Here is a 57,671-nt window from a genome sequence, read left to right as displayed (position 1 = left end):
CTCCTGATGACTTTTTCTAGCATCCAGGATCAAACGTTACAACAACGTGCATTCGATGCTTTGAGAGGCGATGCCGGAGATGACATGGCGAAGGGTCTGGGAGAAGTACGAGATACGGCTACAGGGGCTTTTGTGCCGGAAATGGGGAAAGAGAGCGCATATAAAGTCGGGAATGAAGCGGTGAATGCGCATCAACTGTCTGCTCAGAACGATGTTTATTATAAAACTGGGCAGGCACAAGCGATGGCGAGAAACGAGGCCATGGAGATCGCGACTCTGTACGCTGAACAAATGTCTGGGATAAATACAGGGATTTCGGAAGCAGCTGAAGGAGTAATGAGTTCATTTAACTCTTTGGACGAGTCGATAAAAGGTACTGCGATTTTTGCCGGAGGATTACTACTCCTTGGTAGTGCTCTGAACATTCATACGACATCTCAACTGAAAAAATTCAAAGATCTTCGGACAACGATAGAAAAGTTTCCTCAAGGAGCAACTGACGGGAAAAACTGCTGCTGTTGTAAGGGGAATAACCGTAATAACCGTAAATCAGGTTCCTCTTCAAAAAATAGACGTAACACGAATACTCCTAGGAGACGACGTACGAGTGAGGTCATAGACCAGTTAGCAGATCAGTTAAAAGACCAGTTCATGAAACGCTTTCCTTTGGGGAAGCTCAAAGGTGGGCGGACAGGTAAGATCATGTTGGGCCTTGGGCTTGGGGGATTGTGGTTGGGTAAAGACAAGCTTATGGAGCAGTTTAATAGCTTTTCATTAGACAAACTCAAGGGTGAGTTCATGAATAAGCTTGGAGAATTGCACCCGAATAAGCTCAAAGATGGACTCATGAAAGGACTTGGGCTTGAGGGATTGTGGCTGGGTAAAGACAAGCTTGTGGAGCAGTTCAAGGGCTTGTCATTCGACCAACTCAAGGATGGGTTCATGAATAAGCTTGGAGAATTGCACCCAGGTAAACTCAAAGACAAATTTATGGAACAGTTCAAGCGTTTGCCTCTGGACAAGTTTAACTTCGGGCAGAAAAAGGTGCCCTACCTCGGAACCTTAACAAGTCTCGAAGAAGTTCTCACATCGGACAACAAACTTGATGTTGCCGCTCGTTTTGGGGCGGAGACCGTCGGTGGCTGGGCTGGAGGAAGAGTGGGAATGCTCGCCGGAGCAGCCCTTGGTTCACTCGCTACACCTGGAGCTGGTTCATTCGTCGGCGGTTTGGCTGGTGGTGTCGGTGGCAATATCGGTGGATCAATGGCAGGTGGAGCCCTATACGATTGGGTCAAATCATGGTGGCAGGACACGTCTCCTCCACAACCAGTTAGTATACAACCCTTAATCCCAGTAGTTGCTTCGATGCCAAATCGTTCACCTGTTAGCAGCATGCCAAAACAGCCCGTCTCCATCACCATTCCGCAAATTTCAGTCCCATTACACGTACAAGGCGTACTACAGGATATCCCAACCATGTTGAAAATGCTCAACGATCCATCTGTCGCGCAGAGAATCAAAGACATCATCGAGCGCTCCCTGCTGGATGCACTAGAGACGAGGGGAGGGGTAACGACATGATCCGCCTTCAAGGCAAATACAGGCTGACATTTCCTGTAACTCCTGCGGAAATCCAGTTTCGGGGCTATGGCAACGACATCGAAAGCACGACATCGATTACATTATTGTCCGGCAACCGCATCTCTTCCAGACGCCCAAAGTCTATCTCCTTTGACTTCATCTTACCCGGAGACAGCACGGCTCCCTATATCGAGGTACAGGGCTATCAAGGGCCTAGACAGTGGCTTGCTGGATTGGATCGCTTAACGGGCTCTGAAGCGCTTTTGACTATAGACGAGCTTGATTTGGCGTGGAATGTGCTCATCGGGCCATGTGACGGAAAATTCCAAGGGAAAAACGTTGATTTTCACGGCTCGATTGAGCTGCCGCTGTTTGTCAAAGACGAATTCATTACGTGGAGCAATCAGACGCAGCTTCTATCCCCAGGGGCGGTCATTACGAAGCAGCAGCTAGCTCGCCCGAACACGAGCGGGAAGGTAGCCAAGAAGACGAAGAAGCAGCAAGCGGCCCCACGGATAGACAGCAAAAAGTTGGAAGTTAGAAAAAGAGAGATTCACGAAAAGCTAGAAAGAGAAAACAGAATGTAACGGAGGGCAGACGAAATGAAAGTCATTTACGGAAAAGAACAGACCCGCTATGACCTGACCCCAGCCGTTACCGAGCTCTCCTGGTCCTCGGCCAGGGGACAAATTGCTCAAAACTGTGATGTGAGAATCAAGGAAGGCCCGCCGTTGCAATCGGCGGGTTTTTTGATGCTCTTTGCAGGTGCAGAGCTAAAAGAATCCCAGCAGCTTTTCCATGGCCCGCTCGTTCGTTTTGACCGGGATGATCGGACAGGAGATTTATCCGCAACAGCATACGAGCTCGGCTGGTATTTGCAAAAAAACGAAATTTCCAGACTCAAGCTGGACGGGGATGCAGGGACAGAGCTTGCGCGAATTATCAAGTCGGCAGGTATCAATTTTAGCTGCCCGGCGTTCGGCTTTACGGTCAAAGAGAGAATCTCATCACAATCATACACGTCTCTCTTTACATCACTGACAGAGCAAGCCTATGAAAAGACGGGCATCCGCTATTTCGTGCAATACCAGCGCGATAAGCTGACGGTACTGCCTGAGGGGAAAAACAGTATTATCCCGATGTTCAAGGCTAGTTTACTCGCAAGTAGCTCGACGGGAGAGAGTATCGAGGATGTATACACCGTTGTAACAGTAGAGCGCTACCGGGATGATCGGGTCGTGAGCAGTGCAACGAAATCTAATGATAGCTTGGTCAAACAAATCGGTCGCATGCAAAAAGTCATCGACGCAGGTGAGGACAAAAATGTAGCGGGAATGGCAGCCAAGCAGCTTGCAGAGTTGTCCAAAATTCCCAAGACACGCTCCATTTCGGTTAGGCACGAGGATGAGAATGCTGCTAGACTACGCGCTGGTTGGCTCATAAATATCATGGAAAAAGACAATAAAACCATCACAGATTGGATCGTCACTAACTGCCAGGTACGCTGGCAGGGCGGTCAATACACAATGGATCTCCAATTGGAAAGGAGGACGTAAGGGATGCATTCCGTTATTGCAAAACTGAGAGGGCACGCGCAGGACGGCATTGAGAATACGCAAGGGGAGTTTGGCAAGCTTTTGTCGCTGTCGCCTCTGTCTGTAAAGTTGGACGAGGACCCTACACCCTTGGAGCCGTATGAGCTGTCTGTACTGCGTTCTGCCCGATTGTTGCCAGAAGATGTGGGCAAAAAAGTAGCCTTGTTGCGATGCAACAACGAACAATACCTCCTGCTTGGGGTGGTGGAGTAATGTTTCCAGAGCTGAACGGAGACGAAATACAACTGGTTCAATCTCCAGATAACCCGATTCCATGGACATATAAATTCGACTGGACCACTAAACAATTGATGCAGGGGCCAGATGGTCGTTATTTGCGGACGACTACCTATGCGGAGTATTTGGAAGAGACAGCAAAGAAAATCCTGAATACGCGTCGTTTCCGGTATGAGATTTACTCGGAACGATACGGCGTAGACTTTCTATACGATACTGGAAGGATGCGCTCGGGCATTTCATTGCCAGCAATTAAGACGCAAGCACAAGAGGCGCTAGAGGCTCACAATGAGATAGAGCGTGCGGAAGTGGTAGACATTCGGTTTGAGAACAATGGGGTCATTTTTTCGCTCGAAATTGAGGGCATGAGAGGGACAACTAGGACGGAGGTGAGTACATGGCAACGTTAGACAAACCAGAAATGCCGATTCTCAGGGAAACCCCGGATCAGATTTATCAGCGGATGGCAAATCGGATGGCGTTGATAGCACAAAAGCGTGGAGAGACGCCACCAGCGACGGAAGAGGGAGAAATCTTTTATGACCTCGGTTATCCGATCGCAGAGGAGATCAGCGATCAGCAGCAGTTATTTGAGTACGGTTTTCTCCAGCGGTTTCTACCCTGGGCAGACGGGGAATTTCTGGATGCTACGGGCGTATTCTTCGGCTTGTCTCGCAATGAGGGAGAGACAGACGATGCTTACCGACAACGCCTCATTGATCGAGCCCGCACAGAAGAAGGAGACGGCAGACGCCAAGATTACGAGCGGTGGGCACGAAATGTTGACGGGGTAGGCGGAGCCGTCGCCATCGAAAAGACGAGACACGACCTATCCATCGACGTGTACATTACTGACCTGTCAGGAAACCCAGCGGGGCAGGAATTAGCTACAATTGTACGAACTAAGCTGGAAGACAAACGTAAGGCCTTGCACGACTTGCAGGTACTGCCGGCGAACGTTTATCCGGTGACTATCGCTGTAAAACTTGCTTTGCGACCAGATGCGGAATTCGAGAAGATCAAAGACCAAATTACTACACAAATCAAAACCTACCTAAAAGGGCGTTCCCAGATCGTGTACCAGCAGATCGGAGCGCTCTTTTTCGTGGATGGTGTAATAGATTTCACGGGCTACACCTTAAACGGCGCGGAATTGAATTTGACGGTGCCTGCTGACTCTGTATCGACTCTAACCATGGCGGTGACAACATGATTCCAGAACGCTATCGGCGGATGCTGCCGCCGCAATGGTACGAGAATAAAGTGGCGGAATATCACTTTGAAGGTGCAGGGACAGTTGTAGATGCTTTCAATTTGGAGCGTGAGGACATCCTACAGCAGTTTAGCCCATGGTCAGCTACTTGGGGGCTGGATGTCTGGGATTGGATTTATTTCGGGAGAAAGCAATTGCTGAGTGTGGAGGAACGGCGAAAGAATATCCAGCAAAAGCACTGGTCGTATCTTGGATTTACCCCAAGCGTGCTGCGTGCAATTGGCTTGAGTTCCTCGTCATTCAAGCATGTCCAGATGGTCGAGGATTACGGCAAAAAGGTGATTCGGTACGTCTACCCGATTGAGGATCGATTCGATACAAAGAATGCTGTTCAAGCTGTTGAGAGAATCAGGCCAGTTCATTGTAATGGAGTCGCTTTTGAACCAGTTGTGTCGGAGAAGATCGTGCTGCGAGATGTCTTAGTGGTTGGGATAAAGGAGTATAACAAGGTCAGTGAATTTCGTGTCGGGATGACACCAATCAAGCGTTACGAGGAGGTCGTGAAATGATCCTGCCAAGCTATCTTCAAACCGTCCGGAATGACTTGCTGGCTAGGGTGTCGGGTGGCGACATTTTGATAAACGGCTCAGTTTCAGTGCCTGTCCAGGCTGTGGAGATTACTTCGCATCCGATTGCAGGCATAAAAGACGGAATTGCATTACAAGTATCTGCCCAGCATGTTGCCAGTGTGCCAGTCATCACGAGCGCAAAGTTGAGGACCAGAACGGGAGCGGTCGTTGCTGAGAAGACAGGAAACATTGAAATGAGCGGGGCGCAGTTTATAAGTTTGACCTTTGTTATCGAAGCGAGAGGAGGGGTGTAAGTGTCCTATGTAGCGAAAACGGACTGGAAGCAGGATGATCCGGTAACAGAAGTGGACATTAACCGTTGGGAGCAGGGTATTGCAGAAGCCTACGCGGAGCTGGCTGTGTTGAAAGCGGATGTCTCGAACCTGAAAGTGCGAGTGAATACAATCGAATCTACATTGCCGGACGGATTCGTACACAACAATTTCAACGATGACCTGTCTACTATCAGTTTTATCAGGGTGATTCGGGGCTACTATAACGAGGCTCAGAGTCGATTGGAGGTTTAGATAGTAGAAACGGGAATGAGGCGCAAGAACGGACATTTGCGTAAGAACCAGCATCAATAACACATATGTACCCGTTCCATCCGACACAATCATGCGCCATACGATCATCATCACGGAAAGATAAGGAGGAGAAACATGCCTGTAATTACATTGTATAGTACAAACAGCATAGTTAGAGCCACGTATGTAAATTCGTCATTCCCGAATGATTCGTTCGAACCATCAACAAGCGTGTTGACGTTTGGTGTTAACGGCACTGTTGTGCTGCGATCTTTTTTGTTGTTCGACATCGGACAGATACCTAATGGGGCGATAATCAATAGCGCTAAATTACAACTAAACATACAGAGTTCCAGCGGAGGAACCAGAAACTTCGAAATAAAAGCATTAGCATCCAGCTTGCCAGCTAAAGGGTCGGTGACTTGGAATTCTCAACCACAAACAATTGGTGTGTCTGCGACAGGAGCATTTGACCCCAATTCAACCGCAAACTTAGAAATGAAAAACGTTGTGCAACAATGGGTTAATGCTGATTTTGCAAATTTTGGGTTTGTCATAAAGAACCAAAGCGAGGCTAACAATAGCGGAATTTACCACTTCTACTCCGACCAGTATGCTAACGATGCGCTCAGACCGAAATTGGTTATCGACTACACGCTACCATCAGAACGAAAAGATGCTTATTTCGTGAGTGGATACCAATCGAACGCGTCAGCAACCGAATTTACGCTGTCTCCTCCAGTTGGTCATCAAGCTAACGACATCATGCTAATTGCAGTTCGCGCTGGTTCTACAGCGAATCCCATTACGGTAACCGCTGGATGGACGATGCTTTATGATAAGGTTGTCGGAAGTTACAGGTACGCCTTAGCGTACAAGAAGATAGCTGGAGCTGAACCAAATGTCAGATTCTATGCTGGCGGGGGTTACGTAGGATGGTACGGGACTGTCTCTATGTATCGGAACGCTAAGGGAGTATCTGCTCCAGAACCAACACAGTACACAGGCGCACAGAACAAATACGCCCCACAGGACACGCAGTTCAACAATGTCAGCGGTACGATGGTCGTTATGAATCTGTTATCATCTGGTGCGTCAATAAGCACGATGCCAAAAGGATTTATAACACGAGCACATAACACTTACGCCGACAGCACGCAACACCTGATAGATAAGTGCGTCCACAAATCGTACATCGAAAAAGGGGACGATTGCGCAACGTGGTACACCGGATCGTATCCCGGAGTATCGATGTCAGTTGCTCTACTTCCAATTGTAAATGAGCCGCCAACACCGCCAACTAACGTTCGTGTTGATAAGCCATCTTACGAAACCGGAGATAACATATCCGTTAGTTTCGGAACATCGACAGACCCAGACGGTTCCGTCAGTGGATATGTCATTGGTCAATATTATCCAGAGCTGGATTCGTGGAGTACATTCCCTAAGTTCACCGGAACGCCACCAGCAACAATAGTTTGCGGATCGATGGTAGATACCAACGCATCGAAGGTTAGGGTTGCCTCTGTTGACGACAAGGGTTTGATGTCTCCTTATGTTGAGTCTGCTACTTTCACCGTCAAACAAAAACCCGGTCAAATCGTTGCACCCGTCCGAGTAACCAGCGCTAGTTTTTACAGCGGAAACAGAGCTGGAGTGGTGAGGTTTGCCAACGGTTGGTTAGGTAGTGTAGTGAGAGACGTGTCGGGTCTGGAACTATCTGTTGTATTAAGTAAAGATAATGGAAAGACATGGGACTGGAGCGGTGACATAAGCGCAAGCGTAACCAAAGGATTCGCTATTGAAGCAAGCGGGAATATGTTGTATGTCTTATTCGCGCGAACAGCAAACACGCTCGGCTTGCACGCACTGGACGTAACGACACTTTCCAATGTTAATTTACCAGAAAACTACACGACATTGACTGGTGTAACGCTCGCTGATATCCATAGCATGGATTTGGTTTATGATGCACAAAGAAGCAAATTACTCATGGTTACGTCTGCAAAAGTGTCTAGTCACCCTTCTTCGTTCAATTTGGTCAGACATGACGCAAATCTAACCGCCACTGGAACCATTAGGGATACGGCTTTTGTGAAACAAATCGGTACGAACAACAACACTTCTTGGCACCAAACATACCCGTCCATAGACGTGGATAGTCAAGGAACTGAATTTATAGCTTTTACTAGACAAGACGGCTCTAATTTCCTTGTTAACTTACTCAGGAGGTTGCCAAACTCCGACTTTGTCCAAAGATTCTCTAACGGCACCGGAACGTCATTTCCTACCTCAGTGGTCAGGGTGTCACCCAATGATGTCGTTAATGTCTCGTATGTGGGTATCGCCAACGGATCACCCAACAGAGCGGCTTTTACTAGGTCGACAAATGGCGGAGATAATTTCACCACTACTGTAGACTTGGGAATCGCAACGGATTCATATATATCTGTCGATCCGAACAACGCTGTGCACGTTCTTATCGAGAACAACAATACGATTTTCCATACGCATTCGTCTGATGGGTTTATTACGTTCCCTGCCGCTAAAGCTATAACCAATAGTGGTAAAAACGCCGTTTCCTTCAAAGATAAGTCATTCAAAACGATATTTACCGTACCGCCAAGTATGTTCAGATACACAAAACCCGGAACAACGGACACGGAAATCAGATACTTTGGTTCTATCGACGTAGGAAAACCACCTGTAGTAACGTTAACAAGCCCAGCCGACAATCTAGAACTTATCGAGGGTATGAACTATACGTTCACCGGAACGGCTAGCAGTGAAGTTAACGGAGCTGTGATAGTGGTAAACGCGATTTTCGGAAGCGGAGATATACCTATAGGCACGTTCATTTCCGATGGAGTAACGCCGTACAATTTCAGTAAGACGTTCCAGTACAGGAACAAACAGATTTTCGATGGAAATACACCCGTTTCCCCCATACTGGCAGAAGACAGAGTTCACTACGCCAAAGTACAGGCTTATGACTCAACTAACAGACTACCTTCTTTGGTAGATCAAAGAGCATACACAGTCAAGTACAACATGGCTCCTGTAATCAGCGGAACAAATCAAGACATCGGCGCGTTCACACAAATTCCAATCGTGAACTATTCAGCCACCGATCCAGAGGGCAATAACTTCACGTTTACCGAGTATCTGAACGGCAAGCAAATCAGGTCGTTTGCGGGCGTAGCCGGACAGCAATACACAGTTGAAATTAGCCATGACGCATGGATTCGACTTGACTTGGACATGCAGCATCAAATCAAGATCGTTGCCACGGACAGCGCAGGAATATCATCCGAACGGATTTACACATTCACTCGAAAAGAGACTCATATCGAATTTATGCTAGAGTACGGAAATCCAGATATTAAAGCAGACTTCACATTGGACGGTATGCCATTACGTGTATTAGTGACACTTGAAAGATACTTGCCAGAAGGCTCGTCCATTGAAAGTGTGAAAGTCTGCAATAACTACTTAGATGATGTACCTACATGGGAAGATTGCACAGGGGCAGTAAAGGGAAATCGAGGCTATTTGTTCACCAATAAGAATAAAACAGCTCCCGAGTGGGCTATTAATCTATGGGTGACAATCGACAAAGGAACAGCGAAGGAACGTGTACTTCTAAATGGTTATGGGGGGGCGTTCGATTAATGAAAATGCAAAATAAAGAAGCTATTTCAGAGATTAGAAAGCAGCAACAAACCGATCCAGTAATGACAATGGGACAAGAGCTTTCCTCACTCAAAATTAGCACCATCCAAAAGGATGCGTTAATCCAGACAATGGGTGAACAGCTAGCCCAAGTTAAGCTTGAGCTCATCCAATTAAAAGGAGGTGCTAACTGATGGCATTTTGGGAGTTGGCATTTAGCATGAATTGGGTCACAGTAGAAAAGCTGCGGCTAGCAGTAAAAACAACAACCAATCCTTTTGGAGAAATTTCTCCAAAGGAATTCAAGCAAATTACTAACCAAGATTTTTAAAGCTACTAATTCTTCATACTCAGAGAAATTAAGTCAGCCCCGTACCTAGCGGGGCTATTTTTATTCCCTTAAGGGGCGAGGAGGTACGAAGCTATGAAATCCCTACACAGCCTAGAAAGCATCGCAACCCCAGCAAACGCTTGGGCGACAACAGCAGGTGCAATCGTGTCGCCCGCCTTTCACTATCTATACGGCACAAACCGCCAAGACATCCTCATCGTCCTCTTCTTCATGATCGTCCTCGACTGGATCACAGGCATCTCTGCCGCCAAAAAAGACCAATCCTACTCCTCCGACTACGGCCTGTCCCGAATCCCCCGCACCTTATTCCTCATGGCCCTACCAGCCGTAGCCAATCTCCTGGACCGCGTCATGGGCACCCCGGGCTTCTTGTTCTACGGCGTCACCTTCGGCCTCATCTACCACACCTGGACAAGCCTGACCGCCAATGCCCACCGCGCAGGCTGGCCAATGCCCAAATCCATCGAGAGATTAGTCAGCGCCGAAATTAAAGCAAAGGCTGAACGAGCCAAACGAAAGGAGTCCTAGTAAACAATGAATATCACCGAGATTCTTCTCACCAACGTAAACTCCCGTCCCAAAAAGAAGATCGTCCCTAAAGGAGTCGTCATCCACTGGACGGCCAACGAGCGCAGTGGGTCGAATGCCACGGCAAACCGAAACTACTTCAACAAACCAACGACAGTAGCTAGTGCTCATTACATCGTGGACGACAAGCAAATCATTCGCTGTCTACCCGAGGACGAGATGGGCTACCACGTCGGGGCGCAGACTTATTCACAGGCCGCCTTGACCAAATTGAGCAACTACCCGAACAACTGCACGATTGGGATTGAAATGTGCGTCAATGCAGATGGAAGCTTTGCGAAAATGTACGAGCAAACAGTGGCACTGACCGCGGATATCTTGAAGCGACATGGCTGGGGAGTCGAGCACCTGTGGCGTCATTACGACATTACGGGGAAAAACTGCCCGGCCTTTTTTGTCGTCAATACGACCGCGCAAACCTATACGGGAATGCCAGCGAAGGACGCATGGGCAAAGTTTCAACAGGATGTCCACAGGTTTCTCACAGCTTATCCACAAAAACCACAGCCTGATGTGGATAAGTGCGCAGTTGAACTGACACTTACCTCCACAGGAAAACTAATCGATGATGTTTCCTATGTACCCATCCGAATGATTGCGGAGGCAGTGGGTGGAGCAGTGGAATGGGAGCCTTCTACGCAAAAAGTGACCGTGAACGGACAGGAACTCTCCTATGTAAACGACCAGGGAACTGCTTTTGCAAAAACAAGAGAGCTTGCTGCCTTACTAGGACTGCAAGTGGAGTGGGACGAGCCGAGAAAAGCGGTCGTATTGAAGAAATAAAAGAAAAGCCGCAGATTCCGTCTGCGACTTTTTCCATACATACTTTTACTCAATCCGAATCTGAATGATATCCGCTGCACTCAAGACAGCGCTTGGCTTCGTCTCCTGCTCATTCAGGCGAATATGCCCGTCCTTGATCTTGCGGACAATCTGGCTGCGGCTCCAGCCTTCTATCTGTTCGGACAGCAGTTTGTCTAGGCGGAAGCGGGCCTCTGCGCTCTCAATTCGAATCGTCACTTTCTGAACGCCCTTTTCCTGGTATTCATGCAAGGGGAGCATAGGGAGGAGGGGCGCGATCTCTTCACTGAACTCCGTATCCGGCACCTCCCGATGATCTGTAAAGGCTTTATAGATGGCGAGCTTTTCGTTCCACGTATGATTTTTTTCGCATTTATAGATAGCGAAGCGATAGATGTTTTTGCCGTTTGCGTTGTGGCGGCGGATGTTTGTATCGAAGAAGAGAACGGTTCGCCCACAATTGCTGCAATATCGCCGCACTGGCTGATTCTCATGATTTTCACGTAATACCCACGTATGCTCGATGGTATGCATGGTCCTTCACCTCGTCTAAAAAGTGAAAGGAACGCATCTTCTATTTGGATGTCCTGTAGGGCAGGCCTGTTTTTGAACACAAAAAAACGGAGATTCCCCATAGCGAACCTCCGTTAGGATATACACCTACAGATTTCGTTACGTTCCTTTGTAATGGGAAAAAAGGGCAGACTGCACCTGTGCGAAAAACCGTTTGTTTTCCGAAGGGCAAGCTATCCAGTTTTTTAGGCCATTACAAAGTAGTTGTTGGCATACGTAGTTACCGTACCTTTCCATCCAAATAGACGTGTCGCCAGCATACCATATAATGGGTTAATTTCCAAGGGGGATCGTATTGTTGACGACAGGAGGACGAGTGGTTTTCACGCGTAAAGGAGCGGAGCCATAGATTTGCTTCATCCAGGTTCGCGCTTCCGCAAAGTCACTCTCCCGATAGAGATGAAAAGCGGGATGGTGAGTATCCACAAAAAGGGACAAACCCAAAGCCTGCGCCCGGACGCAGAAATGACGGTCCTCTCCCCAGAAGCTCAGGTTTGAAATTTGCCTAAAGCTGACGCCAGCTTGCAGCGCTTTTCTGCGGATGAGGGTGCAGGCTCCCAAACCACCTACCTCATATACGCCGGGGACACGAAGTTGTCCGTAGAAAGCGTATTTCCGCAGGTATTGTTCTTCCAAGGAAATTTGTTCATGGCGCGCGCATTCGAATTGGGTGTATTCGTCTTTGAGCCACACCTGAGGGACGGGGACGGTATCTGGTGTCCAGCTCGTCCAGAAGATTTCAGATGTGATCTCTTTGTCAGAGGCGAGCAAAACTTCCAAAGTGGCTGGCTGGAGAAGCAAATCCGAATCGATGAGGAAGAGGGCATCGTAATCTTGGTGTTTGGCGCGGGCGATCATTTCGTCTTTGAATCCAGCGACCTTCCATACGAGTGCTTCGCTCCAGTAATGGGCCCTCTCATCGCATGTGTAAGGATGGAGGTTGCCAGCAGCGGGGATAATGTCGACCTGGCCCGTGTGTTTGTCTGCAAAGTTTTGAAGGATATTGCTCGAATGCGGATCGTTATTGTCATCGACGAACAAATAATGCAACGTCGAGTTTGAGGTCGACAGCCTTTCTAACGAAAACAAAAACATCCGGAGAACATCTGGTTTCTGACAAACTGGACTGCCAATTAGCACGCTTGTTTTCACGCTCATAGCACCACCTCTCGCTTTTTTCCGAAGTGCGAAGCATGTATGGAGCTCGCTGTGTAATCGTAGACAAGGGATTCATGTGTCTTGCCCATGCGCTCCATGCATCGTCCCAAAAAGTGAAAAGCGTAAAAGCTCCCCATTCCTTGCTCACTAAAATGCTCCCACTGATTTTCCCCGATCTCCAAGCAATACTCAAAAGCTTTTACAGCCTCGGCATACAGACCATGCTCCATCAGGAAAACGCCTTTGTAAAAATGAAGGTCTACGTAATTGGGGTAGATTTGAATAGCTCGTGCAATCCCCGGCCATGCTCCGCGCATGCTGCCATGCTGGAAAAGAATATCGAATTTCAGCTTGTAGCAAATGGACGGGGGAGGTTTTTGGGTGGTTAAAAAGCCTTTCATTGCTTGATTCACCAGTGTAAATGCATATTCAAATTGTTTGGCGCGAAAAAATTCGTTTGCGAGATGGTAATCGCACCACGGGTCTTGCTTGGATTTCTTTCTTTCGTGACGTAAGAGCCTCAAGTTGCGCAAAGCTTTTTGTTTTCGTTGAACGGCATCGTCCATATATCCGAGATGGTGAATATGTACAGGTAGCAAAGGGATGGCGATATCTCTCGTAGCGGTGGTCGGCCATTGAAGCACTTCATGTATGTCGCGCACAAATCGAAATCCTTTTTTGTTGCGAAATAAGCGGACTTGCCCGGATCGGTAGGCGGAGTGGCGCGAAGCTTGCTCCTTTTGCGAGCCAGTGTAATGGATCATTTTCATAAAAAAGGCGTCGCTTTTGCTGGCACTTATAGCTTGACGAAGCACCCCCGGCTTTTCTTCTTGTACGATTTCATCTGCATCCAGCCATAAAATCCACTCTCCCTTGGCAACCTCCAATCCGGCGTTTCTCGCTTTCGCAAAGCTGTTTTCCCAAGGAATCTCCAGAACTTTCGCCCCGTATTTCCGACAAATATCCTGTGTACCATCGGTTGATCCTGTATCGATAACAATGATCTCGTCTGCCACCATATGCACGCTGGACAGGCATGCTTCGATCTGGTCTGCTTCGTCTTTGACGATCATGCATAGGGAAAGGAGAGGCGGGCTCATTTGATGATCACCTTCTTTTCGGTGTTGTCAGAACATATTGTTACACCATATTCGTGCGGGGAGATGGTTATGAAAGTACGGATACATAAAGGGGGATGGAAGGAAATAGGATGTTGAGAAAATGATTTTCTGGGGAGGGGGCGATCTGCATGTTCACGGTTAGCTTGTGCATGATCGTTCGGGATGAGGAAGAATCACTCGGTCGATGCTTGTCGACGGTCTACGATTTGGTGGATGAAATTATCATTGTCGATACAGGGTCGATAGATCGGACCAAAGAAATTGCATTGACCTATGGTGCACAACTGTTTGATTTTACCTGGGTGGACGATTTTTCAGCAGCTCGTAACTTTGCTTTTGCGCAAGCCAAGATGACGTACATTTTTTGGCTGGATGCGGACGATGTGCTTTTGGAAGCGGATCGGGAACGTTTTGCAGCACTGAAGGCCTCGGACAATTTCGATTACGACAGTGTCTCGATGCCGTACCACTTAACGGTAGATGAACGAGGGAAGCCCGGTCACTATTTGCGGAGAAATCGCCTCGTCAAAAGGAAGTGTAACTTTGTTTGGCATGGGGCAGTTCACGAGTATTTGGCTGTTGCGGGGGATATTCTGCACAGCGAAATCGCCATTACTCACCAAAAAAATAAGCCGTACACAGACCGGAATTTGCAAATTTATGTAAAGCGCAAGGAAAAAGGCGAGGTTTTTGAACCGCGTGACCAATTTTATTTTGCAAATGAACTGTTCGATCATGCGAGGTACGAAGAGGCGGCAGAGCAGTATCAGTTATTTTTGGACGGAGGCTTGGGCTGGATCGAGGATCAAATATGGGCGTGTCAGAAGCAGTCAGAGTGTTACGCTCACTTGAAACAGCCTGAAAAACAGATCCAATCCTTGACCAGGACACTTGCGATTGACCTTCCGCGTGCGGAGATTTGCTGCAGGATGGGGGCTTTTTTTGTGGAGAAGCAGGATTTCCCAAAGGCCATTTACTGGTACCGGCAAGCGACATTATTGGAGCGGCCACAAGATTCCATGGGGAAGGTAGATGAATCGGCATGGACGTGGCTGCCTCATATACAGCTATGCTACTGCTACGATCGGATCGGGGACCAGCGAAAGGCTAAAATTCATCACGACATGGCAAAGCTATTTTACCCGACACATCCAAGTGTAGCGTACAACGAAGCTTATTTTGCAAGACTGGAGCAATTGGATTCGGTGGAACAATAGATGGCTATACTCCTTCTTGGTTGTCCGTATTGTATGGGGGATGTTGTTATTTTGCTCGGGTCTTCTCTACAAAATAGAATCGATCCTCGTTGATTAAAGAAGGAGATTTTCCATCCGTTACTGGTAAGAGCTGCACGACAGTTTGTTGGAATCCCTTTTTAGATTAAGGGGGATGGCTTCTTTTTTGGAGGAAGAGGATGGATGAAAAATAAGACCCGATTACGGTTTGGTAATGCACTTCGATAACGATTACTCCTCGTATTGATTCCTCTAATGAATGAGCAACGATTTCCTTTCTCCTTCTATTTTCTCGTGGTTGTCTGGAAGCGCGATTTTTTCATTCCATACATTTTCAAATGATTGGGAAATCACTATGCCATGGCTTCTTATGTAACAACTCATGAGGGAGGGGAAACATCCTTTTCAAAGAGGAGGAGAATCATGTCATTTCCAAATATACCGAATATCACCCCGACCATTCATATAGGGCGTGATGAAGCGCTCAATTTCATGTTGTCTTCTTTAGCTATGGAAGAGTTGGGACTTAGTCATATTTTAAATGCGGAAGCTGAAAAAATTCAGTATGCACTCGGGACAATTCCCGGGCTATCTGGACCAGGAGCCACCATTTCGGATTTGCTCGCACTAAACAAGAGTGCGCGGGACATGCTCGAAGCAACGACAAAGCAAGACATGCTTTTGCAAAAGAAACTGGAGGCTGTGCTGGATGCTTCTAAACTTCCGGTACGGAGTATTACTGGGCCAACAGGGCCAACTGGACTGACAGGAGCAACGGGAGCGACTGGGGCGAGAGGAGCAACGGGAGCGACTGGGGCGAGAGGAGCTACCGGGGCGACTGGGGCGAGAGGGGCAACGGGAGCGACTGGGACGAGAGGAGCAACGGGAGCGACCGGAACAACTGGAACCATCGGAGTGACTGGAACATCTGGAGCAACCGGAGCAACAGGAGATACCGGAGCAACAGGAGAAACTGGAGTGACGGGTGCAACAGGAGAAACTGGAGCGACAGGAACAACCGGAGCAACCGGAGTGACTGGAGCAACTGGAGCAACCGGAGTAACTGGAGCAACTGGAGATACCGGAGCGACAGGAACAACCGGAGATACTGGAGCGACAGGAACAACAGGAACAACAGGAACAACAGGAGCTACCGGAGTAACTGGGGCAACGGGAGAAACCGGAGAAACCGGAGAGACTGGTGTAACTGGAGTAACCGGAGTAACTGGGGCAACAGGAGAAACTGGAGCGACAGGAATAACTGGAGCCACCGGAGCAATTGGAGAAACCGGAGCAATTGGAGAAACCGGAGTGACGGGAGCAACTGGAGTCACCGGAGCGATTGGAGCGACAGGAACCACCGGAGTGACTGGAGCAACCGGAGTAACTGGAGTAACTGGGGCAACCGGTACCACTGGAGAAACCGGAGTAACAGGAGACACCGGAGTAACAGGGGCAACGGGAGATACCGGAGCGACAGGAACAACCGGAGATACTGGAGTGACGGGTGCAACAGGAGAACCTGGAGGGACAGGAACAACCGGAACAACCGGAGTGACGGGTGCAACAGGAGAATCTGGAGCGACAGGAACAACCGGAGCGACTGGGGCAACCGGAGCAACTGGAGTAACCGGAGTAACTGGGGCAACGGGAAAAACCGGAGAAACCGGAGTGACGGGTGCAACAGGAGAAACCGGAGCGACAGGAACAACTGGAGCCACCGGAGTAACTGGGGCAACGGGAGATACTGGAGCGACAGGAACAACCGGAACAACCGGAGCAACAGGAGAAACCGGAGTGACGGGTGCAACTGGAGCAACTGGAGCGACAGGAACGACAGGAACAACCGGAGCAACCGGAGTGACTGGAGCAACAGGAGAAACCGGAGAAACCGGAGTGACGGGTGCAACAGGAGAAACTGGAGCGACAGGAGCGACAGGAACAGCCGGAGCAACTGGAGATACCGGAGCAACTGGAGATACCGGAGTGACTGGAGCAACCGGAGTAACTGGGGCAACCGGTACCACTGGAGAAACCGGAGCAACAGGAGCCTCCGGAGTAACTGGGGCAACGGGAGGTACCGGAGCGACAGGAACAACAGGAGAAACCGGAGTGACGGGTGCAACAGGAGAAACTGGAGCGACAGGAGCGACAGGAACAGCCGGAGCAACTGGAGATACCGGAGTGACTGGAGAAACCGGAGTGACTGGAGCAACGGGAGAAACCGGAGAAACCGGAGTGACTGGAGCAACGGGAGAAACCGGAGAAACCGGAGTGACGGGAGCAATTGGAGATACGGGAGTAACTGGGGCAACCGGTACCACTGGAGCAACCGGAGCAACAGGAGCCACCGGAGTAACTGGGGCAACGGGAGATACCGGTGATCGGAGAAACCGGAGTGACTGGAGCAACGGAGAAACCGGAGAAACCGGAGTGACTGGAGCACGGGAGAAACCGAGAAACCGGAGGACGGAGCAATTGGAGATACGTAACGGGCAACCGGTACCACTGAGCAACCGGAGCAACAGGAGCCACCGGAGTAACTGGGGCAACGGAGATACCGAACAACCGGAACAACCGAACAACCGAACAACCGGAACAACCGAACAACCGGAACAACCGAACAACCGGAACAACCGGAACAACCGGAACAACCGGAACAATGAACAACCGAACAACCGGAACAACTGGAGCCACCGGAGTAACTGGGGCAACGGGAGAAACTGGAGCGACAGGAACAGCCGGAGCAACTGGAGAAACCGGAGAAACCGGAGAAACCGGAGAAACCGGAGTAACTGGAGCAACTGGAGATACGGGAGTAACTGGGGCAACCGGTACCACTGGAGAAACCGGAGCAACTGGAGCAACCGGAGAAACCGGAGTGACGGGTGCAACAGGAGAATCTGGAGCGACAGGAACAACTGGAGCCACCGGAGTAACTGGGGCAACGGGAGATACTGGAGCGACAGGAACAACAGGAGAAACCGGAGTGACTGGAACAACAGGAGAAACCGGAGTGACTGGAGCAACAGGAGAAACCGGAGGACTGGAGCAACAGGAGAAACCGGAGTGACGGGTGCAACAGGAGAAACCGGAGCAACAGGAGAAACCGGAGTGACGGGTGCAACCGGAGCAACAGGAGAAACCGGAGCGACCGGAGCAACCGGAGTAACTGGGGCAACAGGAGAAACCGGAGTAACGGGTGTAACTGGAGCAACCGGAGCGACAGGAGAAACTGGAACGAGAGGAACAACCGGAGCAACAGGAGCCACTGGAGCAACGGGAGAAACCGAGAAACCGGAGAAACCGGAGTGACGGGTGCAACCGGAGTAACTGGAGCAACTGGAGATACGGAGTAACTGGGGCAACCGGTACCACTGGAGAAACCGGAGCAACAGGAGCCACCGGAGTAACTGGGGCAACGGGAGAAACTGGAGCGACAGGAACAACCGGAACAACTGGAGCCACCGGAGTAACTGGGGCAACGGGAGAAACTGGAGCGACAGGAACAGCCGGAGCAACTGGAGAAACCGGAGTGACTGGAGCCACCGGAGTAACTGGAGCAACTGGAGATACGGAGTAACTGGGGCAACCGGTACCACTGGAGAAACCGGAGCAACTGGAGAAACCGGAGAAACCGGAGTGACGGGTGCAACAGGAGAATCTGGAGCGACAGGAACAACTGGAGCCACCGGAGTAACTGGGGCAACGGGAGATACTGGAGCGACAGGAACAACCGAGCAACAGGAGAAACCGGAGTGACGGGTGCAACAGGAGAATCTGGAGCGACAGGAACAACTGGAGCCACCGGAGTAACTGGGGCAACGGGAGATACTGGAGCGACAGGAACAACCGAGCGACGGGTGCAACAGGAGAAACTGGAGCAACAGGAGAAACTGGAGCAACAGGAACAACCGGAGCAACAGGAGAAACTGGAGCAACCGGAGCAACCGGAGCAACCGGAGCAACCGGAGAAACCGGAGTGACTGGAGCAACCGGAGAAACCGGAGTGACTGGAGCAACAGGAGATACCGGAGTAACTGGAGATACCGGAGCAACAGGAGCAACCGGAGTGACTGGAGCAACAGGAGAAACCGGAGCGACTGGAACATCTGGCGCAACCGGAGCCACCGGAGTAACTGGAGCAACTGGAGATACGGGAGTAACTGGAGATACGGGAGTAACTGGGGCAACCGGTAGCACTGGAGAAACCGGAGCGGCAGGAGTGACAGGAGAAACCGGAGTGACGGGTGCAACAGGAGCAACTGGAGCGACAGGAACAACTGGAGCCACCGGAGTAACTGGGGCAACGGGAGAAACCGGAGTGACGGGTGTAACTGGAGTCACCGGAGTAACTGGGGCAACAGGAGAAACTGGAGCGGGAGGAGGACAGGAACCACCGGAGCAACAGGAGATACCGGAGCGACTGGAGCAACAGGAGAAACCGGAGTAACTGGAGCAACTGGAGTAACTGGAGATACGGGAGTAACTGGGGCAACCGGTAGCACTGGAGAAACCGGAGCGGCAGGTGCAACAGGAGCAACTGGAGCGACAGGAACAACTGGAGCCACCGGAGTAACTGGGGCAACGGGAGAAACCGGAGTGACGGGTGTAACTGGAGTCACCGGAGTAACTGGGGCAACGGGAGAAACCGGAGTGACGGGTGTAACTGGAGTCACCGGAGTAACTGGGGCAACAGGAGAAACTGGAGCGGGAGGAGGACAGGAACCACCGGAGCAACAGGAGATACCGGAGTGACTGGAGAAACCGGAGTGACGGGTGCAACAGGAGAAACCGGAGCGACCGGAGCGACCGGAGTAACTGGAGCAACAGGAGAAACCGGAGTAACTGGGGCAACTGGAGAAACCGGAGAAACCGGAGTAACTGGAGATACCGGAGCAACAGGAGAAACCGGAGTAACTGGAGCAACAGGAGCAACCGGAGTGACGGGTGCAACAGGAGATACCGGAACAACCGGAACAACCGGAGCAATCGGAGCAACTGGAACCACCGGAGCAACTGGAACCACCGGAGCAACTGGAACAACCGGAGCAACGGGAGAAACCGGAGCGACAGGAACAACCGGAGCAACAGGAGAAACCGGAGCGACAGGAACAACCGGAGCAACAGGAGAAACCGGAGTGACGGGTGCAACAGGAGATACCGGAACAACCGGAGCAACCGGAGCCACGGGAGAAACCGGAGCGACAGGAACAACTGGAGCCACCGGAGTGACGGGTGTAACTGGGGCAACAGGAGATACCGGAGTGACGGGTGTAACTGGAGTCACCGGAGTAACTGGAGAAACCGGAATAACTGGAGCAACAGGAGAAACTGGAGTAACTGGGGCAACGGGAGATACCGGAGTAACGGGTGTAACTGGAGCAACTGGAGTAACTGGTACCACGGGAGCAACCGGAGCAACCGGTACCACGGGAGCAACCGGAGCGACGGGTGCAACAGGAGAAACCGGAGCGACAGGAACAACAGGAACAACAGGAACAACTGGAGCCACCGGAGTAACTGGGGCAACGGGAGAAACCGGAGTGACGGGTGTAACTGGAGCCACTGGAGAAACCGGAGTAGCTGGAGCGACTGGAGCAACCGGAACCACGGGAGCAAGTGGAGCAACCGGAGCAACAGGAGAAACCGGAGTAACGGGTGCAACAGGAGAAACTGGAGCAACTGGAGCAACAGGAGTAACCGGAGCAACCGGAGTAACCGGAGCAACCGGAGTAACCGGAGCAACAGGAGATACCGGAGTAACTGGGGCAACTGGAGAAACCGGAGTAACGGGTGTAACTGGAGCAACAGGAGATACCGGAGTAGCTGGAGCGACTGGAGCAACAGGAGTAACTGGAGTAACTGGAGCAACAGGAGATACCGGAGTAACTGGAGCAACAGGAGATACCGGAGTAACTGGGGCAACAGGAGAAGCTGGAGCGACAGGAGCAACAGGAGAAACCGGAGTGACGGGTGCAACAGGAGAAACCGGAGTGACGGGTGCAACCGGAGAAACTGGAGCGACAGGAACAACCGGAGTAACGGGTGTAACTGGAGTCACCGGAGTCACCGGAGTAACTGGGGCAACCGGAGATACCGGAGTGACTGGAGCAACTGGAGCAACTGGAGCAACCGGAGTAACTGGAGCAACTGGAGCAACTGGAGTAACTGGAGCAACTGGAGAAACCGGAGTAACTGGAGCCACCGGAGCAACCGGAGAAACCGGAGTGACGGGTGCAACAGGAGAAACCGGAGAAACCGGAGAAACCGGAGCGACGGGTGCAACAGGAGAAACCGGAGTAACGGGTGTAACTGGAGTAACTGGAGTAACCGGAGTAACTGGGGCAACCGGAGTAACAGGGGCAACGGGAGAAACTGGAGCGACAGGAACCACCGGAGCAATTGGAACAACCGGTACCACGGGAGTAACCGGAGCGACAGGAACAACAGGAACAACAGGAACAACAGGAACAACAGGAGTCACCGGAGCAACTGGAGCGACAGGAACAACAGGAGTAACTGGAGCAACGGGAACCACAGGAGCAACCGGAGTAACGGGAGAGACCGGAACAACGGGAACAATCGGAACAACCGGATTGACAGGAGAGACCGGAGTCACAGGAGCAACGGGAACCACTGGAACTACTGGTGCTACGGGAGTCACCGGAGCTACTGGTGCAACCGGAACCACCGGAACCACCGGAACCACCGGAGCGACAGGAGCCACTGGAGCCACTGGTGCAACCGGAGCCACTGGAGATACCGGCCCTACCGGAGCAACAGGTACGGTCTTCACCAACATCAACGCCTTCGGGGCCAATACCTCAGGATCTCTCATAGCAGTAGTCCTAGGAGGAACGAATATCCCTCTACCGAACAACCAGGTGTTAACAGGTGGCATTACGGTGAATGGCGCCAATACGGTGTTTACGGTTCCATCAGCAGGCAACTATTTAATTTCGTATTCCATTAACACAACTGCCGCGTTACTGGTTAGCTCAAGGATCTTGATAAATGGGACGCCATACACGCCGACGATCATCTCGCCAGCTATTTCACTTTCATCGTTCAATAATACCGTCATCGCTCCTCTCACCGCTGGAGCCACAATCACGCTGCAACTGTTTGGATTATTGGGAACAGCTACCCTCCTGACAGGGGCTGGTGCGACCCTGACGATTATAAAAATAAGTACGTAGTAGGCAAAAAGGAGCTACGATGACAAGTAGTTCCTTTTCCCTTGTTATTTCTTTTTGTTAAAGTAGTAAAAATATTTAGTTAATTAATGATGATGATAGTATAATAGCTTGGAAGGGGATTTGCCCTATTATTCGGAGTGGGGATAGATGCCGATGGATGACTTGGCAGTATATTTGGACGAGCACGAGGCAATGATCGTAAAAGAATTCAAGCGACGAATTGCCGTTTCGGACAGTGATCAATACAAGGGATTGATCCATCTGAATGGCCAAGCACTGTATCGTATGGTTATTGAATATTTTCGTTCGGAAATCACTCTTGAGGATATTAAAGAACTGGCTTACAAGGTCGCATATGAACGAAACCGGGCAGAGACCAACATTGGCGATTTTGTTTCCAACGTGTGCATGGGCCGGGAAATGGTTATCGATCTTCTCCAAAAAGGTCCGTTTACGCCTGCCACTTTAATGCCTGCCCTATTGAAAATAAACGAATGCTTTGATGTCTTTTTGGTACACGCTGTCTTCAAATACACCGACCTCAAAGACAACGATTTGGAAGAGAAGAAGCTATTTATCGAGCGTTCTCACAAAGACAGACTCACGATTCTAGGGCAAATGGCGTCCAGCTTCGTCCATGAATTCCGAAACCCGCTTACTTCCATTATGGGATTCTCTCGTTTGTTAAAAGAAGATTACCCGAATCTCCCTTACGTAGAAATTATTGAAAATGAGCTGCGGCAATTGAATTACCGGGTTTCGCAGTTTTTGCTGGTCTCGAAAAAGGGAGCGGTCTATAAGCAAATGGAGGTTTTTAGCGTTTGGGAGTTGTTTGATGAGATTCTGTCCTTCCTCTATCCGAATATCGTTGACGTGAATGTGGATATCCAATGCAGTATCGATCCTACCTTTCAACTAAAAGGCTACAAGGATGAGATGAAGCAGGTGTTTATCAACATCATTTCGAATGCGCTGGATGCGTTACATAAAAAAACAGGCGATAAGGAGATCATCATTGACGTGTCCCAAACGCCTGACAGTTCCTTGATTACCGTTTCCAACAATGGATCGCCAATTCCACCTGACCTGCTCTCGGTTATTTTTGAACCGTTTTTCACGACGAAGGAGCTCGGTACTGGAATTGGCTTATATGTCTGCAAAGAAATCATTGAGCGGCACGGAGGAAAGATTACATGCGAGTCTACTGATGAGCAGACGAAATTTTCCATGAAATTCAGACCCTGCGACATATGTACGAGTGGCGCGATGTCGATGAGCCATCATATCTAATGCACAAAAAACGACCTATCCATGAAGGCACGCTCAATAACAGACGTGCATCATGAATAGGTCATTTTTTTGTGAAAAAGGACGTGGCTACTTATTTGCCAGTGGAAAGCTGCCTGCTTGTTTGCCGTATGGTTTTGGAGATACGCTCCAGCTTGTTGACCAGCCAGACCAGCATGAGTGCCAACAGACAACTGCAGCCGATAATCAGGAGCAAGTACAACAGCGAGTACCACGTGTTTTCAAACAGCCAAGCGACCTCGCCGTATTTCGCAAACAAATAATCTTTGAACATGATCAAAAAGGCAGAGTGGAACAAGAAAATAAAATACGTCAGCCCTTTTCGAAACTTGATGTGCAAACGATCGACGCGTTCCAAAAAGAAGATCATGAGCACGAGAAACGACAAAAGCGTAGCGAAGACAAAAGTCAAATGCACAGCCACATACAGCTTGTTTGAGACAACAAAAAACATCGCAGCCGCAGTGGAAACACCCGTCATCAGCGTCAGGATCGAGCGGTTGTTTCGCAAAAAGGAAAGGATCGATTCACGGTACCAATACAACATATGCCCCATGTACAGGGTAAAAATCCAGCTCGGGAGCATATGACGCGTAGTGAGCCCGAACCAGCCCTGATGGATGTAGTTGATGTAGACGTATTGAATACCGAGCAGAATCCAAATAGCATACAAAATGTTGCGCTTCGTGATCACACGTCGAAACAGATAGGCAAAAACGTAATACTGACAAATCATAAACACAAAGTACAGATGGTCACCCGTTTTGCCTAAAACAATGTTCGTAAAGTCCTGGGCAGTATAAGGCATCCCTTTTTTCAACAAGTAATGATACAGGACACCAGATACTAAATAGGGAACAAAAATATACAGAAGCTTCCCTGAAAAAAACTCGCGAGCAGTAGGGCTCTTGGCTTCAAAAGAATAAGCAGTCAAATAACCGGTGGCGATCGTCAACAGGACAGTGCCGTAGCGACTGATCTGATTGAGGGCCACGATCCAAAACGGATCTGTAAAAGAAAGTGCAGAAGCCGTGAAATGACCGACTACAACGAGAAAACTTGAGAAGAGCTGGATGTAAAACAGAGATTTCAAGATTTTTGAATCTGTATACATTTCGATATTCTCCATTTCATCGTTTGTCGGCTGACGTTGTCGCTCAAACAATAACCTGTGAATGGATTTATGATAATAAAGTTTTCTTTGATTCGTATTTGGACAGGGGAGGGGAATTCTGGAAAAGATAAAAAGAAAGAAAGCCACACCCGCGCGTGTAGCTTTCGCGCGAGTATGGCTTTCATACATTATTTCGGATTCTTTTTCATTTCATTGATGGTTTCATTGACCACAAACGCCAAATCGTCATTGCCAAACAGCGACAATACACCAAGGAGAGTCGCATCAGGAATGTCCTCTGCTTCTTCCTTTGGTACGGTATTGTCCAGCATTTGAGCGAGTAACGCATTTTCCCCTTGAGCGGGATAAGCGCGGCGGTATAATTCGCGTGCATCTAGACCGTGATTCACACACCATTGGGCAAAAACAAGAATCATCATGCCCTCGTCGCGCTGGTAGGCTTGGATCACTTGATCTTCCATTTCTTTTCGGTTCATGGGCATACTCCTCTAACATTCGTACGTCATGAGCTTATTGTAGAGAAGAGGAAGAGTACCCGCAAGAAAAAAGAAAAGAAGGGCTTACGAGTTCCGTTTGCTGCTGTGATTGGTTAGGACCGGTAGCATGCGCGTGTCCTTTACCATACTGGAATGGCAAAAGGGGCAGTTCGGGCTCTTATCAAAGGAAAAGTTATCTCTCATCCAGCACGTACAGCCCTCGTTACTGCACGTCCATACATCTGTTTCCTCTTCTTCGATTGGAACGACTGCTTTTTTTGAGAAATACACATGAACTCCTCCTTTGCAGGGCAAAAGTGCACAAAGTAACCTCTATTAATGTGTGATGGAAAGCGCATGAATATACCAAGATTTTCTTTGGTAGAAGGTAAAAAAAGAGGCCGCGCTTTCATCGTCGCAGCCTCTTTTGCCCATGGCCATCTTTACTGTTCGTCAGGAATGAAGATCTGTCCTGTGGCTTCTTGATTCGTGATAGCCAGCAAAATCGCTTTAGACAAGGTATCTGGATGATAAGGCTTGATCAGATAACCAGTTGCCCCCAGATCAAATGCCTTTTTCTTTTCCTCAAAAGCACTGGAGATCACGATCGGAATGGTTCGTAAATCCGGGTTGTTGCGTATCTCCTCAATGACCTTCCAACCACTCTCGCCATCCTTCAAGTTTAGGTCAAGCACGACAGCATCCGGTCGCAGCTCCTCGATTGCTTCTACTGCCTCAGACGCCGTAGAGAAGGAATTGACGCTGAATCCAGAGCATGTTAACTCATGACGCAGCAGCTCGGTTAAGTTCAAATCGTCCTCGACGATCACAACGTTTCCTTTGCATTGACCAGTTGGAGAAACTGCCTCCTCACTTCCCGCTGGATAGCCGGGGGACAAAGCGTGCTCAGTCAATGGAAGAGTAACCGTAAATGTACTACCCTTGCCCGATTCGGACGTAACGGAAACTTCTCCATGGTGCATATGGACGATCTCCTGAACAATGGCGAGACCCAATCCAGTACCGCCAATCTCGCGACGATCCGAGTTATCTACGCGATAAAATTTGGTGAACAGGTGAGGGATGGCTTCGGAAGGAATGCCGAGCCCGTCATCCTGGACCTCCACGAGCAAGCGATTGCCATCTTGTCGACAACCCACCCGGATATGACCACCATGCGGGGAGTATTTGACGGCATTACTGATCAGATTCAAAAATACTTGATGCAACTTGGCTTGGTCTCCATAAACAACGGTTTGCTCCGTTTGCAAATCGAGTTCAAACCGATGGAGAGGGGACTGGACTCGATGAAGTTCGAAAATATCCCGAATCACTTGATCAATGGCAACATTCTCTAGCTCATAAGTCTGTCTGCCGGATTCCATGCGTTGCAAATCCAAGAAATCGTTGATTAGTGCAGTCAAGCGAGTAGCTTCTTGATAAATGGTCGCTATGTATCGCTGTTGACGTTCGGGCTTGAGCTTTTTCGTTAACAGCAGCTCCGCAAAGCCAAGTACGCTGGCGAGAGGAGTACGCAGCTCATGGCTGACCGTACTGACGAATTCCGATTTCATTTGGTCGATCTCGTATTCCTTGGTGAAGTCACGGTAAACGAGCAAGGTACTCCATTTCTCTTGGTTCCGGTACAGTGGCTCTGCATAGAGCTGAATATAGCGTACTTGCGGTCCGGTCATCTGAAACACAATACTGCCTGAAGGAATGGCACCTTCGTCTAAAACGACAGATCTGACATATTGAATCAGCCGATCAGGCTCAGAGGTTCGACTCTGTAGATGGGAAAGGAACTGTTCCAAGTCAAACCCTTGCGAAGCGAGCTGATGGTCGTAACACAAGAGCTCACAAAAATTCCAGTTCACCTGAAGTGTTTCTCCACTCAGATCAATAAGCTGAATGCCTTCTTGAACAGAATCGAGCATATCCTGCGTCATTTTACGTTGCCGTTCTGTCTCCTCGTACATCGCGAGCTTGTCGAGTGCCAAGGAAATCTGCTTGGCTATTCCGATGATGACTTGTAGCTCCTGATTCGTGAATTTTCGACCGATCCGGGAGATGATGATACATGCAACGATTGTCTGCTGGGCATCTAATACTGGGAGGTAAAGCTCAAATGTTTGTGACATTTCCTCCGTGTAGCCGCGCTCAGCGTCAGTACTTTCGCGCATCAGGACATATGGCAGGCCCGTTTCCCTGATTCGCACGAATGGACCATCATCCAATCCTTTGCGCAATTGCTCCAGACCGTTCTGGGAAACGCCAAAGCTAGCTGCGTCCCTGTCAGTGTTCAACATGACGACGACACCTTTATCGGCATCCATGACTTCAGTTATATTGCGAATGATACTGGACAGCAGCTCATCTTTATCCAGCGTATTCGACAAAGAGAGGATGAAACGGTTTTTCTTTTCCAAGTACCGTTCGTTTTCCTCCATCTTGCCGAGTGCTTCTTGTAACTCTTCTTGCTGCATCATCAGTTCATCCTGCTGGGCTTGCAGCTCTTCGTTTTGCGCCATGAGCACTTCTTCTTTGGCTTGAATTTGCCTGATCAAATAGTCGAGGGAGCGGGAGAGTCTACCAATTTCGTCAATCCTGTTCAAATCCTGCAAAAGAGGTGTACCGCCATTAGCGAACTGTTCAGCATTTTGGGATAGACGAACCAACGGCCTGCCGATATCCCGCGTAGTTTGAATGGTGACTACTATCATGATCACCAGCACCATCAGCGAGTACACGAGAAACCAGGTGCTTAGCTGTGACAACTCTTCGAACAGTAGTTGGTTTTTCGTATACAAAAGCTGATCGTGCTCTTCCTGATACCGCCCGGCGTATTTAAGCAGGTTGTTTACTTCCTGATTCACGCCACTGGCCGAAGCTTTTCGCAGGGATTCAAAGTCTCCGTTCTTTGCATAACTCGAAAAAGTAGGAAACACATTGGCAAAAAAGTTCGTGAAGAAAGATTCGATTGAAGCGACAAGCGCTTTCTCCTCATCATTGAGCGGGAGCTTCTTAAATTCATCCAGCGCTTGTTCCAGCTTCTTTTTTTCAACAAATAGCTCATTGTATTCAGATGGGCTCAAAAAAGCGTAATAACCCCTTGCGCGAAAAAAGATCTGGTTCGTGTGCTCAGCGATGTCTGCGACCAAATTTTGTTTTTCCTTGGTATTGTATATCTCCGTCTGATAATGGGTTAATGCGTTGCTATTCAAATCTTGAACGATGCCAGCGCCCGCAATCAGAAGTAACAGAAAAAGAAGCATCATCGCTATGAAGCGACGTGTGATGCTTTTTCTGATAAACGCCAAGAACCCCGTCATGCGAGCATTTCCTCCACTTTCCGCACAAGATCCATCGGGCTAAAGGGCTTCGGCATGAAGTCATCAGCACCAGCTGCACGCATTTTCTCCTGTTCGGCATGTTGACTTTTGGCCGAGAGGATCAGGACCTTGACTGCCTTTTTATCGTCCATCTGTTTGAGCTGCTGCAATACTTCAAAGCCTGTCAGCTTCGGCATCATATAATCTAAAATAATCAGGTCGTACTCATTTTGGCCGATTTTTTGCAGAGCTTCCTCTCCATCGCAAGCGATATCGAGCTCGTGTCCCTCGTCTTCGAGCGTGTCGCCAATCAACATGCGCAACACGGCTTCGTCTTCGGCCAGCATAATGGTTGCCATCTTGCTACCTCCTTACAACATTCGCTTAACCAGTCGTGTGATGCGAGCATCCAGTTCGCGCGTACGAAATGGCTTGGTCATATAGTCGTCAGCACCGAGCTGAAGGGCACGGACTATGTCTTGCTCTTCCGTACGGCCTGTTAGCATGATCACCGTATATTTCTTGGCATTCGGCAAATTCCGGATTTTCTTTAGAACCTCGAGGCCATCCATCTGTGGCATCATCCCGTCTAAAATGACGAGATAAGGCTCTTGTCCCTGATGCCAAGAGGAGTCAAAGAAAGCTGCTCCTTCTTCGAAAGTCTGGATGTCGACGTGCATCCAACCGTCAAAACAGGTTTGGATGGAATCGGCAAGCATCACGCGAATCATCGGATCGTCATCGATAATCGCGACCTTCAGTTTTACCTTAGGGGGATCATGCGTCTCTGTGATTTGAGCGGTTTCTATCCGGCGCCGCCCCGCATTTTTGGCCGCATACAAAGCAGTGTCTGCAGCTTCTACCCAATACGTATGCGGTTTATGAGGATCATCTACTTGTACGATTCCACCGGAAAAGCTCAAAGAAAACGTTCCTCCAGAAGCCTCAAACGTAAGCGAACAAAAAGCAGAGAGCATCTGCTCCAGGCGCATCTTTCCTGTCTCTACAGTCGTACGTGGCATCAGCAGGATGAATTCCTCTCCGCCGTACCGGAATATTACATCATGTTTTTCCGCGCTCTGCCCAATGAAAGCAGCAAAACGAGTCAGAACCTCGTCTCCAATCAGATGACCGTATGTATCATTGACCCCTTTGAAAAAATCGATATCTAAAAATGCCAGAGAGAAGGGGGTGTTGGTTCGCTGGGCATCAGAAAGAAGCCGTTGGTACGTATCAACAAAAGAATTCCGATTGTTGACACCCGTGAGCTCGTCCAAAAACAAGATGCTGTTCATCCAGCGCTTCCGGCGAAGCTGGCGTTCGAGGCGTACGACCAACTCTTCCATATCAAGCGGTTTGCTCATGACGTCATCTGCGCCCAAACGATAGGCATTCAGACGGGTCTCCCGTTCGCAATCAATGCTGATGATGGTCGTAGGCACGTATTGCTTCTTAATTTTTTCGCTAATCGTCTGCATCACTTGGAAGCCGCCCGTTTCCGGGATGTTCAAATCCAGAATGAAGCAGTCAGGGTTCATGTCGTGAAAATAGTCGAGAGCCTTATGAGGATAGACCGTTGCGATGACAGACCAATTGTGGTTTTCTAAATATTCCTTTAGATACATCAGCAGGGTGACGTCATCATCCAGGATGAGGACCAAAGGCTGTTGCTCACAAGGGGATTCCAGTTGGAGAGTGGAGTTCTCGATAAAAACTTCCTGTTCCGGCTGCTGTTCGTAACACAAGCTGATCAACTCTTGCAAAAACAATCGCCATTCACCGAGCGACCAATCCTTGGCAGGCATGTCATCCATTTGACCCAGAAGGAGTTGAGACAGATCAGATAGGTCGTTCAATCCAATCGTCCCCGCAGTTCCCTTCAACGAATGGAGAAATCGATAAAGATCATCATGAGGGACGGGAACCTCCTGGTCGTACCACGTCTCAATCTGTTTATGGATATTTGCAAGAAGCGTTTCTCTGTACTTGATCATGAAGTATCGCCTCCCTGTGTTGGGATGGCGCAAGCAGTCGGATCGCCTGCGCCGATTTGATCAAAACGTCTACGATTTGGTATGGTACATGTAGCAGGGAGGAGGAAAGGCTTATTGTTGTAGGGAAAATCCTTCTTCAATCAGATACTGCTCCGCTTCTAGGTACGATTCAAAGGAAGCTTCCAGATTCATTCCGTGGTATACGTTCCACAGCGCGTCTTCCTGTTGCAACAAGAGCGTGCGGTTTTGCTTGTCAACCCATGTTTGCTCCAATTGTTCAGCTGAACTGGTAGCTTTTGGAGCTGGTTCACGTTTCACAGAGAGGGATTGGATTGAAGCCTCCACTACCTTGCGCAGCTCGTCCGCCGAGAAATCACGGATGTTGACATAGCCCTTGTCGTCTTTTTGGTAGCCCTTCAAAAACGCGGCAAACACAAACCCGTTGCCGTTCGGATGCAGATGATAGACCACCGTCTTTTTGTCATGAAGGCTTTCCTCATAATGAAAATTAACCCGTTTCAGGGAGACGTCATTCCGAGTCAGTTGTGGAAAAGATTCAATAATCGCTAGTTTTTCTTCAAAAGTAAGCATGGATTCCTCCGGTGAGATGGATTTGTTTGTCGATTATATCATAGCGGGACATAGAACGAAAAAAGGAGAAGGGAAAAATGAACGGAAAAAATCGAAAAGATATCGCAGCGGGGCTTGAAGTCGAGATTGTATTGAAGCAGGACCAACGCACAGGCAAGCGCACCCGCGGGATCGTTAAGGATATCTTGACGAACTCCAGTACTCATCCACATGGAATCAAGGTTCGTTTGACGGATGGACAGGTTGGGAGAGTGCAAGAGATCATCCGAAAAGGGGAATAAAATCTTCTTCAGAAAAAACGGACAGGCCACAGGGGCAACTGTCCGTTTTGCTTTTTATGAACGGTTCCGGTTTTGCAAATGCTCAATAGCTGGTACGGCGAAGCAAGCCAGATTCGACGGAAGGGCATCGAACGAAAACCAGCGCATGTCTCCAATCGCCCCGCCTTCCTCTAAATTGCGTGCTTCTCCACTCAGGATCGTGACCTCGTAAATGACTGAAACCCAATGCTCGGCACTTTCCGGGCGGATGGTTTCTGCGGTACAAAGCAGAGCCTTTACCTCGACATCGAGATTGACTTCTTCTTTGATTTCCCGGATGACACTCGTCTCTAGCTGTTCATAGGGATCAACTTTTCCCCCGGGAATACTCCACGTATTCTTTTCTGGATCTCTGTTTCGTAAAACCAGCAAAATCTCATTCTTGTCGTTTAGGATGACAGCTCCTACTCCCAATCTTGGTATAGCGATAGTCGTCGACATGGTTTCTCCTTTAATTAGGCTGATTCATTTCTTTCATTATAGCAAGGCCCAATCGCAAGCAGAACAAAACAAGAAACCGCCTGAATAGACGGTTTCGAGAAATTCAGCAAAATATTAGCGGTAAGTATCATGGGTAGGGGCGAAGACATCTTCCGTAGATTCCCGCACCAAAATAAATGGCTCAATATTTCCCAATCCATGCAAGCAAGTATTGTGATGGGCGATGATTTGTTCCGCTGACAATACCTTATTGTCCGATGTAGAATGCCCGTCTTTGACGAGCGTTACATCATAGCCGAGTGTCGTCGCTTTTCGGCAGGCGCTGTCAATACAATACTCGGTTTTGCACCCCATGATGACAAGATGATTAATCCCGAGTGCTTGTAGCTTTTCGTGCAGGTCTGTTCCGTGAAACGAGTCTGTCGCTAGTTTTTGAATCACTGTTTCTGATGGCAGAGGTGCGATCTCAGGGTGGATGGCAAAGTCGTCTGAACCGACTCCTCCGACATCCGCATCCTGAACGTACAGCACAGGAATATCCTTGCTATAGGCATCCTCTCTTACTTTTTTCAATGTTTGGACAAGTGTAGCCGGCTGAAAAACAGGACCAAATTGCCCTTCGATAATACCAACCTGCGCATCAATAATCAGTAGAGCTGTTTTTCGAATCAATCCATTTCCTCCTAGGTGAAAGGGGGTTAGTGTTTGCGTTCCCCTTTTTGGTTATTTCGTACACGCACAGCTTTATAAGAACGTTGATTTCTGTCCTTTTTCATAACTGACCACTCCTTTCATCGTAGAAGAGTAATGAAACTATTCTGGATAATTGTACCACAAAAAAACTCATTCCTATTGCAAGGAACGAGTCTTTTTCAATTGCGAACGTCTTATGATTCATTTTCCTTTTTCGGTACAAACTGAAAGATATCATGTGATTCGAAGGAGTCGATCAAACGGGACAGCCACAAATAATACTCCAACCCATTTTCAATGCGCTTGATACTGAGCTCCACACGCTCGCTGACTTCTTCCGAAAGCTCTTCTGATTGCTGAAGAGCGCGAAGCTCCAGGAGCGACTTTTTCAAGGCGTGTACATTATGTTCGCAGGCGTGTCGCCACTTCACAGAAAAGAGGTCGATGAAATTCTGGTACCAGTCCAGATTGACCTCGTAATGATCTTTCCGCGTCCCTTTTTTCCATATCTTTTCTACCATATTTAATTCCATCAATGTGCGGACGCCGGTGCTCATGCTGGTTTTGCTCATGCCCAGTGCTTCGCCCATCTCATCGAGTGTCATTGACTTGTCCTGAAAGAGCAATGTGCCATACAGCAATCCCGTTGACATGGTGATTCCATACAGATCCATGTTGCGAGCGAGCGTTTCAATCACGCGTTCCTGAGCTTTTTCGAGGATTTTTTCCTGATTGGTATCCATTTTGAAAAAAGCAGCTCCTCTAGTCTTAGTAACCTGACTAGAATTGTACGTCTCCAAAAGAAAAAAGTAAATGGAGATGTTGTACAGTATATACGTGATAAACTGAGAATACAGGAAGTAAAGTACGTAAAGTTTTTTCTGAACGCTGAAAATGACGGATTATCATGCCTCACCCAGTTTGAGGTAAAAAAATTGGCTGGTTACAATTGTAAGGGTAAAGAACAGTCCGGATGCCGGGCGTAATAGTTGGAGGTGACCATATGCCCAAGATCAAAGTAGAGAATTTGACCAAAATCTTTGGACGCCAACCCCAACGCGCATTGTCCCAGGTGAAGCAGGGGAAGACCAAGCAAGAAATCTTGAAGGAAACGGGTCTTACCCTTGGGGTGAATCAAGCGAGTTTTGAGGTGCATGCAGGCGAAATTTTCGTCATCATGGGGCTTTCGGGAAGCGGGAAGTCGACCTTGGTTCGATTGTTGAACCGGTTGATTGAACCAACAGAAGGCAAAATCCTGATTGACGGTACGGATATCGTCAGTATGAACACCGAGCAGTTACAGGACGTAAGAAGAAAGAAGCTGGGCATGGTATTTCAAAAGTTCGCCTTGTTCCCGCACAGGACAGTACTTGAAAATGCGGAGTACGGCCTGGAGATTCAAGGAATGCCAAAAGCCGAGCGTGAGGCAAAAGCGAAAAAGTCACTCGCACTCGTCGGGCTCGGCGGTTGGGAAGCAAGCTACCCGGATCAGCTGAGTGGCGGGATGCAGCAGCGTGTGGGGCTCGCTCGTGCACTCGCGAATGAACCTGATGTGCTGTTGATGGATGAGGCGTTCAGTGCCTTGGACCCGTTAATTCGCAAGGACATGCAGGATGAGCTGTTGGAACTGCAGAGCACCATGCAGAAGACCATTATTTTCATTACGCATGATCTGGACGAAGCATTGAAGATCGGGGATCGAATCGCTCTGATGAAAGACGGTGCGATCGTGCAGATCGGCTCGCCGGAAGAAATCATGACCAATCCGGCAAACGAATACGTAGAACGCTTCGTAGAGGATGTGGATCGTTCCAAGGTGTTGTCCGCTGAAAAAGTCATGAAGCGAGCGGAGACGATCACACTGGACAGAGGGCCTCGCGTCGCACTGCAAATGATGCGTGAGCGCGGTGTATCAAGTCTGTACGTAGTGGATAAACGAAAAACATTGCTGGGTGTGCTAACGGCAGACGCGGTAAACGGAGCCAAGGAAGCAGGACAGTCGCTGGAATCCGTGCTGCGGACAGAGGTACCGACTGTCGGACCGCAGACACTGCTCAATGAGATGTTTGACCTTGTTGCGTTTTCAGATATTCCTGTGGCGGTTACCGGGGAACAAAATCGTCTATTGGGCGTGATTGTAAAAGGTGCCGTCCTGGGTGGATTGGCTGGAAAAGTAAATCAACAAGTTCCAGAGGCAACGAATGAAGAGGGGCAGGTGAATCCATCATGAGTCAAAACCAACTATTTCCAAAGCTGCCGCTCGACAGTTGGGTAGAGGCAATTGTAGATGGACTGGAAGAGAATTTGGGCTTCTTGTTCGACTTCATATCAGCTGGAATCGGTGGAACCGTTGACTTGTTTTCATGGATTCTAACAGGAATCCCGTTTTGGGTCTTGATCATTTTGTTTACGCTGCTGGCGTATCGCGCTGGCAAAGTGGCAATTGCTCTTTTTACCTTCATTGGACTTCTTCTGATTCAGAATTTGGGTTATTGGGAGCACTCAATGGAAACACTTGCGCTGGTATTGACGGCAGGGTTGATCTCGGTGATTATCGGGATTCCGGTCGGTGTCTGGTGCGCGAAGAATGATTCTGTGCAAAAGGTCGTCACACCGCTGCTTGATTTCATGCAGACGATGCCGGCGTTTGTGTACTTGATTCCTGCCATCTTTTTCTTCGGACTCGGTAAAGTACCGGGGGTTATCGCTTCTGTCATTTTTGCGATGCCACCGACAATCCGTCTGACCAACCTGGGAATTCGTCAAGTTCCTGCCGATCTGATCGAGGCTTCTGAAGCGTTCGGTTCTACCTACTGGCAAAAGCTGACGAAGGTACAACTGCCGATTGCCAAGACGACAATGATGGCCGGGATTAACCAGAGCATTATGCTCGCGCTGTCCATGGTCGTGATTGCCTCCATGATTGGGGCGAAAGGCTTGGGGGCGGACGTGTATCGTGCCGTAACGCAGATCAAGATCGGTGAAGGTTTTGAGGCGGGGCTGGCCATCGTTATTTTGGCGATTCTGCTGGATCGACTCACGCAAAGTGTTGGAAAGAGAAAAAACGCGTAGGAGGGGTTTTCATGAAAATGAAAAAAGGTGCCTTGAAAGGGCTGGCAGTCGCACTCGGACTCAGTATGGTGATGGCAGGATGTTCAAACGCGGGAACACCGCAGGGAAATCAGCCTGCCGAGGGCAATACGGGTACGTCTGCACCAAATAGCGTTGGAGCACAAGTGAATCATAAAATTATCGGAATCGATCCTGGCGCTGGTCTGATGAAAGCGACGGAAAAAGCCATGAAAGACTACGATCTGAAAGATTGGGAACTGGTGGAGGGTTCCAGCGCAGCGATGACGGCAGCTCTGACACAAGCCTACAAAGACAAAAAGCCAATTATTGTAACTGGTTGGACACCGCACTGGATGTTCTCTAAGTTCGAAATGAAATACCTCGACGACCCGAAAGGCGTCTTCGGGAAGGATGAACAAATTCATACCATCGTGCGCAAAGGACTGAAAGAGGAACACCCAAGCGCGTATGCGTTCCTCGACAAGTTTTCATGGACACCTGCGGACATGGAAAAAGTGATGCTCGATATTGAGAGCGGCAAAAAGCCGGAAGAGGCAGCAGCCGAATGGGTGAAAAATAATGAGGCTACCGTCAACAAGTGGGTAGAAGGCATCCAGCCAGCAGAAGGCAAAAAATTGACGCTCGCCTATGTCGCGTGGGATTCTGAGATCGCCAGTACGAATGTGGTGAAGACGGTCCTGGAGCAAAAGTTGAAATACAAGGTGGAAATGAGCCAAGTAGAAGCTGGACCAATGTGGGTCGGTGTATCGAACGGCGATGTGGATGGAATGGTAGCAGCTTGGCTGCCAACGACGCACGCAGACTACATGGAAAAGCTGGGGAAAGACGTAGAGGACCTCGGTCCGAACCTGCAAGGAACCAAGTTGGGATTGGCTGTTCCAACCTACATGGAGATCAATTCCATTGAAGATTTGAAGAAGTAACAGACTCAATATAGTAGGCACCGCTCACGATGGGGCGGTGCCTTTTGCGTTCTGTTACGGTATTGGGTTGCTTTCCATGACAGCGGGCCAAGCGTGCTGATTGTCTAGCGTTGCAGGCTCCGGTGCAAATATCCGCAAAACGAGATTGAACTCTCCTTCCGGGAGAGGGAGCCAGTTGCCTTCCTTGCCTTTGGGCGGTTGCTGTTGCAAATACAGGTCAAGGGAACCATCCGGATTGTACGCAAGCGTTCCTGTATTGCTGCGAACCGATGCGCGATCAGCCGCTGTTTTGGCTAAAAACAACTGGTTGTCATAGACGTTGATCGACCAGAAAGCAGACGTCTTGGGAAGCTGTTCCTTTGTAAAATGCAACGTGTAGCTTTTGGCTCCCGTAAGTGGTTTTCCGGAGCCATCTGTCAATGCGCGATAATAAGCTTCCTCGCTCGGCACATTGGCCCCTATGCCGGAATAGGCGATAAAAGAACGAGCGAGAAACTGGTTTCCATATGTGCCGATGGGGGAAAAGGAGCCCCATCCATTACGGAAGGTGGCGTAACCGGGAAAGCCATTTTGTACAATAGACGGTGTATCCCGCAAGGCACGCTGTAGGCCGGCAAGTTTGGCTGGACCGAGTGCGGAAGGATCAAAGCCTTTTTGGACATCGATCCCGACTTGAGCAAATTGATCGAGCAAGACGCGATCACATTCGGGCGGAGGATTGCTCTGGATCCATTTCGTCATGACTTGAAAAAAGGAAAGGGACGACAGCACATCTGGGGGAAGCGTTTCGGGAACATGTGCCGTTTGCAATTTTGGGTGGACTGGGGCAATCGCAATTTGTTTTTCGAACGAGACAGCCTGCGGCAAATCAGCTTCACCCTTTACCTCGACACGACCAATGAGCCAGACGGTATTCGTAGGGGCGTAGATCACAGGTATATGGGCAGGGGTAGGCCCTTTCCATTGTGGGCTTGCAATGATATATTGCCCGGCCTGCTGCTTGGTGGAACGATTGGAGACATTGCGAAACGTATTCGTGTACGCATCCAGCATTTGCACGGTGTAGTAGCGGTTTTGCGGATTGGCAGGGACAGTCAAACGGACGGGCGTCTCCGACAAATCCAGCCACGCGCTCATATACAATGTATCGGAGTTCGGCGTCACAATATCCCGATAAGCTGGGGAAGCGAGTGTGTCCGCATAGTAAAACTGGTTGATCGGAGCACGACTTTTAACCATGGCTTCCATCGTTTTGGCGGACATCACTAATGGATAGCCGTAGATGTATGCTTGAATGCCAAGCGAATAGGCTAGCCTTTCCTGCGATTGAAGAAACGACTTCGATTGGAGGAGAGGTGACTGTTGAACAGATGGAGGGTTTGCTGTCTCTTTTGCATAGGACAGGCCGGACAGGTGAAGCATCATACAAAGCAGGGAAAGCATCAGTGTCAGGCGCTTTTTCAATAATGGAAGCATAAAGCCCTCCTCATTACCAGAAATGGGGTTCGCACTGGTAGTTTTCTTCATAGGAAAGGGGCTTTATGCAAGTTGGACTGGAATATTTGTTCTTAATGCGGCTCCACAGAAATTTCAGGCGCCCGCCACTCTGGGCAGGTCGCATACAATTTTGACGCTCCCTGTAGTAATTCCCTATCACGCCATCGCTTTCCCACACACTGTATGCCAATAGGAAGACCTTGCTCATCAAAACCAATTGGCATCGTCACGATCGGACTTCCAGTGACATTAAACAGATTCGTATAAAAAGTCGTAGCGACCCAGTAGTTTTGCGGGTTCTCGTCTACGTACAGCGGTTTGTTGTAAAGCGGCTTGTAGCCCCACATTTTCGATTTTGCCATATGTGGGAAAGCTGTCGTGCAGCTGACCGGACACAAGAACAAGTCACAGTCGGCCATAAATTGCTCGAAGCTGCGAATGAGCTGCTCCCGAATGGTTAAGACACGCATGTAGTTTTTGAACGTCAGCGGGATGAGCATGGTAGCCGTGGGAACCTGGCGATAGATCGGCATGGTGAGGAGATGAGCCAATCCTCTCATAAGGGTAGGCGTCGTGGAGTTTAACTCCGCGTCGATGATTTTTCCCCATGTTTCCCAAGCTTTGCGTACATCCAAAGGTGGTACCGTGACTTGTTCTACGCGCATGCCTTGTTGCTCCAGTACTTTGACAAAGCGACGCAACTGAGCGCGAATGGCTCGACTCGTCGGGTAGCCGGGCAGCTCCTCCATCCAGCGAATGTGCAGGGGCTGTTCCTTGAGGGAAGGGGGCAAGACTTGTGGTCCATGAGGCAAGCCAGCGTTGCCGTTTCCACCACTCATGATGGAAAACGCCACTTCCAAGTCTTCGATCGAACGGGCTACAGGGCCATAGCAGGCCAAGTGTCGGGACGAGGTATAATCAGACATTCCCTCAAAGCCGGGCATGTGTCCTGTTGCCGGAACGGCTCCTTCTGTTGGCTTCAAGCTAAACACACCACAATAATGAGCGGGAACGCGCAACGATCCCCCGATGTCACTCCCGATATCCAAATAAGAAAGTCCTGCGGCAACTGCGGCTGCCGAGCCTCCGCTGCTCCCTCCCGAAGTCCTCTCCGTATTCCACGGATTATTTGTCCTGCCGTAAATATCGTTGTCTGTTTGGAGATCCATGAGCAGGGTAGAAACATTCGTTTTGCCAATCAAAACGGCTCCTGCCTGCTTCAGTCTGCGGACGATGGCTGCGTCATGCTGCGGAATGTAGCCTTTTAGTGGGGGGAAGCCAGAAGTAGTGGGGAGTCCGGCTGTGGCAAAGGAATCCTTGATTGTGATCGGCACCCCGTGAAGGGGCCCCCGAATGTTGCCTTCCGCCATTTCTTTGTCCGCTTGCTTCGCAGATTCGAGAGCAGCCTGCTCGTCATAAGCGACGATAGCGTTTATTTTGCCATTAAGCGAGCCGATTCTTGTAAAGGTATGCCGGGTAACTTCCTCGGCGCTTATTTTCCGCTCGCGAATCCAAGTGCCCATCTCCGTTGCTGTCAAATAGGTCAGTTCTTTCATTCGATTCACTCCTTTTCACACGTCCAGCGTACGACAGGAAAACGAGGAAAACTTGATCGAAAATGCGAATCGCTACTGACTATTCTCGTGCAAGAACGGGTATATAAATGAAACAAAGCGAATCAGGATGGTTATTCCCGAGAAAGCGATGATCATAATATTCAAAATCGTATCGGGCATAAAGCTGATCGGATGCGGATGCGTGTGTCATCCAGCTCCCGTATATATACTGATACGTCAGCTTGAGATTTTGCACCGATCCTCTGTGAGGGAAGACAAGATAACCAGATGCAGGCAGAGTGAGCGATTCCAATCCGTCTGAGCCAACATGCTCCGTACTGTTTATGCCAGCAAAATAGGCGAAGTTCAACGAAAGCCCGAAAGCGTCCGGGTAGCGAATAACCCCATAACGCTTCTGGTTTTTCTGCATGGCGATTTTCTGTCCCAGTCGGTTCCAGCAATGGACAATATCTGTGGTCGAACGGGTAGCCGAGGAGCAGCCTATCAGGGTCAATTCTTCGTGGGCAGGGACATAGACGGGCTCAATCGATTGCAGCTGAATATTTTCCAAATATGATAGCTCAATACGCTCCAGCATGGTGTACCGCGGCATTTTTCCAGATCGACGGAGGGCAGAAGGAGGCAGACCAAAGCGTTTGGTAAAAGCACGAGTAAAGGCTTCGTGGGAATCAAAGCCATATGTAAAGGCGACCTCCGTTACGCTCTTTTGTTCCAGTAACAGCGTTTTGGCAGCCTCAGTCAAGCGTCTCTTCGAAATGTATTGGCCCACAGTTTCTCCTGTCACGTGAAAAAACAAGCGTTGAAAATGATACTTGGAATAACCAGCGGCTGATGCCACTTCATCAAGAGTGACTTTTTCCGTTAACTGCTTTTCGATAAAAGAGAGGGCATAAGTTATTTGCTCCATATAGTTCATGGCATCACCTGAAAAAGGAAATAAGATTTTTTTAAGGATACCATACGCTTTGGGATGTATTTTTGTAAAAAAGCCAGAATGTCAAAGAATAGGGAGAGAATACAATGAAATAGGACAACATTTCTGGAGGTAGCCGTGGAGCAGCATTTGGATCTTTTTTTAATGAAATATGGATATGTCGGCATCTTTTTTTCGCTCACACTCGGTGTTGTAGGGCTCCCCATACCCGATGAGGTACTCATGACGTACGCTGGCTATGCAGTTTCCCGCGGTGTTTTGCACATGCCATTGACGGTGCTGAGTGCCTTTTTGGGAGCGGCAGTAGGGATTACGATCAGCTATACCATCGCGTGGAAGTGGGGGCTGCCTTTGCTTATGAAGGTTGGACCGTATTTGCATATTACGCCGAAAAGAATAGAGTCGACCCAAAAGCTGTTTGCCAAGTACGGTCCATACTTGTTGCTCATCGGCTATTTTTTGCCTGGTGTCCGCCATATTACCGCCTATTTGGCAGGAGTCTCTACGATGGGGTTTCGACGATTCGCTTTATTTGCTTACGCTGGTGCATTTCTTTGGAGTGTCACTTTTTTACTGCTGGGACGGGCGCTTGAGAAAGAGTGGCTCAAGGTCGTCGTTTATATACGTCATTATGGCATCACATTTTTGCTAATCGGTTCGGCGATTGGAATGATGGTTTATATTTGGATGAGGTACAGGCGAGACACTAAAGCATAGGAACAGGCATTAGTTCCTGCTGATTGCCATGCTGTCTTTAACCAAGCGGACAAATTCGAGCTGTTCCTCTCCAGTGGCTGTGGCTTCCGCCAGTTTGAGAACATCGGCAAGGGAGCTTCTTTCGGCATGCGGACTCTTCCGCAATATTTCCCCGTATTCTGCTACAGCAGCAAGGAACGTCACCTCAGGAGACAAGACATTTTGCACCTTTACGGGTTCGGAGATTTCCTCTACTTTTTGGGAAGAGGCATTATGATAGCGCACGCGAACCGTCCCGAGATCTGTATGGGCAGGGGAAGCAAGCTTCACTTCATAAAGAGCGGTCACACTATGGCCTGCGCCGATCTCGCCTGCATCTGTCTTGTCGTTGCGAAAATCTTTGTCGCGGACATCGCGGTTCTCATAACCGATCAAGCGATACGAATCTACCTTCTTAGGATCGAATTCTACTTGGATTTTTACGTCACGAGCGATCGTTTGGAGGGTGCTCGTCAATGATTCCGTAAAAATGCGGCGCGCCTCGGAGAACGTATCGATGTAGGCGTAGTTGCCCTCTCCTTTGTTCGCTAGCTGCTCCATCAGGACATCGTTGTAATTCCCCATGCCAAAGCCAAAGGTGCTCAAGTAAATGTCTTTTCGCGCATAGTCCTCGATTGATCGCAAAATGCCCTCGGCTCCTGTTTCGCCTACATTGGCTACTCCGTCGGAGCATAAAATCACCCTGTTAATGGTAGTAGGCTTGAAGGAACGGGCCGCCATTTCATAACCGAGCACCAGCCCCTCTTCTGCATTGGTGGAGCCTTCGGGCTGCAGATTTTCGATGGCTGATAAAATCGCCTGTTTGTCTTCGGTAGAGGTTGGGGGCAAAAGAACGCGTCCCTCTGATCCATAGACGACGATCCCTACTGAATCTGTAGGTTGGAGTTGATCAACGAGAACATGTAAGCTTTTTTTCACCAGCTCTAATCGGTTTTCGCGATTCATCGAGCCAGATACGTCAATGACAAAGACGAGATGAGCGGGTTTGCGCTCTTCTGCGCGTAATTCCTTTCCTTTGATCCCGATTCGGACTACTTGAAGATTTGTTTGAAAAGGAGAGGGGCCACTTTCGGCCTGGATCGCAAATGTCTGATCGGTTGGCGCAGGATACGATGTGGGGAAGAAGTTGATGAATTCCTCCACCCGAATGGCTTCTGCTGGCGGGAGATTCCCGTCTTTAATAAAATTGCGCATTATGGTGTAAGAGGCAGTGTCCACATCAGCGGCAAAAGTGGACAGACGGTCTTTCGCTGTAGAAACAAATTGGTTGGTGCCGTAATCTTTGAAGTACATGTCATTGGGGAGGGGATTGACCGATTTTTTCAGCGCATAATCAGCTAGTTGGCTGGGAGGACTTGGACTGGAGGCTACTTGATTGCTTTGACCTTGCTCTGCTGCTGGTTTATTTTCGCTTTCGCTTCTTGATACGAACTGTACGCTTGAGCTGCATCCGATCAGGGATGCAACCAATATGGTAATGCCACTGGTTTTCACGATTTTTCTCATCTTTTGTTATTCCCCCTTTGCCTATGTGACGTGGTAAAAAAAGGAATGTTACATAAAGAGTAGAAGTAGGTTTGTCCGCAGCAAGAGCTTCACTCGCAACGACAGCCGGGGTAGCTGTGCTTCGAGTGGCGTCATGATATATGTTTGGTTTACTCGGCAATCTTCACTAAAGTGAGGAAGCTGGTTACCGTCGTCGTTCCGTCTGCGAAGCTTTGCAAGAACTGGTCTGCGATACCTCCCGTGCGGAATATGTCTACGATGTCACCTGCTGCTAATCGGGTGAAAGAGGTAACCATGCCGAATGCATTTCCATCCGCTGCACTATCTGCACTGCTTGAAGTTCCGGCAGAGCCCGTTATATTGGCGCCATTCCTTCTGATAATGAAAGACACTTCACTCGCTTGGGCAGTAGTTACGCGATAGCTGATGAGATAGATGCCGCTTGCAGGTACGGTCACTTGCCCGCCAGCGAGTAAAAAGCCAAGGGAATTGTCTGCATTCGCCACATTTAGCGGGACGATCGTATTGGGAGAAATATCGATAGCGGAGGATAGCCAGAAGTTACCGAAAACACTGGAAATAGTACCTGTTGCGCCTGTTACACCCGTGGCTCCTGTAGTACCTGTTACGCCAGTTGCCCCAGTTGCCCCCGTAACACCAGTGCCTCCAGCTCCGGTCGCTCCAGTTGCCCCGGTCGCCCCGGTCGCCCCAGTCAAGCCGACTCCTGTCGCACCCGTTATTCCTACTCCAGTAGCGCCAGTAGGACCCGTTGCCCCTGTCAGACTCGCAATAAACGATGCGGATAATACGGAATTCAGCTTGCTGTTCAGCAGAATGTCTTTCTTTGTGATCTCTCTAAGCGTATTTACTACGCTAGAATTCACGTTTAGCAAATCACTAATGGTTGCAGGGGGACCTGTTAATCCAGGAAGCGTGCCAAGGACATAGTGAAGCTTCTCCGCCTCTGCGTTAATGATATGGCTTAAACCAAGTTCCTCCAAAGCGAAGGATGCGAGTAGCAAGTTTACGACTTGGTTTTGAGTAATGGTCAACAGCGGCGCAATGTTGGGGATATTTGCTTGTGACAAATAAAACGTCCTCCTTTATTTATGTCGTTTCATCCTATTCCGATATCATACATAAGGGAATTCGTCGGTTTATGTTTTTATTCGGGCACGGCTTACCATGTGATGCCTTCTTTCTTGCCCGTTATTCAATCTTCTTGTAATATTAGGAAATATTTGTGGTGTGACGGTCGCTCTAGTCAATGGAAATCAATCATGGAAAGAGGTAGATTACTGCAAAAATCAATCAAACAAGAGAGGTTATGAAATGAATCTAGGAATTCAAGTGACGCAAAATCAACTGATGGATGTGCTGCTAAACGTTGCAGTAGCTCGTCCAGTATTTATTTGGGGCGCACCGGGAATCGGCAAATCGTCTCTCGTCGAGGCATTTGCCGAGCAGGTGGGCCTGCCTTGCGTATCGTTATTGGGTAGTCAGCTGGCACCGGAGGATATTATCGGTGTCCCACAGATCGTAGATGGGAAAAGCAGATTTTGCCCACCTGCGCAAATTGCGCGAGAAGAACCGTACTGCTTGTTTCTTGACGAATTGAATGCATGCTCGCAAGAAGTGCAAAAGGCGTTTTACAGTTTGATTCATGAGCGGAGAATCGGGGATTACCATCTGCCAGAAGGGTCCATTGTGATTGGAGCAGGAAACCGCGCGCAGGATAGCGCGATTGTCAAACCGATGTCGTCTGCTCTGATCAACCGGATGTTCCATGTCCAATTGCTAGTTTCGTATGAACAATGGATGAATTGGGCGTACAGCAACGGAATCCATTCCTACGTGCTGCAATTTTTGGAGGTGCGCCCGGACTATTTGTGGTCGCAGCCACCGAAGAGTGAGGAACCGTTTTCTACTCCGCGTTCCTGGCACATGCTCTCGGATGCCCTGAACGAATTCGGTGAGAACTTGACGACGGAGATGGTGGGGGTACTGGCCTACGGATGCTTGACGCCTCAGCATGCGGCTCAATTTCGGGCTTTTCACAAGAACATTCAAGGCAAATACCAGCTCAACCGTATTTTGGAGGGAGAGGCTTCTTTCCCGACAGCTCCAGAGGATCGAGACGTACTGTATTTTCTGGCCGATTCTTTCCGTTCGCAGATCAAAAAAGAACTGCCAGCGGATAAAGCCTCCGTGGGGGAGCAGCATAAACGGTTTGCCCACCGAGCGAAGGCTCTCTTGAAGGAGCTGGCTTCTATCTCACTGGAAATGGCGCAGATGGTAGTGGCGCGGCACGAGGATGGCGACGGATTGCCAGACTGGTTTGTTGTGGAGGTCATTCGTGATTTACCGCGATTGGCGATGGACAGGAAGGGCAAATAGCAATGGCCAGAGGAGTTCAAACCGACCCGTCGACGCAAAACTACGAGCAGGCCGTCCATTTTTTGAGTCATCACCCGATGTTTGGTCCACTGTCATCGCGAGCGCACTTTATCCGTTCCGAGCGAAGTATTTGTCCGGATAACGGTTGGGTAGTCGTGACCCGGGAAGGCAGCTTGTACGCGCATCCGAAGCGCAGAGGGGAAGTCGGGGAATGGATTTATGTTCTCGCACACGCGCTCTTGCATTTGGGCTTCGGCCATTTTGTGGAAAAAGAGCAGCCGATATTGTGGAACATCGCATGCGATTGTTATATTACGCGCTTCTTGAGAGATATGAAGCTGGGGAAGCCTCCTGCTGAAATGGCCTTTGAGCTAGATAAATCGGGAAAGAGCGAAGAAGAGCTGTATGACTGGTTCGTGGAGCATGGGGTGCCGGAGCATTTGAAGCTGTTTGGAACGGGCGGGGAAAAACAGGCAGATATGCTTTTCTCGGATAAATACGTCAGGTACACCTACAATCGGGATGTGAAGTGGGAGCGTCTCTTGGGGATCGGGCTGGCACAAGCGGTGCAAAGTGCTGTCAGCGTAGCGGGCGGTTATTCCGATGCTCTCGGGAATGAAGAGAACCAGCTGTCCGAAGCACAAAAGGCCAAGCGCTGGTTCATTAATCATTTTCCATTACTGGCTTCCTTAGCGAGTCATTTCACGATTATCGAGGATTCACAGCTCTGTCAGCGGCTGCAAATCTCGGTGGCAGCCATTGATGTAACAGCCAACGAAATCTTCATCAATCCTGCGGCGGGCTTGGATGAAGAGGAATGCAAATTCGTAATGGCACACGAGCTGTTGCACGCAGGGCTTCGCCACCATGAGCGTTGCCAAGGCCGAGACCCGTATTACTGGAATGTCAGCTGTGATTACGTGATTAATCAATGGCTGATGGAGATCGGTATCGGACGTTTTCCGCAAATTGGCGGACTTTACGACCCAGACCTGAAGGGACTGTCGGCGGAGGCGATTTATGATCGAATCGTGACGGACATGCGTACGTATCGCAAGCTGTACACCTTACGTGGAGTCGGCATGGGCGATATTCTGGATGGCGATGATCCGCGTTTTTGGGAAAAGGGTCCGGGAACGACGCTGGATGACTTTTATCGCAATGCGATGTCGCAAGGTTTGATCTATCACCAGGAGAGGGGACGAGGGCTTTTGCCTGCGGGTTTGGTAGAAGAGATTCGCGCCTTGGGGCAACCGCCGATCCCATGGGATGTTCAGCTTGCCCGTTGGTTCGACGAGCATTTTCCCCCATTGGAAAAGAGTCGCACGTATGCAAGGGCAAGCCGCAGACAGTCCTCAACACCCGATATTGCCCGTCCTGCCTGGAGCTTTCGGGAAACGGATCGGCTGGCACGTACATTTGGCGTCGTGATTGATACATCCGGCTCGATGGATACCAAGCTGCTCGGCAAAGCATTGGGGGCGATTGCGAGCTACAGTGAAGCCCGAGATGTTCCGTATGCGCGCGTGGTCTTTTGTGATGCGCAGGCGTATGATGCGGGCTACCTTTCTCCCGAGGACATTGCAGGTCGCGTCAAAGTAAAAGGACGCGGGGGAACGATCCTGCAGCCGGGCATTGACATGCTGGAGAAAGCAACCGATTTTCCAAAGGACGGACCGATTTTGATCATTACCGATGGGGAATGTGATCGGATCAAAGTAACTCGTAGTCATGCCATCATGCTGCCGAAGGGGAGTAATCTGCCATTCGTAGCGCGAGGACCAGTATTTCGAATGGAATAGCCGTGTTTAGGCTCCGTATCGATGCGGAGCCTTCTTCATGATCTTTTTACAATGAAAGGGTAGGAAAAGCGATAAAATAGCTTATATGATGAAGCGGAGAGGTGTACAGCTTAGTGAACAATAATCTCCGAGAAGAAACAGGACACCAAAAAAGTAGATGGGAGTCAGTGTTTGAAGTTTTGCTCGTTTCTGCCAAGCTGGGTGTTACTTCATTCGGCGGTCCCATCGCGCATCTCGGTTATTTTCACAACGAATACATTCGACGTAGAAAATGGCTGGATGAGCAAAGCTACGCAGACTTGGTTGCGCTTTGTCAGTTCCTCCCCGGTCCCGCAAGCAGTCAGGTAGGGATCGGTATTGGAATCATGCGAGCCGGATTGTTGGGAGGGGTTGCTGCATGGATCGGCTTCACTCTGCCTTCGGTATTGGCGCTCCTGATATTTGCGTTCACTTTACAAGGACTGGACAGTGGCAGTGCTTCTTGGATTCACGGTCTAAAATTAGTAGCTGTCGCGATTGTTGCTCATGCTGTATGGGGAATGGGACAAAAGCTGGCCCCGGATCGAGCACGGGTGACGATTGCGATTCTCGCGGCTGCCATCACGTTATTGTGGCATTCTGCATGGAGTCAGATCACAATTATGATTCTAGCGGGGATTACAGGATTGCTGTTCTTCCGGCAGCAAAAAGTTTCGGATTTCCCTGAATTTCGTGTGCCAATCAGTCGAGCACTAGCCATTATGTGCTGGATCACTTTCTTCGGACTTTTGCTTGTGCTGCCCATCCTCCGAGAGAGCACAGGCTTCTCCTTACTAGCACTGTTTGAGAGCTTTTACCGTGCAGGTTCTCTTGTTTTTGGCGGAGGTCATGTTGTATTGCCTTTGCTTGAGAGGGAAGTGATCCCGACAGGCTGGGTAACGCAAGAAGCTTTTCTGACGGGCTACGGCGCAACACAAGCAGTACCGGGGCCATTGTTTACGTTTGCCGCTTATTTGGGAGCGATGATTGCAGGAGGAATCGGTGCAGCAGTAGCTACGATTGCCATTTTTCTACCGGCCTTTTTACTCGTCATCGGCGCATTGCCGTTCTGGGATTCCTTGAGGAGAAATTCCAAAATCAAAGGAATGCTGGTAGGTGTGAATGCAGCAGTCGTCGGTATTTTACTCGCAGCCCTGTACGATCCGATTTGGACGAGTACGATCCTTGCTCCATTGGATTTTATCGCAGCGGCTATTTTGTTTATCATGCTGGAGCACTGGAAGCTGCCGCCATGGTTGGTTGTGGTTACGGGGGCTTTATACGGTCTATTGCTGTCATTATCATCCTAAGTTTTAAAAGGTCTCAAACGAACCAATAAAGCCGGTGTGAAGAAAAAGCACGGGGCTCGTAGACCTTGACAACGCCTGCCCAGTCGGAACTTCAAAAAGGGGACCCGCTTGTCGAACACTTCATCCTTGAGAAACTTCCGCCCGTAGGGTGGCTTTGGCTCGACGGTCCCCTTTTTGAAGTGGAGACGGCCAGTGAATCCCCCCTGCTGGGGTGTCAGAGTCGTAGAGACCTGTGCTTTTTCTTCTCCTCCACTATGTTGACTCAAACCAAAGAAAGTTTGCCAACTATGTATGTAACGCTTATAATACTGAATGAAAGTTCAGTATTGTAGGATGGGAAGTTGGTGGGAGCATTGAATAAAAAGAAGCAGCAAACGGAGCAGACCAAGAAAAAAATAGCGGATGCGGCCAGAATTTTATTTATGCAAAAAGGCTACAAGGCCACATCAATAGATGATATCGTGAAAGCTACTGGATACAGCGGCGGTAACATTTATTATCATTTCAAGAGCAAGGAAGGGCTGTTCTTGCATCTGATTGAAGCTTGGAATAGCGAATGGGAAGAGGAATGGCTAGCCAAGGAACATCTCTACACGACCTCGATCGATAAATTGTATGGAATGGCTGAACATTTTGCGACCGATTTCATGAACCATCCTCTGACCAAGGCTGCTGATGAATTTTTCGACATGTCGGAGAAGCCTTCCGATGTGGAGGAGCGTATCAACAAAATGATCAAAGGCTATATTGACTTTAATCAACAGTTGCTCCAGAAGGGGATCGATAACGGCGAATTTGAAATGACGAATGTAACCGGAGTCGCAATGATCCTGGACAGCCTGATGTTTGGTTTAAATCAACACTCGCGACGAATGGAACGCGAGGAAGCGCTGGCAACCTTTCGCTTAGCGATGGATGTGTTTTTATTTGGCATTGTCAAACCATCCCGCTAGCTTTTTTTACGTAATGATTTAGAATGGATATTCAGTGTTTTGGTAACGGATTGGAGGAATAGGAAGTGGCTTTATTATTAAAAAATCAGGGAGCCCTATTGATTCTGATGTTCAATATTTTCCTTGTCTTTACGGGGATCGGGCTTGTTATACCGATTATGCCGAAGTACATGGAGAGTTTGGGAATTACCGGGGGAACCATTGGTCTGTTAGTGGCAGCCTTTTCGCTGACGCAGCTTCTTTTTTCCCCTATTGCCGGGCGATGGGCTGATTCATTCGGAAGAAAAAAGATCATTGTGATTGGCTTGATCGTATTTGCTATCTCAGAAGGGCTGTTCGGTATAGCGAATTCTCCAGTCCTGCTGTTTGTTTCTAGGTTGTTAGGCGGCATCAGTGCCGCACTGATTATGCCAGCCGTAATGGCTTACTCGGCAGATATTACAACGAATGAAGAACGAGCGGCCGGGATGGGGTATATTACGGCAGCCATTACAACTGGTTTTATTATCGGTCCAGGCATTGGAGGATACATTGCTGAATTTGGTATTCGCGCACCTTTTTATACCGCAGGAATTGCGGGACTGATTGCTGCATGCATCACGTTGTTGATCCTAAAGGAATCGAAACCGACGGAAGAAGCATTGGCTGACTGGCATTCTAGCGAAAAACAACGAAGCAGTCTCCTTTCCCAGTTAATGCACTCGTATCGGGAGCCTTATTTTTTCAGTTTGATCATTGTGTTTGTCATGTCTTTCGGACTGGCTAATTTTGAAACGGTCTTTTCATTGTTTGTCGACCATAAGTTTGGATTTGAGCCAAAAGATATCGCGTTTATCATTACATTCGGGTCAATAGCAGGCGCAGTGGTCCAGCTTACTGCCTTTAGCTGGATCATGAATCGCTTTGGCGAGAAAAGGGTCATCTCAGTCTGTCTGCTCTTTGCTGGTTTGTTTATTGTGTTGACGCTATTTGTTCACGGATTTTGGATGATTTTTGCCGTTACCTTTATCGTATTTTTGGCGATCGATATTTTGCGTCCGGCCATCAGTACCCAAATGTCGATGCTCGCAAAGGATCAACAAGGATATGTTGCAGGTCTTAACTCAGCCTTCACGAGTCTTGGCAATATTGCAGGACCTATCGTAGCAGGATTTTTATTCGATATAGATATCAACTATCCGTATGCGCTAGCTTGTTTGATTTTGCTTATCTGTTTCGTCTTATCACTAGGAGTTAAAAACCGCAACCTGAAGGATGCCAATGCGACTTCCAGTCAAGCGTCCATTCATGGATGATGAAGTGAAGGGATACGATAGCTGAATAAAGCAGCGGCGAGTCTAAGATTTTATGTTCAGGTCTTAGCTCGCCGCTGTTCCATTATTTGGGCAAATAAAACTTTCATGATTACTTAATAGAGATGGGAATAGAAATTTACATCATTCATTTATAGTGAATACGGTAAGCCATACTTTAAGGAGTGAAGCAAATGATGAGAAACAAGGTAATGATAGCAACTGCTGCCCTTATGGTGTGTGTAGCACCAATTGCTTCTGCCGCTGGCAATCCGCACTGGTCAAAAAACTCTCCAAAAGAGTTCGATCTTCAAGCTCACCGCGGCGGAATCGGGCTCACGGTAGAGTCCACATTGGCGTCGTTCTCCCACGCCCTTGAATTAGGAGTGAGCACACTCGAGCTCGACGTGCAAATCACAGAAGACAAGCAGGCGGTTATTACGCATGACCGCAAGATTTCCGGTGCCAAGTGTCGAGATACTGGCCCACTTTTCGCTGGAGATCCTGAGTATCCGTACGTTGGCAAGTACATAAAGGACCTGACTGTCGACCAAGTTCGCACGCTGGACTGTGGTACACAGACATTGCCGCAATACCCAGGGCAGCGTCCAAGCCCAGGTGCTAAGATGCCGCTGTTGAGCGAAGTATTTGACCTCGTCAAGGACTACAAGGCTAACCATGTATGGATGAATATCGAAACGAAGGTAGAGGCGGGAGCACCGGAGCAAACCGCTCCGCGTGAAGATTTCGTGCAGATCGTCGCTCGTGAAGTGCGCGATGCCGGAATGCTTGATCGGGTATCGATCCAAAGCTTTGACTGGGGGGCGCTCATGCGCATGAAAGAGGTTGAGCCGCAATTGCCGATTGTCGCCCTAACGAACGGTGCGCAATTCTTGCAGCCAGGTCAACCAGGAGCTTCACCATGGTTGGGCGGAATTGACATTGACGACTTTGGAGGAGACCTCGTGGCGGCAGCACACTCATTTGGTGCAGACGCTATCTCTCCGGTGCATGGCTCTCCACAAAATGGCAAAGTCACCGACGAGAATTATGTGCCCTATGTCACGAAGAAAATGGTAGAGGACGCACACAAGGTTGGGATGAAGGTGATTCCGTGGACGGTCAACGACGCACCTACGATGAACAAGCTGATCGACGATGGCGTAGACGGGATCATTACGGATTACCCGGACCGTCTGCGTGAGGTCATGGAGCAGCGTGGTCTGAAGCAACCGAAGAGCTACAAGGCTCCTAAAAAAGAGAAGTAAAAAACAGACCAGTCCATTCGGGCTGGTCTTTTCTGGCATTCACGGGACATAGCCATATCCAGGATATTTGACAACGGGCCATTTATCCTTGCGTAAAGCATCTAATAGTTCAGGACCTACACACAGGTTGGAAGCGACGAGTTCATGCGGGGTAAGTGCCATCCATTGATTTAGCGACACGTCGACAAAGCGGTCGCTCTTGAACATTTCCAAAAACCACACCGTTTCCGTCCCGGTATTTTGAATATAATGCCCCGTCGCAAAAGGAACGTAACCGACATCACCTGCTTGGTAGTCAAAGGTTCGGGCGTTTCCATTTCCGGTGAAAACGGTCATGCGTGCTTGGCCTGAAATGTAGTATTGCCACTCGTCGTTATTGGGATGCCAATGCAGCTCTCTCATGGCACCGGGACGTAGTTCTACGAGTGCTGCCGCGATTGTTTTGGAGATCGGGAAGTTGCGGGAATCGACGATGCGCACACTGCCGCCAGGTGTAATCAGTGGTCGTTGCGCAAGTAAGCGATGGGTAAAGGGAAGGGGGACGGTTCCGTACGGGGATTCTACCTCATCTTCTTCTACGGGACTGGGAATCTCGTCCTGATAAATGTACACTTGCTCGCAAGGAATGTCGGCAAAGGCTGATTCAGGCACACCAAAATTTGCGGAAAGCACATCTGTTGGCGTATGAGCAAACCAATCGGAGAGCGATAGTGTATTCAGATCGGAAAAATGTCCATCGTCGAAAACGAGCAAAAATTCGCAGCCTTCCTCTAGTCCCTGAATCGAGTGGGGGATGCCAGGTGGGAAATACCACAGATCGCCTTTGCCGATATCTGCGATAAAATTTCGTCCGCGTTGGTCAACGGACGTAATTCGTGCACGACCAAGCAGCATGTAAGCCCATTCCGCCTGCTGATGCCAATGCAGCTCGCGAACCCCGCCTGGCGTCAGGCTCATGTTTACACCCGCAAGTGTAGTGGCGATTGGCAGCTCGCGAATGGTGACTTCCCGGGACCAACCGCCATGATTTAACGTCATGAAGGCATCTGAAAAGGAAAATTTCAGATTGGGCAGCAAGCCCGCATCTGTGACGGGAGGAACGAGCATATTCGGATTTTGCCGATCACGCATGACGTTCCGTGGGCCGAGATCGACCCATCCGGTCCCGTCTCTTCTCATCGGCTGAGGAATCTGATTCCCTTTGTCTGGTGGATTCATTTGGGGCAACCTCCTTCATCCTTGGACATGCATAGATTTGGTCGGACTTCATCCACTAACCATGACTATGCATCGGCTTGCCCGTTATGCAAACATCCAAGCCGTACTATCGTTTCTATGGGTGATTTTGTATAATTTTAGGAGTGATTGACAAATTGATAATAGTAGGATGGGTATAAGGATGACGAAAATTCCAGACGATCAATGGTTAGCACGATATGAACAAAAAGAACAGATGTTAGCACCCCTTGGTGATTTACACACCTATTTCACATCAACGAACATCAGTGGGAAGCCAATCAACCTGCTTTCTTTGGGAGAAATCACGATTCCCACTGGAGACATCATGGTTCGTGATCCGCTTGTGTATCTGGAGAGAGAGAGTGCCCCATATTTTCGAAAAGTCCCTACAGGAACCTTCCCATTAACCGTTTGTGTGGTAACAGTCGAAGAAGACCATTACCGTTATGCAGCTGCGAAGGTAGAGTTCACAGATAAAACTCCCCAAAGATTTACGGAAGCCCTCATAGGAGACGAGGATCTCGAAAATCTTGGGGAAGGCGAATATTTTGGCTTTAATGTGGATGCAGGCCTTGCTACTGTGGTAGATGTCAAAACGAGGGATGTTTATCTGGATTTTTATGATAGCTGGAAAAAAGAGAATCCAGACGGCAATATTTACGATGATTATTTCGCGGAAGTTTTTGCACAAAGTTACAAAGACCGTCCAAAATACCAAAGAAGCACTGGAGATTATATAAACTGGACGATACCAGGCACGGATTTATCGATTCCGATGATTCAGACCGGATTTGGAGATGGAGCCTATCCTGTCTATTTTGGGTTAGATGAAAACGAGCAAATATGCCAGCTGGTGATTCAATTTATTTGTATTGAGCTTGCATTTGGTGAGGATGACAACGAAGACGAAAGCTAGTAGAAAAGCCTCTCACCAATCCTTTTTGGAAACGGTGCCTCGCTTATCTTTCTTTGGGAAGAGAAAATAGCTGGCTGTAAACAACAGATCAACCCCCAGTACAACGGTCCATAGCCGAAGAATATACCATAAAGAAGCAGTTCGTTCTGCATCATTGATAAAGTAGATGGTCCCGGCTAAGAGGGCCGCCCCAATGACATAGGCGAAGAGATGTCTAAACCAGCTTTTTGCGTAATGCTTGGCGTACTCCATGCCGTATAGTTTGGGTTTAGGTGTGCCTTCCTTGGTGACGTATTGCTGAAATTTTTCATCCGCCCATTGAATCATGCTTTTCCCAAACGCAAGTGATACCCCAATATAGACGGCAGCCAGCGCATGAGGAATCGTTGCGGTAGCTCCACGATACAAATCCACGCTCGTGACAACGAGCAAAACCACATCAACAACAGGCGTCAGGGCGAGAAGTAAAAGCCCGGCCTTTTTTTGTTTGAGTACGTACCTTGTGAAAAGGCCAAGTACAATGACCACCCAAAAGGCGATTTCGCACGCGACAATCATCCATGCAACAAAATTCACTATTATAGGTCCCCTTTTCGGAAGTTTCTTCTCCTGCATGAGGAGTTTTTTTTAATACGATCGTGCTAACAAAAAGGATTTTAACATCGGCAGTTAAATAATACAACTGTATTGTTAAAGGTTGCTTGTCCCTTGCCAATCTTGTTAAAATACAACTATGCCGAAAATAATCGATCATGAGAAAAGAAGACAACAAATAGCAGAAGCAACGTGGCGTGTCATTGTTGAGCAAGGAATGGAGGGAGCGACGGTAAGGGGCATTGCAAAAGAAGCAGGACTTTCATTAGGTGCTCTGCGACATTACTTCGCAACACAGGATGAACTGCTAATGTATGCCATGCAGCTCGTAAAAGAGAGGGCAATAGCTCGAATTGCAGAAATTCACGCGAATGAAGAGTTGGCGCCAAAAGAGAAAATCACCAAAATCTTTTTGGAGCTTCTCCCTACGAATCAAGAAAAGATGGTCGAAATGGAAGTTTGGTTTGCTTTTACCGTGTACTTCCGACACAAGAAAGAAGGCTTTGACGCACAGCATGACGGAATCTATGCCGGCGTCCACAAGCTGTTGGATTCTGCCGACCAACTGAATTTATTACGCAAAGAGCTGGACAAAGAGCTGGAAGCAGAAAAGCTCTATGCCGTCATCGACGGTCTGGCCCTGCATGCCTATCTCGAACCGCAGCGTGTCGATGGGGAACGGATTACGAAAGTGCTGGAGCATCATCTGGCATCCTTGTTTCATTAACGGACTATTAAGAAACACATACCCATACTCTTATAAAGAAAAGCAATCGGATCGTGGGAAGGTTGATCTGATTGCTTTTTTTCGTCGGCACGCACATGGGAACGAACAAGATTTAACTCTAACTCTATCAATATTTGATTGCGAGAACACATATGGGGAACTCAGTATTCTTCGTTCACTGGTGCCATGCTTTGGGATTTTGTCGATAAAAAGGTGCAATACATAGCGTTTTTAGAAATAGCTTTTAATGCTTTTTCAATTCCTCAAGAAGTTCAATTATTTTATCATTTTGCACTGTTATTTTTTTGTCGTCCACAACTTGAGTTCAACGTGTGGATCTTTATTCCATGTTTACATACCGAACGTCCATTCGTAAAATGGTAGCAAGAAGGTGACGAAAATGAATGTGAAAAAAAATATCGCAGCCATATTGGATCACATAAAAACAGATGAACGATTTCGCGATAACATTGCGCATTGGAGGGTCATTCCTGCTCGTGAAGCAAAGTCCGTTCCATTTCCAAGTGAGCTGGATGGACGAATTCGAGATGCCCTAATAAATAGAGGCATTCCCTCCTTATACACGCATCAAGAAACGTCTTTTCGCCATGTGCGCGAAGGTAAACACATCGTAGCGGTTACGCCCACGGCTTCTGGCAAAAGCATGTGCTATCATTTGCCGATCCTCCAGACGTTATCGGAAGACTCGCAAGCGCGGGCACTTTACTTGTTCCCAACCAAGGCCTTGGCGCAGGATCAGAAGTCCGAACTGCACGAGTTGATTACGGAAATGGGCCTCTCCATCAAATCGGAAACGTATGATGGTGATACACCTGCAAATATCCGGCAGATGGTGCGCAAGGCAGGAAATATCGTCATCACCAACCCAGACATGCTGCACTCCGCCATTTTGCCCCATCACACCAAGTGGGTGTCCTTTTTCGAGCATCTCAAATACATCGTAATTGACGAGCTGCATACATATCGCGGCGTTTTTGGCAGTCATGTCGCCAATGTCATTCGGAGGCTGAAGCGTATTTGCGCTTTTTATGGGAGCCACCCGCAATTTATTTGCACATCGGCGACCATCGCCAACCCGAAACAATTGGCGGAAGCCCTGACAGAAGAAGAGGTAGAGCTGGTCAATAACAATGGTGCTCCGTCGGGCATCAAGCATTTCCTTTTCTACAATCCGCCTGTGGTCAACAAGCAGCTCAATATTAGACGGAGTGCTACATTGGAGGCGCGGGACATTACCGAGCAGTTTCTTACCAATGGCATTCAGACGATTCTGTTTGCGAGAAGCCGCGTACGAGTAGAGATATTGCTCACGTATTTGCAGGAGCTGATTCGCCGCAAGCTTGGACCAAAAACGATCCAAGGGTATCGCGGCGGCTATTTGCCGAGCCAGCGCAGAGAGATCGAGCGCGGCTTGCGCAATGGCGACATTATGGGCGTGGTCAGCACCAATGCGCTGGAGCTCGGGGTAGATATCGGGCAGCTTCAAGCGTGTGTCATTACTGGCTATCCAGGCTCGGTCGCAAGCACATGGCAGCAGGCAGGACGGGCGGGAAGACGGCAGGGGGAATCCGTCGTCGTTATGGTCGGTAGCTCCACACCATTGGATCAGTATGTGATCGCCAATCCGGAGTACTTTTTCGACCGCAGTCCTGAGACAGCGCGGATCAATCCCGATAACCTGATTATTTTGGTGGATCATCTCAAATGTGCGGCGTACGAGCTGCCGTTTCGGGAGGGAGATACATTCGGGCGTGCGGAAATCGTGGAAATTCTGGAGTTCTTGACCGAGGAGCAGGTGCTTCATTACTCGCGGGGCAAGTGGTTCTGGATGAACGATTCATTCCCGGCCCACAACATCAGTCTACGGTCAGCTTCGCAGGAAAATGTCGTGATCATCGACATTAGTGAACGGGGAAATGAGGGTGTTATCGGAGAAATGGACCGTTTTAGCTCCATGACGCTTTTGCATGACGAAGCCATTTACCTGCATCAGGGGACGCAATTCCAGGTGGAAAAGCTGGACTACGAGGAAAAGAAGGCGTATGTCCGGGAAGTACAGGTCGATTATTACACG

The 57,671-nt window shown here is 49.0% G+C and carries 52 protein-coding genes and 1 pseudogene (2 of these 53 running past the window's edge); 33 read left to right on the top strand and 20 right to left on the bottom strand.

Annotated elements, in window-relative coordinates:
• The 14 genes from HP567_RS28130 to HP567_RS28065 all read left to right on the top strand — a co-directional run.
• Nucleotides 1-1,581, top strand: partial view of a hypothetical protein gene (locus HP567_RS28130; RefSeq protein ID WP_173611185.1) — the 3' portion only. 792 nt of this gene lie to the left of the window's left edge; the window shows 1,581 of its 2,373 coding nt (coding positions 793-2,373); its start codon lies off the left edge, out of view; it ends in the stop codon at nucleotides 1,579-1,581.
• Nucleotides 1,578-2,168, top strand: coding sequence for a hypothetical protein (locus HP567_RS28125; protein WP_173611186.1), 591 nt, complete (start codon nucleotides 1,578-1,580; stop codon nucleotides 2,166-2,168). Before HP567_RS28130 ends, HP567_RS28125 begins: the two co-directional genes overlap by 4 nt.
• A gap of 15 nt (nucleotides 2,169-2,183) precedes the next feature.
• The gene (locus HP567_RS28120) at nucleotides 2,184-3,137 is read left to right on the top strand and encodes an XkdQ/YqbQ family protein (protein WP_173611187.1); all 954 of its coding nucleotides are present in this window, start codon (nucleotides 2,184-2,186) and stop codon (nucleotides 3,135-3,137) included.
• A gap of 3 nt (nucleotides 3,138-3,140) precedes the next feature.
• The gene (locus HP567_RS28115) at nucleotides 3,141-3,389 is read left to right on the top strand and encodes a hypothetical protein (protein ID WP_106785453.1); all 249 of its coding nucleotides are present in this window, start codon (nucleotides 3,141-3,143) and stop codon (nucleotides 3,387-3,389) included.
• A complete protein-coding gene (locus HP567_RS28110; protein ID WP_173611188.1) occupies nucleotides 3,389-3,823 on the top strand; it encodes a DUF2634 domain-containing protein in 435 nt (144 codons plus the stop codon). Before HP567_RS28115 ends, HP567_RS28110 begins: the two co-directional genes overlap by 1 nt.
• Nucleotides 3,811-4,626, top strand: coding sequence for a baseplate J/gp47 family protein (locus tag HP567_RS28105; protein ID WP_173611189.1), 816 nt, complete (start codon nucleotides 3,811-3,813; stop codon nucleotides 4,624-4,626). Before HP567_RS28110 ends, HP567_RS28105 begins: the two co-directional genes overlap by 13 nt.
• Complete coding sequence (locus HP567_RS28100; protein WP_173611190.1) at nucleotides 4,623-5,195, top strand: hypothetical protein; 573 nt, start codon at nucleotides 4,623-4,625, stop codon at nucleotides 5,193-5,195. Before HP567_RS28105 ends, HP567_RS28100 begins: the two co-directional genes overlap by 4 nt.
• A complete protein-coding gene (locus tag HP567_RS28095) occupies nucleotides 5,192-5,509 on the top strand; it encodes a hypothetical protein (RefSeq protein WP_173611191.1) in 318 nt (105 codons plus the stop codon). The genes HP567_RS28100 and HP567_RS28095 overlap by 4 nt, the downstream gene beginning before the upstream one ends.
• Nucleotides 5,510-5,782: a hypothetical protein gene (locus tag HP567_RS28090; protein WP_173611192.1), complete on the top strand. Its 273-nt coding sequence runs from the start codon at nucleotides 5,510-5,512 to the stop codon at nucleotides 5,780-5,782.
• 135 nt (nucleotides 5,783-5,917) lie between these two features.
• On the top strand, nucleotides 5,918-9,454 hold the full coding sequence (locus tag HP567_RS28085) for a DNRLRE domain-containing protein (protein ID WP_173611193.1): 3,537 nt from the start codon (nucleotides 5,918-5,920) through the stop codon (nucleotides 9,452-9,454).
• Complete coding sequence (locus tag HP567_RS28080) at nucleotides 9,454-9,648, top strand: XkdW family protein (RefSeq protein WP_173611194.1); 195 nt, start codon at nucleotides 9,454-9,456, stop codon at nucleotides 9,646-9,648. Before HP567_RS28085 ends, HP567_RS28080 begins: the two co-directional genes overlap by 1 nt.
• Nucleotides 9,648-9,785, top strand: coding sequence for an XkdX family protein (locus HP567_RS28075; protein WP_173611195.1), 138 nt, complete (start codon nucleotides 9,648-9,650; stop codon nucleotides 9,783-9,785). The genes HP567_RS28080 and HP567_RS28075 overlap by 1 nt, the downstream gene beginning before the upstream one ends.
• 93 nt (nucleotides 9,786-9,878) lie before the next feature.
• Entirely contained in the window at nucleotides 9,879-10,334 is a 456-nt protein-coding gene (locus tag HP567_RS28070; protein ID WP_173611196.1) for a phage holin family protein, read from the top strand.
• A 6-nt stretch (nucleotides 10,335-10,340) separates the two neighbouring features.
• Nucleotides 10,341-11,177, top strand: a complete 837-nt coding sequence (locus HP567_RS28065) for an N-acetylmuramoyl-L-alanine amidase (RefSeq protein ID WP_173611197.1) — start codon at nucleotides 10,341-10,343, stop codon at nucleotides 11,175-11,177.
• A gap of 45 nt (nucleotides 11,178-11,222) precedes the next feature.
• Here the strand turns inward: HP567_RS28065 and HP567_RS28060 are convergent, their stop codons facing one another.
• From HP567_RS28060 to HP567_RS28050, 3 genes are all read right to left on the bottom strand, one after another.
• Complete coding sequence (locus HP567_RS28060; RefSeq protein ID WP_173611198.1) at nucleotides 11,223-11,729, bottom strand: S4 domain-containing protein; 507 nt, start codon at nucleotides 11,727-11,729, stop codon at nucleotides 11,223-11,225.
• Nucleotides 11,730-12,041: 312 nt separating this feature from the next.
• Nucleotides 12,042-12,926, bottom strand: a complete 885-nt coding sequence (locus tag HP567_RS28055; protein ID WP_173611199.1) for a glycosyltransferase — start codon at nucleotides 12,924-12,926, stop codon at nucleotides 12,042-12,044.
• Complete coding sequence (locus HP567_RS28050) at nucleotides 12,923-14,026, bottom strand: glycosyltransferase family 2 protein (protein WP_173611200.1); 1,104 nt, start codon at nucleotides 14,024-14,026, stop codon at nucleotides 12,923-12,925. The genes HP567_RS28055 and HP567_RS28050 overlap by 4 nt, the downstream gene beginning before the upstream one ends.
• 149 nt (nucleotides 14,027-14,175) lie before the next feature.
• On the opposite strand from HP567_RS28050, the gene HP567_RS28045 reads away from it, so the two are divergent.
• From HP567_RS28045 to HP567_RS28030, 5 genes and pseudogenes are all read left to right on the top strand, one after another.
• Nucleotides 14,176-15,264: a glycosyltransferase family 2 protein gene (locus HP567_RS28045; RefSeq protein ID WP_173611201.1), complete on the top strand. Its 1,089-nt coding sequence runs from the start codon at nucleotides 14,176-14,178 to the stop codon at nucleotides 15,262-15,264.
• A 441-nt stretch (nucleotides 15,265-15,705) separates the two neighbouring features.
• The gene (locus HP567_RS28040; protein WP_370648055.1) at nucleotides 15,706-18,597 is read left to right on the top strand and encodes a hypothetical protein; all 2,892 of its coding nucleotides are present in this window, start codon (nucleotides 15,706-15,708) and stop codon (nucleotides 18,595-18,597) included.
• A gap of 106 nt (nucleotides 18,598-18,703) precedes the next feature.
• Nucleotides 18,704-19,989: pseudogene (locus HP567_RS30130) on the top strand (hypothetical protein); the annotation flags it as partial.
• Between the two features lie 47 nt (nucleotides 19,990-20,036).
• The gene (locus HP567_RS29905) at nucleotides 20,037-22,484 is read left to right on the top strand and encodes a BclA C-terminal domain-containing protein (protein ID WP_304502567.1); all 2,448 of its coding nucleotides are present in this window, start codon (nucleotides 20,037-20,039) and stop codon (nucleotides 22,482-22,484) included.
• 147 nt (nucleotides 22,485-22,631) lie between these two features.
• Complete coding sequence (locus HP567_RS28030) at nucleotides 22,632-23,774, top strand: sensor histidine kinase (RefSeq protein ID WP_173612472.1); 1,143 nt, start codon at nucleotides 22,632-22,634, stop codon at nucleotides 23,772-23,774.
• Nucleotides 23,775-23,865: 91 nt separating this feature from the next.
• Here HP567_RS28030 and HP567_RS28025 read toward each other — a convergent pair whose 3' ends face one another.
• The 7 genes from HP567_RS28025 to HP567_RS27995 all read right to left on the bottom strand — a co-directional run bounded on the left by HP567_RS28025 (nucleotide 23,866) and on the right by HP567_RS27995 (nucleotide 31,320).
• Complete coding sequence (locus HP567_RS28025; RefSeq protein WP_173612473.1) at nucleotides 23,866-24,906, bottom strand: acyltransferase family protein; 1,041 nt, start codon at nucleotides 24,904-24,906, stop codon at nucleotides 23,866-23,868.
• A gap of 188 nt (nucleotides 24,907-25,094) precedes the next feature.
• The gene (locus tag HP567_RS28020) at nucleotides 25,095-25,403 is read right to left on the bottom strand and encodes a hypothetical protein (RefSeq protein ID WP_106785682.1); all 309 of its coding nucleotides are present in this window, start codon (nucleotides 25,401-25,403) and stop codon (nucleotides 25,095-25,097) included.
• An 84-nt stretch (nucleotides 25,404-25,487) separates the two neighbouring features.
• Nucleotides 25,488-25,694 (bottom strand): cold-shock protein, encoded by a 207-nt coding sequence (locus tag HP567_RS28015; protein WP_173612474.1) that lies wholly within the window; start codon nucleotides 25,692-25,694, stop codon nucleotides 25,488-25,490.
• A gap of 152 nt (nucleotides 25,695-25,846) precedes the next feature.
• Nucleotides 25,847-28,735: an ATP-binding protein gene (locus HP567_RS28010; RefSeq protein WP_173612475.1), complete on the bottom strand. Its 2,889-nt coding sequence runs from the start codon at nucleotides 28,733-28,735 to the stop codon at nucleotides 25,847-25,849.
• Nucleotides 28,732-29,094: a response regulator transcription factor gene (locus HP567_RS28005; protein WP_069852954.1), complete on the bottom strand. Its 363-nt coding sequence runs from the start codon at nucleotides 29,092-29,094 to the stop codon at nucleotides 28,732-28,734. The genes HP567_RS28010 and HP567_RS28005 overlap by 4 nt, the downstream gene beginning before the upstream one ends.
• 12 nt (nucleotides 29,095-29,106) lie before the next feature.
• On the bottom strand, nucleotides 29,107-30,729 hold the full coding sequence (locus HP567_RS28000; protein WP_173612476.1) for a response regulator: 1,623 nt from the start codon (nucleotides 30,727-30,729) through the stop codon (nucleotides 29,107-29,109).
• Nucleotides 30,730-30,840: 111 nt separating this feature from the next.
• Entirely contained in the window at nucleotides 30,841-31,320 is a 480-nt protein-coding gene (locus HP567_RS27995) for a hypothetical protein (protein ID WP_173612477.1), read from the bottom strand.
• A gap of 77 nt (nucleotides 31,321-31,397) precedes the next feature.
• Between HP567_RS27995 and HP567_RS27990 the strand changes: the two genes are divergently transcribed.
• Nucleotides 31,398-31,601 carry a YwbE family protein gene (locus HP567_RS27990; protein WP_173612478.1) on the top strand — a complete coding sequence of 68 codons (204 nt, stop codon included), beginning with the start codon at nucleotides 31,398-31,400 and terminating at the stop codon, nucleotides 31,599-31,601.
• A gap of 54 nt (nucleotides 31,602-31,655) precedes the next feature.
• Here the strand turns inward: HP567_RS27990 and HP567_RS27985 are convergent, their stop codons facing one another.
• The 3 genes from HP567_RS27985 to HP567_RS27975 all read right to left on the bottom strand — a co-directional run bounded on the left by HP567_RS27985 (nucleotide 31,656) and on the right by HP567_RS27975 (nucleotide 33,517).
• Nucleotides 31,656-32,081, bottom strand: a complete 426-nt coding sequence (locus HP567_RS27985) for an NUDIX domain-containing protein (protein WP_173612479.1) — start codon at nucleotides 32,079-32,081, stop codon at nucleotides 31,656-31,658.
• Between the two features lie 114 nt (nucleotides 32,082-32,195).
• Nucleotides 32,196-32,753 (bottom strand): cysteine hydrolase family protein, encoded by a 558-nt coding sequence (locus tag HP567_RS27980; RefSeq protein WP_173612480.1) that lies wholly within the window; start codon nucleotides 32,751-32,753, stop codon nucleotides 32,196-32,198.
• A 215-nt stretch (nucleotides 32,754-32,968) separates the two neighbouring features.
• A complete protein-coding gene (locus tag HP567_RS27975) occupies nucleotides 32,969-33,517 on the bottom strand; it encodes a GbsR/MarR family transcriptional regulator (RefSeq protein ID WP_173612481.1) in 549 nt (182 codons plus the stop codon).
• Nucleotides 33,518-33,777: 260 nt separating this feature from the next.
• On the opposite strand from HP567_RS27975, the gene HP567_RS27970 reads away from it, so the two are divergent.
• Genes HP567_RS27970 through HP567_RS27960 form a run of 3 tightly spaced genes read left to right on the top strand, consistent with a single transcriptional unit; the run spans nucleotide 33,778 to nucleotide 36,790 of the window.
• On the top strand, nucleotides 33,778-35,004 hold the full coding sequence (locus tag HP567_RS27970; RefSeq protein WP_173612482.1) for a quaternary amine ABC transporter ATP-binding protein: 1,227 nt from the start codon (nucleotides 33,778-33,780) through the stop codon (nucleotides 35,002-35,004).
• Nucleotides 35,001-35,846: an ABC transporter permease gene (locus tag HP567_RS27965; protein ID WP_173612483.1), complete on the top strand. Its 846-nt coding sequence runs from the start codon at nucleotides 35,001-35,003 to the stop codon at nucleotides 35,844-35,846. The genes HP567_RS27970 and HP567_RS27965 overlap by 4 nt, the downstream gene beginning before the upstream one ends.
• 17 nt (nucleotides 35,847-35,863) lie before the next feature.
• Nucleotides 35,864-36,790 carry a glycine betaine ABC transporter substrate-binding protein gene (locus tag HP567_RS27960; RefSeq protein WP_173612501.1) on the top strand — a complete coding sequence of 309 codons (927 nt, stop codon included), beginning with the start codon at nucleotides 35,864-35,866 and terminating at the stop codon, nucleotides 36,788-36,790.
• 54 nt (nucleotides 36,791-36,844) lie between these two features.
• Here HP567_RS27960 and HP567_RS27955 read toward each other — a convergent pair whose 3' ends face one another.
• From HP567_RS27955 to HP567_RS27945, 3 genes are all read right to left on the bottom strand, one after another.
• Nucleotides 36,845-38,266: a DUF1254 domain-containing protein gene (locus HP567_RS27955; protein ID WP_173612484.1), complete on the bottom strand. Its 1,422-nt coding sequence runs from the start codon at nucleotides 38,264-38,266 to the stop codon at nucleotides 36,845-36,847.
• 92 nt (nucleotides 38,267-38,358) lie between these two features.
• Complete coding sequence (locus HP567_RS27950) at nucleotides 38,359-39,843, bottom strand: amidase (RefSeq protein WP_173612485.1); 1,485 nt, start codon at nucleotides 39,841-39,843, stop codon at nucleotides 38,359-38,361.
• 79 nt (nucleotides 39,844-39,922) lie between these two features.
• Nucleotides 39,923-40,780, bottom strand: coding sequence for an AraC family transcriptional regulator (locus HP567_RS27945; RefSeq protein ID WP_173612486.1), 858 nt, complete (start codon nucleotides 40,778-40,780; stop codon nucleotides 39,923-39,925).
• Nucleotides 40,781-40,903: 123 nt separating this feature from the next.
• Between HP567_RS27945 and HP567_RS27940 the strand changes: the two genes are divergently transcribed.
• The gene (locus HP567_RS27940) at nucleotides 40,904-41,515 is read left to right on the top strand and encodes a DedA family protein (RefSeq protein WP_173612502.1); all 612 of its coding nucleotides are present in this window, start codon (nucleotides 40,904-40,906) and stop codon (nucleotides 41,513-41,515) included.
• Between the two features lie 9 nt (nucleotides 41,516-41,524).
• Here the strand turns inward: HP567_RS27940 and HP567_RS27935 are convergent, their stop codons facing one another.
• A complete protein-coding gene (locus tag HP567_RS27935; RefSeq protein ID WP_173612487.1) occupies nucleotides 41,525-43,060 on the bottom strand; it encodes a vWA domain-containing protein in 1,536 nt (511 codons plus the stop codon).
• A gap of 149 nt (nucleotides 43,061-43,209) precedes the next feature.
• Entirely contained in the window at nucleotides 43,210-44,148 is a 939-nt protein-coding gene (locus HP567_RS27930) for a hypothetical protein (RefSeq protein ID WP_173612488.1), read from the bottom strand.
• Between the two features lie 244 nt (nucleotides 44,149-44,392).
• Here HP567_RS27930 and HP567_RS27925 point away from each other — a divergent pair, with 244 nt between their 5' ends.
• The 6 genes from HP567_RS27925 (at nucleotide 44,393) to HP567_RS27900 (ending at nucleotide 52,100) form a co-directional block, all read left to right on the top strand.
• Nucleotides 44,393-45,457: an AAA family ATPase gene (locus tag HP567_RS27925; RefSeq protein WP_173612489.1), complete on the top strand. Its 1,065-nt coding sequence runs from the start codon at nucleotides 44,393-44,395 to the stop codon at nucleotides 45,455-45,457.
• 2 nt (nucleotides 45,458-45,459) lie between these two features.
• Nucleotides 45,460-47,259, top strand: coding sequence for a vWA domain-containing protein (locus HP567_RS27920; RefSeq protein WP_173612490.1), 1,800 nt, complete (start codon nucleotides 45,460-45,462; stop codon nucleotides 47,257-47,259).
• Nucleotides 47,260-47,372: 113 nt separating this feature from the next.
• Nucleotides 47,373-48,587 carry a chromate transporter gene (locus HP567_RS27915; RefSeq protein ID WP_173612491.1) on the top strand — a complete coding sequence of 405 codons (1,215 nt, stop codon included), beginning with the start codon at nucleotides 47,373-47,375 and terminating at the stop codon, nucleotides 48,585-48,587.
• Nucleotides 48,588-48,940: 353 nt separating this feature from the next.
• Nucleotides 48,941-49,540, top strand: a complete 600-nt coding sequence (locus HP567_RS27910) for a TetR/AcrR family transcriptional regulator (RefSeq protein ID WP_173612503.1) — start codon at nucleotides 48,941-48,943, stop codon at nucleotides 49,538-49,540.
• A gap of 65 nt (nucleotides 49,541-49,605) precedes the next feature.
• Nucleotides 49,606-50,835 carry an MFS transporter gene (locus tag HP567_RS27905; RefSeq protein ID WP_173612492.1) on the top strand — a complete coding sequence of 410 codons (1,230 nt, stop codon included), beginning with the start codon at nucleotides 49,606-49,608 and terminating at the stop codon, nucleotides 50,833-50,835.
• 191 nt (nucleotides 50,836-51,026) lie between these two features.
• Nucleotides 51,027-52,100, top strand: a complete 1,074-nt coding sequence (locus HP567_RS27900; RefSeq protein ID WP_173612493.1) for a glycerophosphodiester phosphodiesterase — start codon at nucleotides 51,027-51,029, stop codon at nucleotides 52,098-52,100.
• Between the two features lie 39 nt (nucleotides 52,101-52,139).
• Here HP567_RS27900 and HP567_RS27895 read toward each other — a convergent pair whose 3' ends face one another.
• Nucleotides 52,140-53,318 (bottom strand): oxalate decarboxylase family bicupin, encoded by a 1,179-nt coding sequence (locus HP567_RS27895; RefSeq protein WP_173612494.1) that lies wholly within the window; start codon nucleotides 53,316-53,318, stop codon nucleotides 52,140-52,142.
• Nucleotides 53,319-53,499: 181 nt separating this feature from the next.
• Here HP567_RS27895 and HP567_RS27890 point away from each other — a divergent pair, with 181 nt between their 5' ends.
• Nucleotides 53,500-54,255 carry a DUF4241 domain-containing protein gene (locus HP567_RS27890; RefSeq protein ID WP_173612495.1) on the top strand — a complete coding sequence of 252 codons (756 nt, stop codon included), beginning with the start codon at nucleotides 53,500-53,502 and terminating at the stop codon, nucleotides 54,253-54,255.
• A gap of 12 nt (nucleotides 54,256-54,267) precedes the next feature.
• Here the strand turns inward: HP567_RS27890 and HP567_RS27885 are convergent, their stop codons facing one another.
• Nucleotides 54,268-54,831, bottom strand: coding sequence for a hypothetical protein (locus HP567_RS27885; protein WP_106785661.1), 564 nt, complete (start codon nucleotides 54,829-54,831; stop codon nucleotides 54,268-54,270).
• Nucleotides 54,832-54,988: 157 nt separating this feature from the next.
• On the opposite strand from HP567_RS27885, the gene HP567_RS27880 reads away from it, so the two are divergent.
• Nucleotides 54,989-55,576, top strand: a complete 588-nt coding sequence (locus HP567_RS27880) for a TetR/AcrR family transcriptional regulator (protein ID WP_173612496.1) — start codon at nucleotides 54,989-54,991, stop codon at nucleotides 55,574-55,576.
• A 400-nt stretch (nucleotides 55,577-55,976) separates the two neighbouring features.
• Nucleotides 55,977-57,671, top strand: partial view of a DEAD/DEAH box helicase gene (locus tag HP567_RS27875; protein ID WP_173612497.1) — the 5' portion only. The gene runs 588 nt beyond the window's last position; the window shows 1,695 of its 2,283 coding nt (coding positions 1-1,695); the start codon lies at nucleotides 55,977-55,979; the stop codon falls past the right edge of the window.

The sequence above is a fragment of the Brevibacillus sp. M2.1A genome, from assembly GCF_013284355.2.
GTDB lineage: Bacteria > Bacillota > Bacilli > Brevibacillales > Brevibacillaceae > Brevibacillus.
This window is presented reverse-complemented; position numbering and strand designations above follow the sequence as displayed.

Coding starts and splice junctions, on each gene's coding strand:
- HP567_RS27880 (WP_173612496.1), top strand. CDS start 54,989: ATGCCGAAAATAATCGATCATGAGAAAAGAAGACAACAAATAGCAGAA.
- HP567_RS28085 (WP_173611193.1), top strand. CDS start 5,918: ATGCCTGTAATTACATTGTATAGTACAAACAGCATAGTTAGAGCCACG.
- HP567_RS28125 (WP_173611186.1), top strand. CDS start 1,578: ATGATCCGCCTTCAAGGCAAATACAGGCTGACATTTCCTGTAACTCCT.
- HP567_RS27975 (WP_173612481.1), bottom strand. CDS start 33,517: ATGGATACCAATCAGGAAAAAATCCTCGAAAAAGCTCAGGAACGCGTG.
- HP567_RS28030 (WP_173612472.1), top strand. CDS start 22,632: ATGCCGATGGATGACTTGGCAGTATATTTGGACGAGCACGAGGCAATG.
- HP567_RS27985 (WP_173612479.1), bottom strand. CDS start 32,081: ATGTCGACGACTATCGCTATACCAAGATTGGGAGTAGGAGCTGTCATC.
- HP567_RS28045 (WP_173611201.1), top strand. CDS start 14,176: ATGTTCACGGTTAGCTTGTGCATGATCGTTCGGGATGAGGAAGAATCA.
- HP567_RS27925 (WP_173612489.1), top strand. CDS start 44,393: ATGAATCTAGGAATTCAAGTGACGCAAAATCAACTGATGGATGTGCTG.
- HP567_RS28020 (WP_106785682.1), bottom strand. CDS start 25,403: ATGAACCGAAAAGAAATGGAAGATCAAGTGATCCAAGCCTACCAGCGC.
- HP567_RS28100 (WP_173611190.1), top strand. CDS start 4,623: ATGATTCCAGAACGCTATCGGCGGATGCTGCCGCCGCAATGGTACGAG.
- HP567_RS27945 (WP_173612486.1), bottom strand. CDS start 40,780: ATGAACTATATGGAGCAAATAACTTATGCCCTCTCTTTTATCGAAAAG.
- HP567_RS28040 (WP_370648055.1), top strand. CDS start 15,706: ATGTCATTTCCAAATATACCGAATATCACCCCGACCATTCATATAGGG.
- HP567_RS27995 (WP_173612477.1), bottom strand. CDS start 31,320: ATGCTTACTTTTGAAGAAAAACTAGCGATTATTGAATCTTTTCCACAA.
- HP567_RS28080 (WP_173611194.1), top strand. CDS start 9,454: ATGAAAATGCAAAATAAAGAAGCTATTTCAGAGATTAGAAAGCAGCAA.
- HP567_RS28025 (WP_173612473.1), bottom strand. CDS start 24,906: ATGTATACAGATTCAAAAATCTTGAAATCTCTGTTTTACATCCAGCTC.
- HP567_RS28070 (WP_173611196.1), top strand. CDS start 9,879: ATGAAATCCCTACACAGCCTAGAAAGCATCGCAACCCCAGCAAACGCT.
- HP567_RS28095 (WP_173611191.1), top strand. CDS start 5,192: ATGATCCTGCCAAGCTATCTTCAAACCGTCCGGAATGACTTGCTGGCT.
- HP567_RS27955 (WP_173612484.1), bottom strand. CDS start 38,266: ATGCTTCCATTATTGAAAAAGCGCCTGACACTGATGCTTTCCCTGCTT.
- HP567_RS27965 (WP_173612483.1), top strand. CDS start 35,001: ATGAGTCAAAACCAACTATTTCCAAAGCTGCCGCTCGACAGTTGGGTA.
- HP567_RS28115 (WP_106785453.1), top strand. CDS start 3,141: ATGCATTCCGTTATTGCAAAACTGAGAGGGCACGCGCAGGACGGCATT.
- HP567_RS28055 (WP_173611199.1), bottom strand. CDS start 12,926: ATGAGCGTGAAAACAAGCGTGCTAATTGGCAGTCCAGTTTGTCAGAAA.
- HP567_RS28000 (WP_173612476.1), bottom strand. CDS start 30,729: ATGATCAAGTACAGAGAAACGCTTCTTGCAAATATCCATAAACAGATT.
- HP567_RS28010 (WP_173612475.1), bottom strand. CDS start 28,735: ATGACGGGGTTCTTGGCGTTTATCAGAAAAAGCATCACACGTCGCTTC.
- HP567_RS27900 (WP_173612493.1), top strand. CDS start 51,027: ATGATGAGAAACAAGGTAATGATAGCAACTGCTGCCCTTATGGTGTGT.
- HP567_RS28075 (WP_173611195.1), top strand. CDS start 9,648: ATGGCATTTTGGGAGTTGGCATTTAGCATGAATTGGGTCACAGTAGAA.
- HP567_RS27890 (WP_173612495.1), top strand. CDS start 53,500: ATGACGAAAATTCCAGACGATCAATGGTTAGCACGATATGAACAAAAA.
- HP567_RS28065 (WP_173611197.1), top strand. CDS start 10,341: ATGAATATCACCGAGATTCTTCTCACCAACGTAAACTCCCGTCCCAAA.
- HP567_RS28110 (WP_173611188.1), top strand. CDS start 3,389: ATGTTTCCAGAGCTGAACGGAGACGAAATACAACTGGTTCAATCTCCA.
- HP567_RS28120 (WP_173611187.1), top strand. CDS start 2,184: ATGAAAGTCATTTACGGAAAAGAACAGACCCGCTATGACCTGACCCCA.
- HP567_RS27950 (WP_173612485.1), bottom strand. CDS start 39,843: ATGAAAGAACTGACCTATTTGACAGCAACGGAGATGGGCACTTGGATT.
- HP567_RS28050 (WP_173611200.1), bottom strand. CDS start 14,026: ATGAGCCCGCCTCTCCTTTCCCTATGCATGATCGTCAAAGACGAAGCA.
- HP567_RS27895 (WP_173612494.1), bottom strand. CDS start 53,318: ATGAATCCACCAGACAAAGGGAATCAGATTCCTCAGCCGATGAGAAGA.
- HP567_RS28060 (WP_173611198.1), bottom strand. CDS start 11,729: ATGCATACCATCGAGCATACGTGGGTATTACGTGAAAATCATGAGAAT.
- HP567_RS27990 (WP_173612478.1), top strand. CDS start 31,398: ATGAACGGAAAAAATCGAAAAGATATCGCAGCGGGGCTTGAAGTCGAG.
- HP567_RS27935 (WP_173612487.1), bottom strand. CDS start 43,060: ATGAGAAAAATCGTGAAAACCAGTGGCATTACCATATTGGTTGCATCC.
- HP567_RS28005 (WP_069852954.1), bottom strand. CDS start 29,094: ATGGCAACCATTATGCTGGCCGAAGACGAAGCCGTGTTGCGCATGTTG.
- HP567_RS28105 (WP_173611189.1), top strand. CDS start 3,811: ATGGCAACGTTAGACAAACCAGAAATGCCGATTCTCAGGGAAACCCCG.
- HP567_RS27970 (WP_173612482.1), top strand. CDS start 33,778: ATGCCCAAGATCAAAGTAGAGAATTTGACCAAAATCTTTGGACGCCAA.
- HP567_RS27960 (WP_173612501.1), top strand. CDS start 35,864: ATGAAAAAAGGTGCCTTGAAAGGGCTGGCAGTCGCACTCGGACTCAGT.
- HP567_RS27920 (WP_173612490.1), top strand. CDS start 45,460: ATGGCCAGAGGAGTTCAAACCGACCCGTCGACGCAAAACTACGAGCAG.